The sequence below is a fragment of the Nonomuraea sp. NPDC048901 genome, from assembly GCF_040649695.1.
Taxonomy (GTDB): Bacteria; Actinomycetota; Actinomycetes; order Streptosporangiales; family Streptosporangiaceae; genus Nonomuraea.
The window spans coordinates 513558-569480 of record NZ_JBEZFW010000001.1; the positions used below are offsets into that span (position 1 = coordinate 513558).

The window sequence follows — 55923 nt, forward strand, 5'->3', positions numbered from 1 at the left end:
ACGAGCGGGCCTTCGTCCTCGTCCCGTGGGCGGATGTGGACCCCGACGGCGTGCTGCCCGGCCAGGGCCAGGTCGCCGACCTGCTCACGGACCTCGACCAGAGCGGCGTACGGCTGCGTGCTGACCTCAAGCTGCAGAGCCCGGATTGAGGCCCACTCGCCCCGGCCTGCTGGTCGGCATCATCGTCGTCGTGGCGCTGGTCGCCTGGATGGTGGTCAGGGAGTTCTACGCCGACCTGCCCATCGTGCCGTGGACCGCCATCCCCACCGTCCTACTGCTGGCCCTCGGAGAGGCCTACAGCGGATGGGTGACGAAGGCCCGGATCGACCGCAAACCTGACACCAAGCCGGTCGAGCCGCTGGCGGTGGCCCGGCTGGCGGCCTTGGGCAAGGCGTCGGCCTATGTGGGTGCGGTGTTCGCGGGTGTCTTCGGTGGGTTCGTCCTGCACACGGTCCAGCTGTTCACCAGGGAGACGCCGCGGTTCGAGTTCTTCATCGCGGTGGGCTCGCTGCTGGCGTTCGTGGTGCTGATCTGCGCCGCCCTCTTCCTGGAACACGCTTGCCGCATCCCGAAGGACCCGGAGGATCAGCGGCCCAGGTAGAGCGTGACAGTGTGCTCGACGTCGGACGTCATGGGCTCAAGCTAGCGGCCATGGTCAACTCTTGTCCGGCACTTGTTCGGCAGGAGCCCGCTTGCGGCCGAAGAGGTAGATGACCGGGAGGGTGCAGATCAGCGGGCCCAGGATGGCGAGCGGGCGTTCCAGCCACCATCTGAGGTCCGGTGGCACCTCGCCGCCGAGCGTGCCGAAGAACCACCACAGCAGACCCAGCGCGATCGCCATCCCTGTGGTGTGGAAGAGGAACAGCGGCAGGGCGTAGCGGTTGATGGTGCCGTTGACCCGGCGCCACCCGGGCTTCTCCAGGACGCGCTCCATCGACGGCCGCAACACCTCCACCAGGCCGATCTGGAAAAGCAGCAGCGCCACGATGACGAAGGTGGGCGGCGCCATGTTCGACCACTTGTCACCCGGCACCCCGACCATCGAGCCCGGGTAGATACCCGAGTAGACCAGGCCGAACAGGGCGAACAGCCCGGTCCACAGGACCCCCACGTCATAGCGCCTGGGCAGGATGACGATCCGGTCGTAGAAGAAGCCGGCCTGGTGGGCCAGCCCCCAGACGATGATCATGTTCAGCCAGCCGACCCACTCGACGCCGTACCGGAAGCGGACCACGTCGATCACCAGGGCGGCGCCGCCCAGCCAGATGAGAGCCAGCACGTCGTAGTGGCGGTGCACCCACAACGCCACGGGCAGCAGCGCGATCAGCACCAGGTAGACGCCGAGGAACCAGAGCGGGCTGAGCACGAGCAGCACCACTCGCCACATCCACTCGACGTGGAACACCCAGGTCACGACCGCGCCGATGGTGAGCCACACGCCCGACAGCACGAGCGCGGGGGCGGCCAGCGCGCGGATGCGCCGCCAGACGAACCGGCCGATGCCGATGCCGCGGGCCTGGGCGCGGCTCCACGACAGCAGGTGTACGTGGCCGCCGACGTAGAAGAAGAGCGGCAGCACCTGAAGCAGCCAGGTGAGTATCCACAGCCCCGAGGTGAAGCCGAGCGGGCTGGTCGGTTCGGGGCCCTCGGGCTTCCACTGCAGGATGGTGAACGCCCAGTGCCACACCACCACCACGATCAGACTGAGAGCGCGCAGCCAGTCGACATATTTGTCCCGCTGCGGAGTCGCGACGTCGGTCACTTGTCGATGTCACCCACGACGAAGAACATCGAGCCGAGGATCGCCACCATGTCGGCCACCAGATGCCCGGGCAGCATCTCCCGGAGCACCTGGATGTTGCTGTAAGACGCGGAGCGCAGCTTGAGCCGCCATGGAGTCTTGTCCCCCTTGGACACGAGGTAGTAGCCGTTGATGCCGAGCGGGTTCTCGGTCCAGGCGTACGTGTGGCCCTCCGGCACCTTGAGCACCTTGGGCAGTCGCTGGTTGATGGGACCCGGCGGCAGCGAGCGCAGCCGGTCGACGCACGCGTCGGCCAGGTCCAGCGAGACTCTGAGCTGGTCGAGCAGGATCTCGAAGCGGGCGTGGCAGTCGCCCGCGCCGCGCGTGACCACCTTCACCGGCAGCTCGGGATAGGCCAGGTACGGCTGGTCGCGCCGCAGGTCGAGGTCGACACCGGAGGCACGGGCGATGGGGCCGCTCACGCCGTACTGCAGGATCTGCTCGCGGGTCAGGACGCCGACACCCTTGGTACGGGCCAGGAAGATCTCGTTGTTGAGGATGAGATTCTCGATGTCGGGCACCCGGCGCCGGGTCTCGGCGACGGTCTCCGACACCCGGTCCAGCCAGCCGTACGGCAGGTCCTCCTTCAGCCCGCCGACCCGGTTGAACATGTAGTGCATCCGGCCGCCGGAGATCTCCTCCATCACGGCCTGGATGCGCTCGCGCTCGTTGAAGGCGTAGAAGATGGGGGTGATCGCGCCCAGCTCCAGCGGGTACGAGCCGAGGAACATCAGGTGGCTCAGCACCCGGTTGAGCTCGGCCAGCAGCGTACGCGCCCACACGGCCCGTACCGGCACCTCCATGCCCAGCATGCGCTCGGCGGCCAGCACCACGCCCAGTTCGTTGGCGAACCCGGCCAGCCAGTCGTGCCTGTTGGCCAGCATGATGATCTGCCGGTAGTCGCGGACCTCGAACAGCTTCTCCGCGCCCCGGTGCATATAACCGATGATCGGCTCGGCCGTGGCGATGCGCTCGCCGTCGAGGGTGAGCCGCAGCCTGAGCACCCCGTGCGTCGACGGGTGCTGTGGGCCGATGTTGAGGATCATGTCCTCGGTGGCCAGCTCTTTCGCCCCGACGCCGATCCCGACCACGCGTTCCGTCATATGGCAATGCTGCCACCGGCAGTCGTGGTGATCCAGCACAGGAAGAGGTCAAGGAACCCTATATCGGCGCATTCCGCCCACTGGACCGGGGAGGAACATCGAGAACGGGGGGAGAAAACCGTGCAAAGAATTCTTTTCGATCTTGCCGCTCTGATCTCGCGGGTGGCGATCGGCGTGATCTTCGTGACCCACGGGTGGCAGAAGATGCAGATCGGGGTACCGGTCACGGCCGCCGCCTTCAACCAGATGGGAATACCGCTGCCGTGGCTCTCGGCCGGGTTCGCCATTCTCGTCGAGACCGTCGGCGGGGTCCTGCTCATCATCGGCCTGCTGGTCCGGCTGGCGGCCCTCGGGCTGGTGGTCGACATGCTGGGCGCGATCATCTTCGTCCACGGCGCCCACGGCGTCCTGATCCAGAACGGCGGCTGGGAGCTCGCCGGCGCGCTGGCCGTGGCCTGCCTGCTGCTCGTGGCTGTGGGCGGCGGCCGGCTCGGCATCGACGGCATCCTGCACAACAGCTACCGGCGGCGCGCCGAGCGTCGCGCGGCCGAGCAGGATCTCGCCGGCCACGCGCCGGCCACCTCCATCAGGCCGGAGGCCCCATCGGAGGCGGACACCGCCCCCAGGCCGGAGGCCCCATCGGAGGCGGACACCGCCCCCAGGCCGGTGCCACCGACCGCCCGGGGCGGTGACATGCGGAACGTCGATGACGTCGTCGCCGACGAGCCGTCACGCGGACGTTCACCGAGCGCCTGACCTCAACCCGCCGCGCGAAGGTTCGCCATCGCGCGACCTCAGCGGGCGGCGACGCGGCGGCTGTCGTGCCGCGTCCGTGACCTCAGCGGGCGGCGAGGTCGCGGAGGGCGTCTACGAGGCGGTCCACGTGCTCCTCCGTGGTGCCGATGCCGATCGAGGCGCGGACCGCGGAGGCCGTGTCGTCCTCGCAGCCGCCGTCCGCGGTGCCGAGCAAGTGCCGGACGAACGGGTGCGCGCAGAACTTGCCGTCACGCACGCCGATGCCGTACTCGCCCGACAGCACCTCGGCCACCTCGCGCGCCGAGTGCCCGTCCACGACGAACGAGACGATGCCCACGCGCGGCTGGTCCGGCCCCCAGAGCGACAGCTCGCGCACGCCCTCGATCGCGGCCAGGCCGGACCGGAGCCGGGCGATGAGCCGCTCCTCCTCGCGCACCAGCTCGGTCCAGCCGGTCGCGCTGAGCGCGTCGCAGGCGGCGGCCACGGCGATGGCGCCCAGGACGTTCGGGGTGCCCGCCTCGTGACGCGGTTCGGCGTCCTCGTGCCACTCGATGTCCTCGTCGACGGAGCGTACGGCGCCGCCGCCCTTGAGGTACGGCTCGCCGGAGGAGAGCCAGTCACGGCGGCCGACCAGCACCCCGGCCCCGAAGGGCGCGTAGAGCTTGTGCCCGGAGAAGGCGACGTAGTCGAGGTCGAGCGCGGTCAGGTTGAGCCGCCGGTGCGGCACCAGCTGGGCGGCGTCCACCAGGATGCGGGCTCCGTGGCGGTGCGCGATGTGCGCCAGGGCGGCGATGGGCCAGAGCTCGCCGGTGACGTTCGAGGCGGCGGTGACCACGAGCAGCTTGGGGCCGTCGATCCCGGCCAGCGCCTCGTCGGCGGCGCGGACGGCCTCGCCGGGGAAGGCGGGCGGCGCCAGGCGTACGGACTGCTTCCAGGGCAGCAGGGAGGCGTGGTGCTCGGTGTCGAACACGACCGCGGTCGTGCCCTCGGGCAGGCAGCGGGCCAGCAGGTTCGTCGCGTCGGTGGTGTTGCGGGTGAAGATCACGGCGTCGTCGGGCCGGGCGCCGACGAAGGCCCTGACCGTGTGGCGGGCCTGCTCGTAGCGGGCGGTGGTGAGCTGGGAGGCGTAGCCCGCGCCGCGGTGCACGCTGGAGTAGGCCGGGAGCGCGGCGGTGACGGCGGCACTGACCGGCTCCAGACAGGGGGCGCTCGCCGCGTAGTCGAGGTTGGCGTACGTCACCAGCCTGCCGCCCTTGACCGGTACTTCCAGATCGGCGCCCAGTACGGCGGGGATCGGACGGGCGCGCTCGGCAGCCGGCGCGTCGGTGGCCTGAGCGGGCAGGGAGCTGAAGATCGTCAACGTGGACACGGCGAACCTCCTGGGGCCATCGGACCCCCGGAACACCCAGCGAGCCCGCGCTTGCCCACCACACCTCGTGGCGGACCAGGTCTTCACCCGGGGCACCCCGCCGCGGACGCGAGGGTTGCCGGCCAGCAAGCCGGGGCTGTGCGCTGGCACTCATGACCTACATCCGCACTATAACCGACACCCGGCCATGAATCGCAACCGCGAACTTATGCGGCCCCTGCCTCGTTGGTAACTGAAACCCCTGCTGTGAGGAGTACCTAATGCTGGACTGGGTGGCCGACCCTCAGATCTGGATCGGGTTTTTCACCCTGGTCGCACTAGAGATCGTTCTCGGTATCGACAACATCATCTTCATCTCCATCCTGGCCGGGAAGCTGCCGCCGGAGCAGCGCGACCGGGCCCGCGTCATGGGCCTGGCCGCGGCGCTGATCAGCCGGCTGCTCCTGCTGCTGGCGCTGTCGTGGGTGGTCCGGCTGACCACGCCATTGTTCGAGGTCTTCGGCCACGGGATATCGGGGCGCGACCTGATCCTGCTGCTGGGCGGCCTGTTCCTGCTGGCCAAGAGCGTCACCGAGATCGGGCACAGCATGGAACTGAAGGAGGAGGGCGGCAAGGGACGGGCCGTCACCTCGTTCGCCTCGGTGATCGTGCAGATCATGGTGCTGGACGTGGTGTTCTCGCTCGACTCGGTGATCACCGCCGTGGGCATGGTGGACGAGCTCGGCGTGATGATCGCCGCGGTGATCGTGGCGGTGCTGGTCATGCTGTTCGCGTCCGGGCCGATCAGCAGGTTCGTGGACAAGCATCCGAGCATCAAGATGCTGGCTCTGGCGTTCCTGGTGCTGATCGGGGTGGTGCTCATCGCCGAGGGGCTCGGCCAGCACATCTCCAAGGGCTACATCTACTTCGCGATGGCGTTCTCGGTGATCGTGGAGCTGCTCAACATCCGGATGCGGAGCAGGCATGCCAAGCAAGCCTCCTCATAAGATGAAAAAGTGCGCTTCGATCCCTGGAATCCGGATTTTGTTGCCTACCCCTACGGCGCGTACGCGGAGCTGAGGCGTGACGCCCCCGTCAGCTACTTCGAGCCGACGGGGCAGTGGCTGATCTCCCGGCACGCGGACGTGAACGCGCTGCTCAGAGACCGCCGGCTGGGCCGTTCCTACCTCCACGTGGCCACGCACGAGGAGTTCGGCAGGCCGGAGGAGCCGGCGTTCCAAGAGCCGTTCTGGCGGGTGACCAGGGCCGGCATGCTCGACGTCGAGCCGCCGGTGCACACCAGGCTGCGCCGGCTGGTCTCCAAGGCGTTCACCCCGCGCATGGTCGAGTCGCTGCGCCCCCGGGTCAGGGCCATCGCCGAGGGGCTGGTCGGGGCGTTCGTCGAGAAGGGCGGCGGCGACCTGATCGCCGAGGTGGCCGAGCCGCTGCCGGTGACCGTCATCGCGGAGATGCTCGGCGTACCCGAGGCGGACCGGCACCTGCTGCGCCCCTGGTCGGCCGACATCTGCCGGATGTACGAGCTGAACCCGAGCATGGAGTCGCAGCACCTGGCCGCCAAGGCGGCGGCGGAGTTCGCCGCCTACCTCGCGGACCTGGCCCGCGAGCGTGCCGTACGACCGGGCGACGACCTGATCAGTGCGCTCGCGGCGATCGAGGAGCTCACCGAGGACGAGCTGGTCGGTACGTGCGTGCTGCTGCTCAACGCCGGACACGAGGCGACCGTGAACGTGACGGGCAACGGCTGGTGGTCCCTGTTCAGGAACCCCGCCGAGCTGGTACGCCTGCGCGAGGACCGGAGCCTGCTGCCCACGGCCGTCGAGGAGCTGATGCGCTGGGACACGCCGCTACAGATGTTCGAGCGGTGGGTCCTGGAGGACATCGAGGTGCACGGGGTCGAGATCCCGCGCGGGGCCGAGGTCGCGCTGCTGTTCGGCTCCGCCAACCGCGACGAGACGGTGTTCGCCGACCCTGACCGGCTCGACGTGGGACGGCCGGACAACCCGCACATCTCCTTCGGGGCGGGGATCCACTTCTGCCTGGGCGCGCCGCTGGCCCGCATCGAGCTGATCGAGTCGTTCGGCGCCCTGCTGGAGCGGGCGCCGAAGCTGGAACTCGCCAGCGAGCCGGAATGGAAGCCGGGCTACGTCATCCGCGGCCTGAAGTCCCTCGACCTGACGACGGGTTAGCGCGGCCGTCCGTCGTGGCTGGGGTCCCTAGGCAGGAACCCCCTCCGGGGGAGCGGAAGTAGCCGGTCCGTCGTGGCTGAGGTCCTTCGCCGACGGGTCACCGGCGGTCCTGGACGAGCCAGCCGAAGCCGCCGAGACCCCTCGGGTCGATCAGCTCGCCCTCCTCCGAGGCGCGGGCCAGGGCTCGGAGATAAGCCGTCGGATCGGCATGCGCGAGATCGATGGGCGGACGCGTGCCGGTGACCCCCAGAGCCCTTAGCGCATCGCGCTGTGTGGACAAGCCTGTGGATATCGCACCGGCCCGCCGACCGGCCTCCGCGCACGCGTCGAGCGCCACGTGAGCGGTGATGTCGCAGGTGCCGTCGGGGATGGGCGCGACGACCGCACCATCTCGGTAGCCGGTGAGTGTGCCATGGCACGGACGGTTATCCACAGGGTGTGCATAATCAATGGCCACCGCGCGACCCCTCCTGAGCCGGGTCACCACGGCCGCCCACGCGGCGTCGCGCGGGCACCCGATCTCCCCGCGCGAGCCGATGCGGCCCAGCGACGGCCACCACCGGTCGAGCCAGGCGCGGTCGGAGTCGGGCACCGGGTCGCCCAGCCGTTCCTCACCCGTCTCGGTGTCGACCAGGACCAGCCGCGGCCCGTCGGCCGTCTGCTCGGCCACGTCGAGCGGGACGTTGTCCAGCCACTCGTTGGCGATCGCCAGCCCGGTGATGACGGAGGGGATCCGAGGGCGCCAGTCGATGCTCTTGGGCAGGTCGTCGGGTCTGGGCGAGAGGTCGACGGCGGTGATGTTGAGCCTGGCGCGCAGCCCGGGCTCGGCGGCGTCGAGCACGCGGGCCACCAGGGCGCCCTCTCCGGCGCCGATGTCGACCAGGTCGATGCTCTCCGGGGCGCCGAGGTCGGCGTCGACCTGGGTGAGCAGGGCCAGAACCGCGTCGGCGAAGGCGGCCGAGGCGCTGACCGACGTACGGAAGTGGCCCGAAGGGCGCTCACGGAGGTAGAAACCGTCCTCGCCGTACAGCGCGTACTGCATCGCGGCGCGCCACGTGAGCCACATGCCCTGGACTATCTCACGAAGTAAGCCCCCCCGTAGATCAACGCGGGCGTCGGGTCGTCAACTCGGCGCCCGCCACCACGAGATGAACCCCTCTCCTCATCTCTTCCGACAGGGGGTGCAGGTTTTGTATGCCCTTGTCCCTTTTGTGGGTAACTCAACATGCGGCAAAAGCCTGGTCACGTACGTAGTCGCGAGCGGCCGTTACTCTGGGCGGCAGTGCCATCAGGGTCGACAGGGGTGGACGTCATGGACGCAGGGGATCGGCCGGCGCGGCTGGCCGTGGGCGTGCTGGGCGCGGGCAAGGTGGGTTCGGTGCTCGGTGCCGCACTGGCGCAGGCCGGGCACCACGTGGTCGCCGCCAGCGGGGTCTCCGACGCCTCGCACCGGTGGGCGGCGGAGCGACTCGGCGTACGGCCGACGCGGCCCGAGGAGGTCGTCAAGACGGCTGGGCTGATCCTGCTCACCGTGCCCGACGACGCGCTGCCCGATCTGGTCAACGGTCTCGCGTCGACCGGCGCGGACCTCCAGGGCAAGCTGCTCGTGCACACCAGCGGCGCGTATGGGCTGTCGGTGCTGGAGCCGGCCGCCAGGGCGGGCGCGCTGCCGCTCGCGCTCCACCCGGTGATGACGTTCACCGGGCGGGACGACGACCTCAACCGCATCACCGGCATCTCGTTCGGCGTGACGGCGCCCGACACGCTCAGGCCCATCGCCGAGGCGCTGGTCATCGAGATGGGCGGCGAGCCGGTCTGGATCGCCGACTCCGACCGTGCCCTCTACCACGCGGCCCTGGCCGGGGCGGCCAACCACATGGTCACGCTCATCGCCGAGTCGCAGGAGCTCCTGCGGGGCATCGGCGTGGAGCATCCGGGCATCATGCTCGGCCCGCTGCTCGGCGCGGCGCTCGACAACGTGCTGCGGCTCGGCATCGCCGGGCTGACCGGTCCCGTGGTGCGGGGCGACGCGGGCACCGTACGCAAGCATGTCGACGCGCTGATCCTGGCGGCACCCGAGGCGGCCGACGCCTACATCGCCCTCGCTAGGCTCACGGCGGACCGCGCGCTCGCCGCGGGGCTGCTGAAGCCCGAAGAGGCCGAGCGCCTGCTCGACGCGCTCGGAGGCAACATATGGACCTGATCGTCGCCAAGAACCGTACCGACCTGGTCAAAGCGCGCGGCGAGGGGAGCGTCGCGCTGGTGCCCACCATGGGTGCGCTGCATGAGGGTCACCGCTCCCTGATCCGCGAGGCCCGCGTACGCGCCGACCACGTCGTGGTCAGCATCTTCGTCAATCCTCTGCAATTTTCGCCAAACGAGGATTTTTCCCGCTATCCGCGGACGTTCGACGCGGACCTGGAGGCGTGCCGGGCCGAAGGCGTGGACGTCGTCTTCGCCCCGTCGGTCGACGACATGTACCCCGCCGGCCGCCAGGTCAGCGTCCAGTCGGGCGAGATGGGCACGATCGTCGAGGGCGCCGTCCGGCCCGGCCACTTCGACGGTGTGCTCACGGTGGTGCTCAAGCTGTTCAACCTCGTCCAGCCCGACGTGGCGGTCTTCGGGCAGAAGGACGCCCAGCAACTCGCCATGATCCGCAGGATGGTCGCCGACCTCGACCTGCCGATCGACATCGTCGGCGCGCCGACCGTCCGCGAGCCCGACGGCCTGGCGCTGTCGAGCCGCAACCGCTACCTGTCCGCCGACGAGCGGCAGGTCGCCCTGACGCTCTCCAGGGCCCTGCGGGCGGGCGCGGCGGAGTCCGTCCCGGCCAGGATCCGGGCGGCGGCGCTGGCCGTGCTCGAGGGCGCGGCTCCCCAACTCGCGCTCGACTATCTGGTGCTCGTCGATCCGGCCACGTTCGCCGAGGTGAGCGAGTCTTACCGGGGCGAGGCGGTGCTGGCGGTGGCCGCCAAGGTCGGCACCACCCGGCTGATCGACAACGCCGTCCTGTCGCTCGATCCGGCCTGACAGAGGCATCGCCACAGCTCTACGCGTACCTGGAGGACTGAGCCACCCCCCGGAGGCACCACCTTCGCCCGTGGGTTATCGTCATGTTGACGAAATCGCCTCAATGAGGAGACTCCATGAGTGCACCGGCGATTCCCCTCCGACTGACGGCCCCCGATCCCGGCTGGATCGCCGAGGCGGACGTGGTCGTCGTGGGCTCCGGCATCGCGGGGCTGACCGTGGCCCTGCGCTATGCCGAGCTGGATCCCGCGGCCAAGGTCCTCGTCGTCACCAAGGACGTACTCTCGTCCGGGTCGACCCGGTGGGCCCAGGGCGGGATCGCGGCGGTGCTCGACCCGCGCGACAGTCCCGACGAGCACCTGAGCGACACGCTGATCGCCGGAGTGGGCCTGTGCGACGTGCGGGCCGTACGGACGCTGGTGACCGAGGGGCCGGGCGCGCTGCGGCGGCTGATGGAGCGCGGCGCCCGGTTCGACCGGACCCCCGACGGCGAGCTCCAGCTCACCCGGGAAGGCGGCCACCGGCGCGACAGGATCGTGCACGCGGGCGGCGACGCCACCGGGGCCGAGGTGCAGCGGGCGCTGGCCGAGGCGGTCAGGGCGGGCGCGGTGGAGGTCATCGAGCACGCGCTGGTCCTCGACCTGCTGACGGACGCGCGCGGCCGGGCCAGAGGCGTGACACTGCACGTCATGGGCGAGGGCGCCCGCGACGGCGTGGGCGCGGTGCACGCGCGGGCGGTCGTGCTGGCCACCGGCGGCATGGGGCAGGTGTACGCGGCCACCACGAACCCCGTCGTCTCCACCGGCGACGGCGTCGCGCTCGCGCTCAGGGCGGGGGCCGTGGTGCGTGACATCGAGTTCGTCCAGTTCCATCCCACGGTGCTGTGGCTCGGCGAGGAGTCGACCGGGCAGCAGCCGCTGATCTCCGAGGCGGTCAGGGGTGAGGGCGCCTTCCTGGTCGACCACGAGGGCCGCGCGTTCATGAACGGCGTGCACGAGCTGGCCGACCTGGCGCCACGCGACGTCGTCGCCAAGGCCATCATGCGGACGATGCGCGAGAGCGGGCAGAGCCACGTCTTCCTCGATGGCCGCCACTTCGGCGCGGACCGGTGGACGACCCGCTTCCCCACGATCTACGCGGTCTGCCGCGAGCACGGCATCGACCCGGCCACCGAGCCCATCCCCGTCGCCCCGGCCGCCCACTACGCCAGCGGCGGGGTCAGGACCGATCTGCACGGCCGTACCTCCATCGAGGGCCTGTACGCGTGCGGCGAGGTCGCGTGCACGGGCGTGCACGGCGCGAACAGGCTCGCGTCCAACTCGCTGCTGGAGGGCCTGGTCTTCGCCGAACGCATCGCCGCGGACATCCACGCGTCGGTGCAGCCGGAAGAGGTGCCGGGCGAGGTGGTCGCGAGCCGGGCGGCCACGGGCTTGGCCGACCCGCGGATCCGTACCAAGGTCCAGGCCCGCATGAGCGGGGGAGCGAGCGTGCTGCGCAGCCGCGAGTCGCTCGCGGAGACGGCGCGGGCACTCCGCGACGCCCGCTGGACCCCGGTCCAGGTCCAGCCGTGTACGGAGTCGTGGGAGGCCACGAACCTGCTGACCGTCGCCACCGTGCTGGTCGGCGCCGCCCGGGCCCGGCTGGAGACCCGCGGCTCGCATTGGCGCGAGGACTTCCCCGACCGAGACGACAATGACTGGCTGGGCCACCTGGACGTGACCCTGACCGAGGAGGGGCCCCAGATGACGTACACGCCGCACGGCGACACCACGCCGCCGCGACTGGCGCAGGAGCTCGCCGCCGCCGGGCTGGATCCGGCGGAGATCGACGCCTTGATCGACCGGGCGCTCGCCGAGGACCTGCAGGAGGCGGGCGACGTGACGAGCCTGGCCACCATTCCGGCGGAGCAGCGCGCGGTCGCCGACGTGGTGGCCCGCAAGGACGGCATCGTCGCCGGGCTGGCCGTAGCCGAGGCGGTGTTCGTCCGGCTGGGCGCGGCCCGTACGGAGCGGCGGGCCAAGGACGGCGAGCGCGTCCGGGCGGGCGACGTACTGATGACCGTGGAGGGCCCGGTCAGGGGCCTGCTGACGGCGGAGCGCACCGCGCTCAACCTGCTCACGCACCTGTCCGGCATCGCGACACTGACCGGCAGGTGGGTCGAGGCGGTCAGCGGCACCCGGGCGAGGGTGCGTGACAGCCGCAAGACGCTGCCCGGACTGCGGGCGCTGGAGAAGTACGCGGTGCGCTGCGGCGGCGGCGTCAACCACCGGATGTCCCTGTCGGACGCGGCGCTGATCAAGGACAACCACGTGGTGGCCGCCGGCGGCGTGGCCGAGGCGTTCCGCGCGGTGAGAGAGCGCTATCCGGAGCTGCCGATCGAGGTGGAGGTGGACCGGATCGACCAGCTCGGCCCGGTGCTCGAAGAAGGCGCCGAGGAGATCCTTCTCGACAACTTCACGGTCGAGGAGACCGCCCAAGCCGTCCACATCGTGAGAAATCGGGCGAAGCTTGAGGCTAGTGGAGGGTTGACCTTGGAATCGGCCCGTGCTGTGGCCGAAACTGGCGTTGACTACCTTGCGGTGGGAGCGCTCACGCACTCGGCGCCGGCCCTCGACATCGCACTGGATCTACGGGGGTAATCGATGCTGCTAACGATCGACGTCGGCAACACGCACACGGTGCTCGGCCTGTTCGAGGGCGAGGAAGTCATCGAGCACTGGCGGCTGGCCACGGACGCCCGCCGCACCGCCGACGAGATCGCGGTCGTGCTCCAAGGGCTGCTCGCCCAGTCTCCATTGCTCAAGGGAGCCGATGTCAGCGGCATCGCGATCTGCTCGACCGTGCCGAGTGTGCTCAACGAGATGCGCGAGATGTGCCGCCGCTACTACGGCGACGTGACCGCGGTGATCGTGGAGCCGGGCATACGTACCGGCGTGCCCGTCCGCATGGACAACCCCAAGGAGGTCGGCAGCGACCGGATCGTCAACGCGCTGGCGGCCATCGACCAGTACGGCGGCCCCTGCGTCATCGTCGACTTCGGCACCGCGACCTCGTTCGACGCGGTGTCGGCCAAGGGCGAGTACATCGGCGCGGTCACCGCGCCCGGCATCGAGATCTCCGTCGACGCCCTGGCGGCGGCGGGCGCCCAGCTGCACAAGGTGGAGCTGGTCAGGCCGCGCTCGGTCATCGCCAAGAACACCGTCGAGGCGCTCCAGGCCGGCATCATCTACGGCTTCGCGGGCCAGGTCGACGGCATCGTGGAGCGGATGACGGCCGAGCTGGCCGACGACCCCGACGAGGTGACCGTGGTGGCCACCGGCGGGCACGCGGCGCTGGTGGTGGGCGAGTCGCGCTCGATCGACGTGCACGAGCCGTGGCTGACGCTCATCGGCCTGCGGCTGATCTACAACCGGAACACGACATGAACAAGCGGCCCCCCGCTCGGGTGAGGGGGCCGCTTGCGTTCGTGGACTGTCGCTACCTGGCCGGTTACTCGGAGTCGCCGGTGTACAGGTCGCTCCAGCTGCCGCAGTTGCGCGGGTAGGAGCCGTGGAGGTCGATCTGGCAGACCTTCACGCGGAGGCTGGAGACGTCGTCGCTGTCGAAGGAGAAGCGCTTGAAGGCCGGGTAGCCGCAGTACTTCTTGGTGTAGACCGTCGACCAGTTGTCGTCGAAGTCGCTGGCCTGGAACTTCACGTACGCGCACTTGCCGCCCTCGTCGTAGCTGCGGTGGTCCAGGTCCCAGAGCTTGCCCTTGACGGTGATCGTGTTCGACTCGTGGTCGTCGTCGTTCCAATCCACGCTGACCCAGCCGGAGGCCTTGGCCTGGTAGTGCTGCGAGTAAACCGGGCCCCAGGAGTCGGAGTCCGCGGTGCTGGCGCTGGCGGCCGAGGGCAGCGCTAAGGCCAGCGCGCTCGTGGCGGCGACGGCGGCGAGGCCGGTCGCGAGCTTCTTCATCATGATCTCTCCTTGAGCTCCCCCTGGGCCGGCGCCTTGCCGGTTCCCCCCTGAGCTCGATGTGTCATTGGTACGGGAGAGCTCTTGCAGTCACCCTGCAGAGAGGTGACGAGCCCTTGCAGTTCGCCATATCCCCTACTCTTTGATGCTGTGAGCGACGAACTTCCCGAGCAGATGCGCATCCGGAGGGAGAAGCTCGACCGCCTTCGCAGTGAGGGCGTCGATCCTTACCCGGTGACCTTTCCCCGCACGGCGACCAACGCGGAGGTCAGGGAGAAATACCAGGCCCTCGACCCGGACACCGCGACCGGTGACAAGGTCGGCGTCGCGGGCCGCGTCATGCTCAACCGCGTGGGCGGCAAGCTCTGCTTCGCCACACTCCGCGACGGCAGCGGCGACCTGCAGGTGATGATCTCGCTCGACAAGGTCGGCGAGGAGTCGCTGGCGGCCTGGAAGCGCGACGTCGACCTGGGCGACCACGTGGGTGTGGAGGGCGAGGTCATCACCTCCCGCCGCGGCGAGCTGTCGATCCTGGCCGACCGCTGGCAGATCACCGCCAAGTGCCTGCGCCCGCTGCCGGAGAAGCACGTCGGCCTCACCGACCCCGAGGCCCGCGTACGCCAGCGCTACGTCGACCTCATCGTCAACGACGAGGCCCGGGAGATGGCCCGCGTCCGCAGCGCCACGGTGCGCGCGGTGCGCGACTTCTGGCACGAGGAGGGCTACCTCGAGGTCGAGACGCCCATGCTGCAGCCGATCCACGGCGGCGCGGCGGCCCGGCCGTTCAAGACCCACATCAACGCGTACAACATGGAGCTCTACCTTCGCATCGCGATCGAGCTCTACCTGAAGCGGCTCGTGGTCGGCGGCATCGAGAAGGTCTTCGAGATCAACCGCAACTTCCGCAACGAGGGCGCGGACTCCACGCACAACCCCGAGTTCACCATGATCGAGGCGTACGGCACCTACCTCGACTACAACGACATGGCCGACCTGACCCAGCGGATGTACCAGAAGGCCGTCGTGGCCGCTCTGGGCACCTCGGTGGTCGTCCACGACGGCGTCGAGGTGGACCTGGGCATCCCCGAGTGGCCGCGCATCACCCTGTACGGGGCGGTGTCCGAGGCGCTCGGCGAGGAGATCACCACGGAGACCCCGCTGGAGCAGGTCCGGAAACTCGCCGACGGGCGTGAGATCCACTGGGACCCGAAGTGGGGCCAGGGCAAGCTCGTCCAGGAGATCTTCGAGGCCCTCGTCGAGCACACGCTCATCCAGCCGACGTTCGTCATGGACTACCCGCTGGAGACCTCCCCGCTGACCCGCCAGCACCGCGACAACCCGCTGCTGACCGAGAAGTGGGACCTCATCGGGTTCGGCACCGAGCTGGGCACCGCCTACTCCGAGCTCGTCGACCCGGTCGAGCAGCGCCGGCGCCTGGTGGAACAGTCGCTGCTGGCCGCCGGGGGCGACCCGGAGGCCATGCAGCTGGACGAGGACTTCCTGCAGGCGCTGGAGTACGCCATGCCGCCCACGGGTGGCATGGGGGCCGGGATCGACCGGATGATCATGGCTTTCACCGGCAAGAGCATCCGGGAAACGATCTTGTTCCCGCTGGTCAAGCCGACCCACTGACCCGCCTGCCGCCGAAGAGTGTCGGCCCGGCTCCCACGCCGGGCCGTACCGGCCGCTGTCGGGTTGACAGCGGCCCGATCTCCTGCGGCGAGTAGGAGAACGCGGGCGGCGGCGTTCGCCGGTCCCTTAGCGCGGGGAGCGGGCATCTCCCGGCCGCCTGCGCCGAGTGGCTTCTCCCTCTGGCGCATGAACCGTTCATGGTCTTTGGCGGGCGCTGCTGACCCGGCGGCGCGGGGGTACAAAAGACTGCCCTAAGCAGCCACATTTCCGATATTTCGCATATTGAATGCGAAGAATATTCGCGTTTTACGGATTCGGCGCTCAGCAGGTTCGCGGCGCTCTTGGGGAGCGGGCTGGAGCCGTTGTAAGGGCGCCTGTGATCCCTCATCGGGCCCCGAAGTGTGCCGACATATGGCGAGTACTTCACATACAGCCGATCATGTCAATGGCGATGGTCAGAGGGCGGTATCCGCTGGCTTGACGACCTTTCCAGAATGCGTTTACCGTCTGCGAGACGAGCTGCAGCTCTGCTCGGACATAGACGTCTCGAGTTCTGCTGTTGGGGGGAGGGCTCCCGATGTATGTGCTCACTGAGAGCGTCGAGCTTAGCCACGCGGATCTGGCGTTGCTGGCGGAGCTTGCCAAGGGGGTCACGGTTGATCGGGTTGGCAGACGACTGGATATCAGCGGACGCACGGTACGCCGGAGACTTCGGGGTATCTGCGACCGCATCGGCGTCGCCACCGCGATCGAGGCCGTGGCCTGGGCCGCCCGCCGCCAGCTCATCTGACCGTTCGACCGGCCCAGCCGCCCGGGCCCCAGCTGTCAGAGTGCTTGTCGTGGTGTCCGGAGGTCAGTCGGCGATGCGTACGGCGCCCGCGAACGGGCGGCGGGCGATGGACGCGATGCGTACGACGTCGCCGGTCTGCGGCGCGTGGACCATCATGCCGCCGCCTATGTAGATGCCGACGTGGTGCAGGTCACCATAGAAGAAGACCAGGTCGCCGGCGCGCAGCTCCTCCTTGGAGATGTGCCGTCCGGCCGTCCACTGGTCGCCGGTGTAGTGCGGCAGTGAGATGCCCACCCGCTGGTAGGCCGCCATCACGAGGCCGGAGCAGTCGTACGAGGTCGGCCCCTCGGCGCCCCAGACGTACGGCTTGAGCTGCTGCGTGAGCGCCCACCTGGCGGCCGTGGCGGCCTTGCCGGCGCCGATGACCGGCAGGTCGACCCGCGTGGCCCGGGTGCCGGGACGGCCCGCCTCGCCGATCGCCCGCTTGAAGAGACTGCTCTCGACCTTGGCGACGAGCTTGGTGATCTTGTCGCGTTTGGTGCCGAGGCCCTCGACGATCTTCTCGACCTCGTCGATGCGCGTCTTGGCGCTGGCCCTTGCCTGCTCGGCGGCCTGCCTGGCCGTGGTCACCTGGTTGACCTCGAAGCCCTGCTGCTGCTCCAGCGCGTAGGTGGTGGCCGCCCGGTCGAGGAAGCTCTCGGGGTCGTCGGAGGTGCCGAATGCCAGCGCCTGGCCGAAGCCGCCGTTGATGTAGGCGTTCTGGGCCAGCAGCGCGGCCTTGGCGCGCTTCGCGGCCAGATCGGCCTCACTGGTGGACAGCGTCCTCTTGGCCGCCTCAGCCGACTTCTTGGCTGTCTTGAGCTTCTCCCGCTGGCCGTTGAACTCCTCGCTCAGCGTCTCGATCTGGGTGTGGAGCTCCTCGGCCTGCTTGGACAGGTCCTTCAGCGAGGGCTTGGGATCGGCGACGGCGGAGCCGACAGGTACGGCGAAGAGGAGGGTGGCGATGGTCGCCGCGATGACACCCAACCGGGTGGGGATCTTCCGGAGCTCAGAAGGGCGGGCCTGAGCGGCCGCCGGCTTCGTCTCGCGATCGCGGGTCTGCTTCACCAACCAGCTCCTCTCATCGGCGCCTACCGGGTTAGCTGACGGGTTCGGGCCGGAGCAGCCCTACCGAACGACTCGCTCGGATTCACCCCATGGGTGGTGGCGTCGGGATGAGGTCGCCACCGGCGGGTCCCCGGCTCCCCTTACGGGGATTGGGCGCGTCTCCACGCTGGCTCGCGTGGGTGACATCGTCGCTGGACACTAGTGCACTCCGGGTTCGTGCTCAACCAGAACTGCCAAGTCTGTAGAGGTTTCACAACCGAAGGGTCACGAGGTGATCTCGTGCTTGCCGGTGCAGGACAAACTTTATGTCCTTTTTGCACCAAGTTCGTCAAGGCATGGAAGCCTGATGGCCAAGGGATCCCTCATCGTGCTCGATCAACCACGAGATGTCATGAGATGGGAGAGACGTCAGAGTTACGGGGAGGCCGTAATCGGATCTGTACGCTGGAGACCCATGGAGCAGGTCGCCGAAGTGACAGTCCCGGACACGGAAGTCGTCGTCCGGCGTGCTCGCACGCCGGATGTCAGGACGATCCGTCTCCTGGTCGACACCTACGCGGGCGCCGGGCCCCGGCTTCTGGAGAAGGCCACCGTCACTCTGTACGAGGACGTGCAGGAGTTCTGGATCGCCGAGCGCGGCGGCCAAGTGGTCGGCTGTGGCGCGCTGCACGTGCTTTGGGAGGATCTCGCGGAGATTCGCACGGTGGCCGTTGATCCGGAGTTCCGAGGCTTCGGAATCGGGCACCGGATCGTCTCTTCCTTGATCAAAACGGCCCGGGAACTCGGCCTGCGCCGGGTTTTCTGTCTGACTTTTGAGGTGGATTTTTTCGCGAGGCATGGATTCCGCCCCGTACAGGGCACTCCGGTCTCACCCGAGGTCTATGCGGAGCTGCTGGCCTCGTACGACGAGGGTGTCGCCGAGTTCCTCGACCTCGAACACGTCAAGCCCAACACCCTGGGGAACACCCGCATGCTTCTCCACCTGACATCGGGTGACGCGGACCTTGACTAATGGGAAAGGTGATTGTTGATACCTATGTCGATACGTTGGGCAGCACAGGCATGTGTCCTGACACGTGCCACATGCGCACTCGAAGCGAGGTGACACGGTGAGCACCGGACAGCCGCCGTATCCACAGGACGAATCCGGCGAGAACTCTGCGCCTGGCGGATCTGAATACGGACATCACAACACGGGCCGTCCCTATGGCGAGCCCGACCCGGATGCGACGGTCGTTGGCTACCGGGCGGACGACGCCTACGGTCAGCAACCCAACTATGGGCAGCAGCAGCCGGGCTACGGCCAACAGCCGCAGTACGGTCAGCAGCAGCCGGGCTACGGCCAGCAGCCGCAGCAACCGCAGTACGGACAACAGCCGCAGTACGGTCAGCAGCCCGGCTACGGTCAGCAACCGGACTACGGCCAGCAGCCCGGCTACGGTCAGCAACCCGGATACGGTCAGCAGCAGGCTTCGGGTCAGCAACCCGAGTACGGCCAGCCCAACTACGGTCAGCAGCCGCAATCGCAACCCGGTTACGGTCAGCAACCGCAATCCCAGCCTGGATACGGCCAGCAGCCCGGTTACGGGCAGCAGCAGCCGTCCCAGCCGGGCTACGGGCAGCAGCAGCCGTCGCAACCCGGCTACGGCCAGCAGCAGTACGGCCAGCAGCCACCGTCGGGCCAGCAGCCCGGCTATGGCCAGCAGCCCAATTACGGCCAGCAGCCCGGTTACGGGCAGCAGCAGCCGTCCCAGCCGGGCTATGGCCAGCAGCAGCCGTCGCAACCCGGCTACGGCCAGCAGCAGTACGGCCAGCCGGACTACGGTCAGCAGCAGCAGTACGGCCAGCCCGGCTACGGTCAGCAGCCCCAGTACGGCCAGCAGCCCGGCTACGGGCAGCCGCAGCCGCACGGGGTCCAACCGCCCGGCGCCCCGGCCCCGCTCGCCGAGTGGTGGCAGCGGCTCGTGGCGAGGATCATCGACGGTGTCATCTTCGGCATCGCGAACTGGGTGATCGGTCTCGTTTTCGGGGCCATCCTGCTCGCCGGCTACAACTCCGCGACCGGCGTCACGACCGGCCTGATGGGCCCGACGCTCTACGGCATCGTGGTGGCCATCGTGATGACGGCGGTGTACGTCGCCTACGAGTTCTTCATGACCAAGATGAGCGGCCAGACGGTCGGCAAGATGGTCATGGGGATCAAGATCGTGCCCACGGGCACCATGCTGCCTCCGGGCGGCCTGCCTAACGACGTGGCGCTCAAGCGGGCCGGTGGCACCTGGGGTGGATACATCCTCGGCGTCATCCCGTTCGTCGGGTCGCTGCTCGGCGGGATCGTCGTCGCGCTGAACGGTGCCTCCCAGCTCTGGGACAAGCCGCTGCAGCAGACGTTCGCCGACAAGTTCAGCAACACGGTGGTTGTGAAGATCAAGTAGTCTTCGCGGACGCGAAACAGAGGCTGGCCAGCGGTCAGCCTCTGTTTTGTATGTGCGGGCGGCAGCAAAATGGGTAGCGGTCGGTTCGCCGAAGGGGCGAGGTGGGTTATGACCGGGTTGCCGCCGTGGAGTGACGCCGTCCCCGCGGAATGGTGGGAACGCCTGGCCGCCCGGCTCATTGAAGCCCTCGTCTTCGGTGTCTTCTATTACATTCTGTTCGTCGCGCTGTGGGGTGGCTTCCGAACTGTCGGGTTGCTGGAGGCGTTCGACAGCCGGTTGCCCGGCGTGTTCGCCTGGCTGCTCGGTGGGCTGGGATATACGGTCTATGACTGGGCCGCGCATTCCATGAGCGGCCGTACGTTCGGCAAGGCGATCATGAGGATTCGCCTCGAACCGAGCGGCCTTCGGCGCGGTGCTCTGCTGAAACGAGCCCTGGTCTATCCGGGAGCGGCGATGGTCATGGGCATTCCGGTGCTCAATGTGCTGGCCGGAATCTTCGTCTTCGGCGTCGGGATCCTCATCTTGATCGACAAGCCGCTGCAGCGTGGGCCGCACGACCGGCTCGCCGGAACGCGGGTGATCAAAGATCTCCGCTGACCCTTGTGGGCCTGGCGAGAAGTCTTTCCGCAAAATTTTCGCTTGATCCGGTAAGGAGCCTGGAGAGACTGGCATTAGGCTATGGGGCGTCCGGGTTGCCGGATGTTGGCGCACATGGCACATGGACGGCATCCATGTACCACTATGGTCGGGTGCGGGCGGTTGTCCACCTCGTGAGGCATGAGGGGCGCTCATGCCCAGGCCGCTTGTGGATAAAGCGCCCATCGAAACCCCCGTCCGCTGTGGAGGCGAGGACGAATGCAGGCCCTTACCGACGTATTGTCAGCGCTGATCCCACCGGTGGTGGTGGGCGCCGCCTTCATCTTTGGCGTAGTGAAGTTGGTCCGATCCGAGGCCGCCGGACGCCGTCCAAACCCCCAGGATCAGGCCGAGAACCACAACTGAGCCGCCGCTCAGCAGAATCTCTGTAGCGCTGAATTGTCTCCGCGCCTTTCCGGGTATATGTTTGCCCTGGCGAATGAAACAATGCTCCGCGAAAGGATTGCGTAGATGGCCAAGCAGATCCAGGAGATTCTCATCGATGACCTCGATGGGGGCGAGGCCAATGAGACGGTCAGCTTCGCTATTGACGGCTCCTCCTATGAGATTGACCTGAGCGACCTTAACGCCAAGAAGCTGAGGGACGCGCTCACGCCTTTCGTACAGCACGCTCGTCGGTCCGGTGCCGTGACCACGCGTCGGCGCGGTCGCGGCGGGCAGCGTGCGATGAGCCGCGAGAAGAGCTCGGAGATCCGGCAGTGGGCCAAGGCTCACGGTCTGCCGGTGAGCGAGCGTGGCCGAATCGCCTCTACCGTGGTGGAGAAGTACGAACAAGCTCACTAGAGAGCCATCTCCTGACCATGCGCTTATGCCGCTCGCCTAAGAACCCCGGCGAACGCCATAAGCGCATGATCATTTATAGCTGCTTCTCAAATGCTGGACGGTTCGTGACGGCGATCTTCTAATCGCCCATATGTGATCATTTTGGGCTGCCCGCTCGGTCGATTCCGGGCGGTTTTCTGGCATGGTGCGTTCCAGCCCCGGTGTGGGCTCCCCGGTGCGGCGACGCTCTGGATCGGTAACCGCGATGGCCCGGATCGGTAACCTCGCTGACCGGACCGGCGATTTCGTGGCCGCGTGTGCCGTGCCGGGATCGGGATTTCGCGGCCTGCCGGGATCGGGATTTCGCGGCCTGCCGGGTGCCGTGGCACGATCGAGATTCCGCGACCCGCGGGTGCCGTACCACGATCGATTGGCGGCGGGCGCGCTTCCTTACATAGGATGTTTGCGTATGGCTCACGGATCAGGCATGGGCGATGCGCGGGCGGGCTCTCTCCCCGGCACCGGCCGCAAGCCGATCCATGTTGATCTGCCGGCGCCGTGGCGACCAATTCCAGGCGCTTCACGGAAGCGTCCTAAACATCGTTCGCTTGCGGCGTATCGGGAACACGTAACCCCCGATCGGTAGTTGGATAGAGGGTGAACGCCCTGCTCCCGGGGAACGTCTCTGCTATAGAGCGTGTCAGTGGCAGTGGGCACGGTTCGCCGAGCCAGGGCTAGCATGCGGGATGACGGGACCGGATTTACCGGCCTGACTGACCGCTCTGTGAGGAGCGACGAGATGTTCGAGAGGTTCACCGACCGAGCAAGGCGGGTTGTCGTCTTGGCCCAAGAAGAGGCCAGGATGCTCAACCACAACTACATCGGCACTGAGCACATTCTTCTTGGTTTGATCCATGAAGGTGAGGGCGTAGCCGCCAAGGCTCTGGAGAGCCTGGGCATCAGCCTTGAAGGAGTGCGTCAGCAGGTCGAGGAGATCATCGGCCAGGGCCAGTCGGCTCCGTCGGGGCACATTCCGTTCACCCCGCGGGCCAAGAAGGTTCTTGAGCTGTCGCTCCGTGAGGCTTTGCAGCTGGGTCACAACTACATCGGCACCGAGCACATCCTGCTCGGGCTCATCCGTGAGGGTGAGGGTGTGGCCGCCCAGGTGCTGGTCAAGCTTGGAGCCGATCTCAACCGTGTCAGGCAGCAGGTCATCCAGTTGCTCCACGGTTACCAGGGCAAGGAGCCGGCCGCCGCGGGCGGCCCGCAGGAGTCGGCCCCGTCGACCTCCCTGGTGCTCGACCAGTTCGGCCGCAACCTGACCCAGGCCGCCCGCGAGGGCAAGCTGGATCCGGTCATCGGCCGTGAGAAGGAGATCGAGCGGGTCATGCAGGTCCTCTCCCGGAGGACCAAGAACAACCCGGTTCTGATCGGCGAGCCCGGCGTCGGCAAGACCGCCGTCGTCGAGGGCCTGTCACAGAAGATCGTCAGGGGCGAGGTGCCCGAGACGCTGAAGGACAAGCAGCTCTACACCCTTGACCTCGGCGCTCTGGTGGCGGGCTCGCGCTACCGCGGCGACTTCGAAGAGCGCCTGAAGAAGGTGCTCAAGGAGATCCGCACGCGCGGCGACATCATCCTGTTCATCGACGAGCTGCACACGCTCGTCGGCGCGGGCGCGGCCGAGGGCGCGATCGACGCCGCCAGCATCCTCAAGCCGATGCTGGCGCGTGGCGAGCTGCAGACCATCGGCGCCACGACCCTCGACGAATACCGCAAATACCTGGAGAAGGACGCCGCTCTGGAGCGGCGCTTCCAGCCGATCCAGGTGGCCGAGCCCTCGCTCAGCCACACGATCGAGATCCTCAAGGGTCTGCGCGACCGTTACGAGGCGCACCACCGGGTGTCCATCACCGATGGCGCGCTGGTGGCCGCCGCGCAGCTGGCCGATCGCTACATCAGCGACCGCTACCTGCCCGACAAGGCGATCGACCTCATCGACGAGGCCGGTTCGCGGATGCGCATCCGCCGGATGACCGCTCCGCCGGACCTGCGCGAATACGACGAGAAGATCGCCAACGTCCGCAGGGACAAGGAGTCCGCGATCGACGCGCAGGACTTCGAGAAGGCGGCCGCGCTCCGTGACCAGGAGAAGCAGCTCCAGCTCAAGCGCGAGCGGCGCGAGAAGGAGTGGAAGGCCGGCGACATGGACGTCGTGGCCGAGGTCACCGAGGAGCTCATCGCCGAGGTCCTGGCGACGGCCACCGGCATCCCGGTCTTCAAGCTGACCGAGGAGGAGTCGCAGCGCCTGCTCCGCATGGAGGAGGAGCTGCACAAGCGGATCATCGGCCAGGACGACGCCATCAAGGGCCTGTCCAGGTCGATCCGGCGCACCCGCGCCGGGCTGAAGGACCCGCGCCGTCCCGGTGGCTCGTTCATCTTCGCCGGCCCGTCTGGTGTCGGTAAGACCGAGCTGTCCAAGGCGCTGGCGGAGTTCCTCTTCGGTGACGAAGACGCTCTGATCAGCCTGGACATGTCGGAGTTCATGGAGAAGCACACCGTCTCCCGGCTGTTCGGCTCGCCTCCCGGCTACGTCGGCTACGAGGAGGGCGGCCAGCTCACCGAGAAGGTGCGGCGCAAGCCGTTCTCCGTGGTCCTGTTCGACGAGATCGAGAAGGCCCACCCCGACATCTTCAACTCGCTGCTGCAGATCCTGGAAGACGGTCGCCTGACCGACGCCCAGGGCCGGGTGGTCGACTTCAAGAACACGGTCATCATCATGACCACCAACCTCGGCACCCGCGACATCTCCAAGGGCATCGGGGTCGGGTTCGCCAAGTCCAACGACGCCGACTCCAACTACGAGCGGATGAAGGCCAAGGTCCAGGAGGAGCTCAAGCAGCACTTCCGGCCCGAGTTCCTCAACCGTGTCGACGACATCGTGGTCTTCCACCAGCTGACGCCGGCGGAGATCATCCTGATCGTGGACCTGATGCTCGCTCAGGTCGACGCCCGGATGAAGGACCGCGACATGGGGCTCGACGTCTCGCCCGAGGCCAAGCAGCTGCTGGCCGACCGTGGTTACGACCCGGTCATGGGTGCCCGGCCGCTGCGCCGGACCATCCAGCGCGAGCTCGAGGACTCGCTGTCGGAGAAGATCCTGTACGGCGAGCTCCGTCCGGGGCAGATCGTCAAGGTCACGATCGAGGGCGAAGGCGACAACGCGAAGTTCATCTTCACCGGTGAAGACGCGTCGTCCAGCCAGGTCCCCGACTCGGCCGCGGCGATCGCGGCGCCGATCAAGAACTAACGGCGCCCAAGTTCGACCTAGTAACCCCCGTGTGAGGGATCACACGGGGGTTACGTCGTTTCTGCGTCGTTGCCGAATTTTTGGAAACCTGGGTACACCGCCACCGGGAGTAGTACTACACTGCGTAGAGCAATGCCAAGTCTCGTCCAAGTCGTCCCCAAGGCGGCGTTTTCAGGATGAGGGCTGCTCCCTGGGGAGTACTAGGGAATCAACTCAGGGCGGACGCGTGCGCCCCCCGGCAGCAGGCATGCTCGACAGGTCCGCATGATCCCCAAAGCGGGCGACGGGAACGACCATGCAAGCCGTGGAGGATTAAATGCGTCTGCGTCACCAAGACGGAACGCTGGTGCACCTCGCCTACAACGCAGGCGTACACCCGGCGGAGGACCTGGAAAACCTGATCGCCCACCTGACCCGCTACGCGGTGCCGGTGCGCAAGCGGATCGGGGTGGAGCGCATGGGCGTCGGGCTGTGGCTCTCGCCCGGCGTGGCCGACCACCTGACCGCCGACCGCATCGAGCTCGTACGGCTGCGCAGGTCGCTGGAGGAGCGCGGTCTGGAGGTGGTGAGCCTCAACGGCACCGGCGGGCGCAACCTGGAGGTGCCCGGCCCCGACTGGGCCAAGCCGGAGCGCTACCGCTACACGATGGCGCTGGCCAAGATCCTCGCGTTCCTGCTGCCCGACGACGTACGCTTCGGCAGCATCTCCACCATCCCGATCGGCTGGCGCCACGACTGGCCCGCCGACCTGCACGCCATCGCCACCCGGCGGCTCGAACGACTGGCCAGGGAGCTGCGCGGCATCTACAGCGTCACCGGCAAGACCATCCGCGTCGGCTTCGAGCCCTGGCCCGGCTGCGTGCTGGAGACGACGGAGCAGGCGCTGGAGCGGGTGTGCGGGATCGACTCCGAACACCTGGGCGTCTGTCTCGACGCCTGCCACCTGGCCTGCGGCGACGAGGAGCCCGGCGCGGCACTGCGGGGCCTGGCCGCAGCGGGCGCGCCGGTGGTCAAGCTGGGGCACGTGCACAACCACACGGGGGATACGCCCAGCACGGGCGCGGTGCTGTACGACACGATGGCGGCGATGCTGTCGGGGGCCGTGAGCGGGAGCGCGCACATCGAGGTCGAGACGCACAACCTGGCGGTGCCGGGCCGCGCCAAGGGACCGGGGGCGCTGGTGTCCCTGCTGGCCGAACAGCTCGACTGGGCCCGCACCAGCCTGACCGGCCTGGGCCTGCAACTCGCCGCGTAGCCCCGGCCGGGTGCCCGCCGACCTCGTGGGCCAGCTGTCCGAGGCGGCCGGGGCGACCGGTCAGGAGTGGGGCAGGCGGTAGGTGCCGTCGTCGAGGTGTTCGGCGAGGCCGTCCGTGATCAGGCCGTCCAGGGCGCGCTCCCGTTGCACCGGGTCGTCCCACACCACGTCGAGCGCCGCCTTGGGCACCGGGCCGTGGGCGGCTCGCAGTACGGCCAGCAGGCGGCCCCGGCACTGCCGGTCCGTCCCCGCGTACGTCTGGCCCTTGCGGGCCGGCCCGGCATGCGGTGGTTTGCCGGCCAGGCGCCACGCGCACAGCTGGGCGATCGGGCAGTCGGCGCAGCGCGGCGTGCGAGCCGTACAGACCAGGGCGCCGAGCTCCATGACGGCCACGCCCCAGCGGGCGGCGCCGAGTTCGGGCAGGAGAGTCTCGGCCAGGCGGCGCTCGGCGGCGGAGGTGGCCGTCGGCGGGTACTCCTCGGCCCGTACCGCCCTCGCGAACACGCGCCGGACGTTGGTGTCGAGGACCGCGTGCCGCCCGCCGTACGCGAAGCTGGCGACCGCGGCGGCGGTGTACTCGCCGATGCCGGGCAGCGCCAGCAGGGTCGCGTGATCTGACGGCACCTCGCCGTCGTGCTCCTCGGTAATGGCCTTCGCGCACGCGTGCAGCCGCAACGCCCGGCGCGGGTAGCCGAGCCTGCCCCAGTGGCGTACGGCCTCGCCGGGGAGCTCGGCCGCCAGGGCCTTCGGGGTGGGCCAGCGGTCCATCCACTCGTGCCAGATGGGCAGGACGCGGACGACCGGGGTCTGCTGCAGCATGATCTCGCTGACGAGCACACCCCAGGGTGTCGCGTCGGGGGTACGCCACGGGAGGTCTCGGGCGTTGTCCTCGTACCACTCCAGAACGGGGACGTGTAGGAGGTTCGGCTCAACCACGCGCCCTAGGCTATGCCGAGATGGCGACCAGCGGCGTGTCGTCACCCTCCGTGGCCAATGGATTACCATGCTGTGAGTATGGATCCGGATACGATGGGTGACGGCAGCGGAGACGTCTACTGGCGACGGCGCATGAGCGTGCTGGTAGCGGTTCTCGTCGTGGTGGCGGTTGTCGCTTGGGCGTGTTCCAGCGGGGGGAGTGGGCCGCAGCGTCCCTCCAGCGCGCAGACCTCCACGAGCGCCTCGCCGTCGACGGATCCACTGCTCGACGGCCTGCGCACCCTCACCATGGGCACGGCCACCCCCACGGTGTCGGTGTCGCCCACACCGAGCCCCAGCAAGGTCACGCTCACGCCCATGACCCGGCCCAAGCGACCGGGCGAGCCCTGCGCTGAGGCCGATCTGGTGCTCAGCATGCAGGGCAAGCAGGACGTCTACCCGGCGGGTGCCCAGCCCAACTTCCTCATCAGCCTGGTCAACACCGGCCCCGTCATGTGCCTGGCCGACGTGGGTCCGCGCTCCATGGAGGTGCGCATCACCTCTGGGGAGGACCGGATCTGGTCGACCTCCGACTGCGTGAGCGGTGAGGCGACCGAGATCAAGCAGTTGCAGCGCGGGGTTCCGTGGGTGCGCTCGCTCGACTGGAATCGGCGCCGCTCCAGCAGCGACTGCCGTACGGACCCGCCGGCCGCCCTGCCGGGGACCTACGTGGCCGTGGTGCGCATGGGCAAGCTCAAAAGCCAGATGGGCGTCTTCCACCTCCGCTGAGCAGGCCCACCGAGCATGGCGACCCTGTCAGACGTAGCGCTCCAGGATGGAGGATTCCGCGAGGCGGGAAAGCCCCTCGCGGACGCTGCGTGCCCGGGACTCGCCGACGCCGCCCACCGCCTGGAGGTCGTCGATGCTGGCCGCCAGCAGCTTCTGCAGCCCGCCGAAGTGGTTGACCAGCCGATCGACCACGGTGGCGGGCAGGCGGGGCACCTTGGCCAGGAGGCGGAACCCGCGCGGGCTGACCGGGCTGTCGAGCGTCTCGTCGCCGCTGTGTCCCAGCACGTGGGCGACCGTCGAGAGATCGAGCAGCTCCTCGCCCGACAGCTGGTCGAGGTCGTGCATGGCTTCCGCGAGGCGCCGGTGCCGGCGGCCGGCGGGGGCCGGGAGGTAGTCGCGGACGACCAGCTCCCGCTCGGAGTCGACGCCCGCCACCAGCTCGTCGAGCTGCAGTGACAGGAGCCGGCCGTCGGTGCCGAGCTCGACCACATAGCCCTTGATCTCGTCGGAGATGCGCCTGACCATCTCCAGGCGCTGGGCGACGGCGGCCACGTCACGGACCGTCACCAGGTCTTCGATCTCGAGGGCCGACAGCGTGCCGGAGACCTCGTCGAGGCGGTGCTTGTAACGTTCGAGCGTGGCGAGGGCCTGGTTGGCCTTGGACAGGATGGCCGCCGACTCCTCCAGCACGTAGCGAATGCCGTCGAGGTAGAGGGCGATGATCCGCATCGACTTGCTGATCGCGATGATCGGCAGGCCGGTCTGGCGGGCGACCCGCTGCGCGGTGCGGTGGCGGGTGCCCGACTCGTCGGTCGGGATGCCAGGGTCGGGCACCAGGTGCACGGCGGCGCGGACGATTCGCTGGCCGTTGCCCACCACGATCGCGCCGTCCATCTTGGCCAGCTCGCGCAGCCGCGTGGCGGAGAACTCGACGTCGAGCTCGAATCCGCCGCTGGACACCTCTTCGACCACCTTGTTGTAGCCGAGCACGATCAGGCCGCCGGTCTGACCGCGCAGGATCCGCTCCAAGCCGTCGCGCAGTGGTGTGCCCGGGGCCACAGAGGCCAGGGCTTCGCGACGGCGGTCGTCGAGACTCCTGTCGTTTGGCACCTGACCCCCGTGTCGAATAGTCAAGCCAAGCTTAGCCGCGCTATGTGACGTGCGTGAGTGCGTCCCAGACGTTCTCCACCTCGACCACCTCGAAGCCCGCCGCGAACGCCACCGGTCCGATGGGCACCAGTGACCGCTGCCCATCCCGCTGCCCACCGCGCCGGCTGGTGCCTTGGTCGAGGGAGCCGGCGGGCACCAGCCCGCGCTTGAACCCCAGCCTGGCGGCCTCGCTCAGCCGCCGCCGGACGTCCTTCACCGGGCGCAACTCGCCGGACAGCCCCACCTCGCCCATGGCCACCAGACCGGCCGGCAGCGGCTTGTCGCCGGCCGCGCTGGCCACCGCCAGCATCACCGACAGGTCGATGGCCGGGTCGGCCAGTTTGATGCCGCCGACGGTCGCGGTGAACACGTCGCAGCCCCCCAGCTTGGCGTTGAGCCGGCGTTCGAGCACGGCCAGGATCATCTGCACCCGATAGGTGTCGAGCCCCGAGGAGCTGCGTCTGGGCTGCTGCGCCTCGGTGCGGGCGACCAGGGCCTGCACCTCGGCGGGCAGCGGCCGGGTGCCCTCGACCGTGACCGTCACGCAGGTGCCCGGCACCGGCTGGCTGCGCCGCGAGACGAACAGCCCGCTCGGGTCGGTGATGCCCTCGATGCCGCGCTCGTGCAGGTCGAAGCAGCCGACCTCCTCGGTGGGGCCGAACCGGTTCTTGATCGCGCGGACCATCCGCAGCCGGGAGTGGCGGTCGCCCTCGAAGTTGAGCACGACGTCGACCAGGTGCTCAAGGGTGCGCGGACCGGCGATCGAGCCTTCCTTGGTGACGTGGCCGACGAGCACGGTGGCCATGTTGCGCTCCTTGGCCAGCCGTACGAGATTGGCGGCCACCTCCCGCACCTGCGTCACCCCGCCCGGCACGCCGGTGGCCTGCGCGGAGCCGACCGTCTGCACCGAGTCGACGACCAGCAGCTTGGGCTGGACCTTGTCGACGTGCGCGACCAGTGCCGACAGCTCGGTCTCCGCCGCGAGATAGAGGTGGTCGCGGATGGCGCCGATGCGGTCGGCCCGCAAGCGGACCTGGGCCGCCGACTCCTCGCCCGTGACGTACAGCACGGTGTCGCGCTCGGCGATCCGGGCGGCCGCCTCGAGCAGCAGCGTCGACTTGCCGATGCCGGGCTCGCCGGCCAGCAGCACCACCGCCCCCGGCACCAGCCCGCCGCCGAGCACCCGGTCGAGCTCGCTCACCCCGGTCGTGCGCGCGGCCGCCATCTCGGCCTTGACCTGGCCGATCGGTATCGCCGGCGCGGTCGTCGCGCCGGCCTGGACGACGTGCACCCCGGCGCGCGCGCCCTCTTCATCGACCGTGCCCCACGCCTGGCACTCGCCGCACCGGCCCACCCACTTCGTGGTGCGCCACCCGCACTCGGCGCAGCGGTATCCGGGCTTCTGCGCAGACTTGACCATGTGGAGCAGGCTAGCGGGCCGCGCCGACAATCTTCACGAGGTACGGGTGGTCATGCCGGCCTTCTTCATCACCAGGTGCGGGTCAGCCCCGGCATTCTTCGTCGCCAAATATGGATGGTCAGGTCAGGCCCAGTTCAGCCTCGATCATGCGCTTCGGCTTGGCGCCGACGACCTGCTTGACCGGCTGCCCGTTCTCGAACAGCAGCATCGTGGGCAGCCCCATGACGCCGTAGCGGGCCGAGATCTCGGGGTTCTCGTCGCTGTTGAGCTTGCCGATGGTCAGACCGTGCTCGGCCTCGATCTCCGCGAGTACGGGGGCGACCATGCGGCATGGGCCGCACCATTCGGCCCAGAAGTCGACGAGCACCGGCTGGTCGCTCTTGAGCACCTTCTCCTCGAAATTCGCGGTGGTCAGCTCGATCATTTCTCTCCTCTAAGAACGCAACCAGGGCACGCCGCGCCCAGCTGGGCGGCGACCTCGGCGCGGCGGGCGAGCAGGACGCGGATCTCATCGTCGATCTGGGCCAGCTTGCGCTGGTAGACCGCGACCGACTCGCTGCAGGAGCCGCCAGTGCTGTGGCCGGAGCGCAGGCAGTCGACGAAGGGCCGCGTGTCCTCCAGCGTGAATCCCACGGACAGCAGCGCCCGGATCTCGGACACCAGCTTGATGTCCTCCTCCGCGTAGTCGCGGTAGCCGTTGGACCCGCGTCTGGCCGTGAGCAGACCGTGCTCCTCGTAGTAGCGGAGTGATCGGGTGCTCACCCCGGTCCGTTCGGCCAGCTCTCCGATGCGCATGCCTCCACGGTAAACGTTCACACTGACGTCAATGTCAAGCGGTCTTGGTGCGGCGGCCCCCAGGTGGGTTCGTCACACGACCGTCTCGGTCCCTGTGGCGGTCCGTGGTGGTTGGTGTCCTTTTGGAGGGACACCCCCTCCGGGGGCGCGGAAGCAGGCGGCCGGGTGGTGGCTGGGGTCCCCGGGAGATGGACCCCCCCTTCAGGGGTGCGTATGCAGGTGGCTGGAGTCCTGTGGGCGGCTGCCTCCTGGGGAGCGGAAGGAGGCGGTCGGTGGTGGCAGAGGCCCCTGGGGGAGGGCCCACTTCGGGGGCGGAAGAAGACAGTCCGCAAGGGCCCTGTCGAGGGAACGGGGACCCGGCGGACGTTTGTGGACGCCGCTCCAATCAGGCCGCACCAATCAGTACGAGCGCCAGCGCAGCACATTCGGGTAGGGCAGTTCGAGGCCGGGTGTCTCCGCGATCGCCTGGGCGGCCACCTCGGGGGTGAACTCGATGCGTAGCACCGCCTCCAGGTCGGCGCGGCGGGAGAAGGCCATCCGTAGGTCGAGTGGCTGTCGCTGCCACCCGTGGCGGTCCCAGAAGGACTCCACCGCCCTGGCGGAGTAGGTGGGCACCGTGCGCTGGAACCACCTGCCGAAGGCCCCGCGGGTGGCGTCCAGGTCGATGACGAAGGCCGTGCCGCCCCGCCGTACGACCCTGGAGAGCTCCCGTAAGCCAGGCTCGCAGCCGGGGCCGAAGAAGTAGGCCCACCGCGCCACCGCGACGTCCACGGACGCGTCGGGCAGCGGCAGGGCCTGCGCGGTGGCGGCGTGGATCTCGATGGAGGGGAGCGCGGCGCAGCGGCGGCGGGCGAGCGCGACCAGGTCGCCGTGGGGCTCGACGCCGATCACCTTCGCCGCCTCGGTCGCGAAGGCCGGTAGGTGGTAGCCGGTGCCGCAGCCGATGTCGAGCACCGTGGCGCCGTCCCAGGAGCGCAGGGCGCGCATCGCCGCGTTGGCGGCGCCGTCAGGGTCGACGGCGCGATTCTCCAGCTCGTAGACCTGGGGAGAGTTCCAGATGTTGGGGCTGGGGATGGCGCCTTTGGCGATCCGTGGCATGGTCCAACCGTAGGGCTCGCGCGCCAGATCGGCGTCACCGGCTTAGGCTGGCAACGTGGCTGACGTCATCCGAGTGCCCAGTGCGAAGATCGCATTGTCCACCGCTTCGGTATATCCAGAACGCACCCCCGACGCGTTCGAGCTGGCCGCGCGCCTGGGTTACGACGGGGTCGAGATCATGGTCGGCGCCGATCCCGTGAGCCAGGACATCGACGTGATCGAGCGGCTCTCGGAGCATTACGAACTCCCCGTGCTGGCCATTCACGCCCCCTGCCTGCTCGTCACGCAGCGCGTCTGGGGCCGCGATCCCTGGGCCAAGCTGGTCAAGGCCCAGAAGGCGGCCGAACGATTGGGCGCCTCGACGGTCGTGGTGCATCCACCGTTCCGCTGGCAGCGCGAATACGCGCGCGACTTCGAGGCCGGGCTGGCCCGCATGCGTGAGGAGACCGGGGTCACGTTCGCGGTGGAGAACATGTTCCCGCTCAAGGCCAGGGGCAACGACGTGGTCCCCTACTCGCCCGACTGGAACCCGACCGACTACGACTTCCCGCACGTCACGCTCGACCTGTCGCACACGGCCGTCTCGGGCACCGACGCCATGGAGATGGCCACCAAGCTCGGCGACCGTCTCGCGCATCTGCACCTGGCCGACGGCCTCGGCGTGACGAACAAGGACGAGCACCTCGTACCCGGCAGGGGCAACCAGCCGTGCGCGCCCATGCTGGAACGGCTGGCCAAGTCCGGCTACGGCGGCCTGGTCGTGCTGGAGATCAACACCCGCAAGGCGGCCAGCCGTACGGAGCGGATCGACGATCTGGCCGAGGCCCTCGCCTTCGCCCGCCTCTACCTGGCGGCCGCCCGATGAGCGTCGGACCGATGAGGAAACTGGGCAAGGTGTTCGACAGCGTCGCGGACGCCTACGACGCGGCCCGGCCGACGTACCCGGACGAGATGTACCACGCGCTGTCGGAGGTGTCCGGTGTCGAGTTCGCCGGCGCGACGGCGGTCGACGTGGGCGCCGGCACCGGCATCCTGACGCGCGCGCTGCGGGCCCGCGGCTCACGGGTGATCGCGGTGGACGCGGGCGCGGCGATGCTGGCCCGCCTGCACTCGAAGGTCGAGGACGGCGGCACGGTCGCGGTGCTGGCCGACGGCAACGCGCTGCCGCTGACGGACGGGGTGGCCGATCTGGTCACGTACGCCCAGTCCTGGCACTGGCTCGACCCGGTGATCTCGATCGCCGAGGCCAGGCGGGTGCTGCGGCCCGAGGGGGCCATCGTGGGCTGCTGGAACTTCGCCCACGCCGCCCAGGCCGACTGGCTGGCCGCCTACGAGGTACGGCTGGCGGAGGCGTGCCCGACCTACTGGGGCCAGGCGCTGGAGGAGTGGTCGGTGCCGCCCATCGCCGCCGCCCTGGACGTGGTCGAGGAGCGCTGGATCGCCTGGACCAGGCTGATCGGCATCGAGGACTTCCTGCTGGATCTCCGCTCGCATTCCTACATGGCGGCGCTGTCCCCGGAGGCCGCCGACGAGCTCGTCGCACGCCAGCGGACGGAGCTGCGCAAGGTCTTCCCCGAGGGCGTCATGCACGTGCCGATGCGTGTCTACCTGGTGGTTGGCAGGTGAGCACCGAGCCTACAAAGCGCCGACCGGGTCGGCGGCCGGGGGCGGCGGATACGCGGGGGGAGATTCTCGCCGCGGCCCGGCGGGTCTTCGCCGAGAAGGGGTTCGACAAGGCGACCGTGCGCGGCATCGCCAGGGAGGCCAAGGTCGATCCCGCCCTGGTGCACCACTATTTCGACACCAAGGAAGGCATGTTCGCGGCGGCGATGCGGCTGCCGGTCAGTCCCGAACAGGTCGTGCCGCTGCTGCTCGACGGCCCGCGCGAGGAGATCGGGGAGCGGCTCGTCCGGCTGCTCCTGACGGTGACGGCTCAGCCTGAGACGCGTGAGCCGATGATCGCGCTGATCCGGTCGGCGATGACGAACCAGCAGGCCGAGATGATGTTCCGGGAATTCATCACCAACGCCCTGCTCTTCCGCGTCGCCGACCGGCTCGAGGTGCCGCCCTTGCGGATCGAGGCCGCCTTCGGGCAGATCTTCGGCGTCGTCATGGGCCGTTACGTGCTCAAGCTGGAGCCGCTGGCGAGCGCCGATCCCGAGGAACTGGTCGAACTGCTGGCCCCGACGATACAGCGCTACTTGACGGGGTAGAGCATTGTTCTGGGCGCGCCACCGGTCATAAGGTTACTAGTCAGTAGGATTCCGGAAGTGCCTGGCCGGTGACGTAACCGTACGCTGGCAGCCAACATCGTCAGTGGGAGGTCCCGTGCTCTGGGTGGCCATCATCGGGCTCGTCATGACCGTCCTGGCGGTCGCCGTGGCGGGCCGCAGGACACTGTTCCTGTACAAACTCGCCACAGTGGGTCCGCCCGCGCCCGAACGGATCGAGTACGCGAAGACGCACGCGGCCGATGAGCTGAAGACTCAGCTGGTGGAGGTGTTCGGGCAGAAGAAGCTGCTCAAGTGGACGCCGTCCGGCGTCGCGCACTTCTTCGTGATGTGGGCGTTCTTCATCTTGCTGACCGTCTACATCGAGGCGTACGGCGCCATCATCCAGGGCGCGATCACCGGTGAGCCCGACTTCCACATCCCGCTCATCGGCACCTGGGCGGTGCTCGGGTTCCTGCAGGACTTCATCGCGGTGGCCTGCCTGCTCGGCCTGATCACCTTCGCCGCCATCCGGATCAAGAACTCTCCCAAGACGCTCGGCCGCAAATCCCGCTTCTCCGGCTCCCACCTCGGGGGCGCCTGGCTCGTCCTGTTCATGATCTTCAACATCATCTGGACGCTGTTCCTGGCCCGTGGCGCGGCGGCGGCAAATGGCAACTTCCCCTACTCCTCGGGCGCCTTCGCGTCGCTGGCCCTGGGCAAGATCCTGCCGGCCAGCTCCGTGCTGGAGGAGATCGCGCTGCTGCTGCACATCGGCTTCATGCTGGTGTTCCTGGTCATCGTGGTGCACAGCAAGCACCTGCACATCTTCACGGCGCCGCTGAACGTGCTGTTCTCCCGCCGCCCCGACGGCCTGGGCGGCGCGCCCGAGCTGCGCGTCGACGGCAAGCCCGTGGACTTCGAGGACGAGGACTTGGATCCGGAGCGGCTCGGCCGGGGCAAGATCGGCGACACCACCTGGAAGGGCTTCCTCGACTTCTACAGCTGCACCGAGTGCGGTCGCTGCCAGTCGCAGTGCCCCGCGTGGAACACCGACAAGCCGCTGTCGCCGAAGATGCTCATCCTCGACCAGCGCGACCACGCCTTCAAGGTGGCCCCCTACCTGATGGCCGCCTCCACCGAGCACGCCGACACCGACGTACTGGCGCTGCTGAACAAGCCGCTGGTCGGCGAGGAGGGCGTGATTCACCCTGACGTCCTGTGGTCCTGTACGAACTGTGGCGCCTGCGTCGAGCAGTGCCCGGTCGACATCGAGCACATCGACCACATCCTCGACATGCGCCGCTACCAGGTGATGGTGGAGTCGTCGTTCCCGTCTGAGGCGGGGGTGATGGTCAAGAACCTGGAGAACAAGGGCAACCCCTGGGGCATGTCCGAGATGAAGCGGGCCGACTGGATCTCCGAATTGGACTTCGAGGTCGAGCTTGTCGAGGACAAGATGCCCGAGGACGCCGAATACCTGTTCTGGGTCGGCTGCGCGGGCGCCCTCGAAGACCGGGCCAAGAAGACCACCAAGGCCGTCGCGGAGCTGCTGCACATCGCGGGCGTGAAGTTCGCCGTGCTCGGCCCGATGGAGGCGTGCACCGGCGACCCGGCCCGCCGCCTGGGCATGGAATACCTGTTCAACATGCTCGCCCAGCAGAACATCGAGACGCTCAACGAGGCGGGCGTCAAGAAGATCGTCGCCACCTGCCCCCACTGCTTCAACACCCTGGCCAACGAATATCCGCAGCTCGGCGGCACCTACGAGGTCGTACACCACACGCAACTGCTGGCCAAGCTGGTCGACGAGGGCCTGCTCACCCCGATCACGCCGATCGAGGAGAAGATCACCTACCACGACCCGTGCTTCCTCGGCCGTCACAACAAGGTCTACTCCCAGCCCCGCGACATCATGTCGAAGGTGCCCGGTGTTCAGACCCAGGAGATGCACCGGCACAAGGACCGCGGTTTCTGCTGCGGCGCCGGCGGTGCCCGGATGTGGATGGAAGAGCGCATCGGCAAGCGCATCAACACCGAGCGGGTCGACGAGGCGCTGACCACGAATCCTGACACCGTCTCCACCGCCTGCCCGTTCTGCATGGTGATGCTCGGCGACGCCATCAACGAGAAGAAGAACACCGGCGAGGCGAAGGAGTCCCTCGAGGTCGTGGACGTGGCCCAGCTCCTGATCAAATCGGTTAAAAGCGGCTCCTGACGGGGGAATGTCGGACTCCTCTACAGCGCTTGTAGAGGAGTTCCGCACGTCAGGGGGCCCAAGTGGCGGAAAACTGCCATCCACATAACGGGAAAATCACGGTAACCTCAACGACGCATGGCTTCATTCGACGGGGAGGGGGCTCGTGATGCGCGTCGTCGTCACAGACGCGGAAGTCACGCTCGCCGACGTACTCTCCCTGCGACTCGCGATCGAGGAGCCGCTGAGGGAAGGCACAGAGCTCGTGCTCAGGCACCGTACGACGGGGGTCGAGCGGGACGTGTTGCTCGGTACGCCGGGGGCCAGGACGCGGGAGGCCAGCCTGGCGGTGTCGCTGGCGCCGCTGATGCTCAGTCCCGGCCGCTGGGACGCCTATCTGCGCCGCGACGGCAAACGTTCGCGGCTGCGCAGTATCGATCCGGGCTTCTCGCTCGACCACCTCGACGCCTACGCCCTGTGCAAGCGGACTCTCGCCTATCGCTCCTATCGCACCCGTAACGGGTTCCTGGCGCTGAAGATCGCCGACGCCGAGCCGGCGGCGGAGGTGCGCTCGATCTGGTTCAGGGAGGGCCGGTTCGAGGTGATGGGCCTGCTCGCCTACACCGGCCTGGAGAACGACGACTCGCGCCACGAGGCCAGGCTGGCGCTCCAGCGCGAGCAGCCCGCCGGTACGACCATCCGCACGGCGGCCACCGTGCAGGGGGTGCGCTTCCACGCCGCGTTCTCCCTGGTCGACGTCGTCGAGGCCGATCCGGAGTCCTCGGGCGTCTGGGAGCCGTCGCTGGAGGTCGAAGGGGTGCCGACGCCCATGGCCCTGGGTGCCCGGCTCGATGACATCGACGGCAAGCGCCGCCGGCTGCACTACCCGTCCGCCAAGGTCGACGGGGTGGCCGTCCGACCCGCCTACACCGCCGAGGACGAGTTGCGGATCGAGGTGGGCCGGTGAAGGTCAGCATCGTCGTCTCGTCCGCGTACTCCATGCGCGGCGAGGTGCGCTCCACCCTCAACCTCGCCACCGCCCTTGCCGACCGCCAGCACGATGTCGAGGTGATCAGCCTCAGGCGGCACAAGGACAAGCCGTTCTTCCCCGTCAGCCCGAAGGTGGCTCTGCGCCCCGTGGTCGACGTCCGGCCCGGCGTCAGGCACCTGCTGCCAAGGGGGCAGGTACGCACCGAGGTGGCGCTCTGGCGGGTGCTGCGCGGCCTCAAGACCGATGTCCTCATCACCACCAGGCCGGGGTTGAGCGTCCAGGCGGCCAGACACGCGCCACGGGAGACGCTCAAGCTCGCCCGGGAGTGGACGAACCCGGCGATACCCGGACCCGTCAAACGCTTCTATCCGCGTCTCGACGCGGTCGTCACGGCCACGGAGAGCGCGCAGGAGGAATGGGGCAGCCTGCTGGGCGAGGGGACGCCCGTACACGCCGTGCCGGACGCCCTGCCCGACGGCCCGTGGCCGCGCTCGCGGATGGACAATCGCATCGTCGCGGCGGGCGGCAGCTGGGAGCCCGTCAAGGCGTACGACAGGCTGATCCGGGCGTTCGCCACCATCGCCGACAAGCGGCCGGACTGGCAGCTGCGACTGTACGGCGGCGGCCCCGAGGAGCGGCGGCTGCGCGCTCTCGTCCGCGAGCTCGACCTGCACAACCACGTCTACTTCATGGGCGTCACGCCGGACCTGGCGGGCGAGTTCGCCAAGGCGTCGATCGTGGCCAACACCTCGAGCACCGCCGATCTCGGCATGACCGTGCTGGAGGCCATGGGCTGCGGGGTGCCGGTGGTGGCCTTCGACGGCGCCAGAGGGCCGAACGAGTTCGTGGCCACCGGCTACAACGGGGTGCTGGTGCCGGCGGCCGACGGCGGGCTGGAGATGTTCGCGGCCGCGCTGCTCGCGCTGATCGACGACGAGCGCCGGCGCCGCTCGCTCGCGGCGGGCGCGCTGGAGACGGCCATCCGGCACGAGGCGACCGGAGTGGGCGAACAGTGGGAGAAACTGATCAGTGACCTCCGCTGAGTGATTCCGCTTCCGGGTACCTTAGGAGCATGCATGGGTACAGCGGAGACAAGCAGGCATATCTGACGCGGCTCAGGCGCATCGAAGGGCAGATCAGGGGCCTGCAGCGGATGGTCGACGATGATGCCTACTGCATCGATGTGCTGACCCAGGTGTCCGCGGCGACGCGGGCGTTGCAGGCGGTGGCTCTCGGGCTGCTTGAGGAGCACATCTCGCACTGCGTGGCCGACGCCATCAACACCGGCGGGCCCGAGGCGGAGGCGAAGGTCAAAGAGGCGTCAGCGGCGATCGCGCGTCTCGTCCGTTCGTAGGAGATGGCGGGCTCAACTGACTAGTCATGTTGTGCCGTGGTTAACCATCCCCAAAAACGACCGTCCCGGACCCCACGGGATCCGGGACTAGGTCATTAGTGATGGTCTTCAGCGGCTCGCCGAAGTCCGCAATCCGAGCGCGTCGTCGAGCTCGTCCAAGGTCAGCCGCCGCTCGCTGATAGCGACGGCGGTGAGCACCTCGGCGTAGAGCGCAATCTCGTCCAACGCGACACGGTCGTGGACCCGAGAGTCCAGGTCGTCGTGCCCCACCGCGTCGTCCTTCCTTCCGCAGCCCACACCCTCTACGAGGTTACGGCGGGGGCCCTTCCGGCGACATGGCCCATCGGAGTCATTCCTTTCAACGCCACCTGAGCCCCACGGGGATCATTTCCCCAATCCGAGATCACAATTCAGCTAATGGTGCGTTGCCTCAAGTCTTAGAACGATATAGGCGGGGTTAGGGTGAAATATCGGTATTAGTGGTTTAGAAGGGGAAGTCATCGCGTTCGGGGATCAAGCGGTGGACGAGCGCCGCCGCTCCCGCGAACCCGCGCTCCGGCACCCGTGCTCCCGTGACCCGGCCCCACGCCAGCCCGACGGCGTACGCGGCCCCCAGCACGGCCGCCGCGGCCGCCCGATCGGGCGGCTCGACACCGGAGCCTGACGCCCGCAGCCCCTCCCGCACGGGCCGCTCCGCCTCAGACGCCCGCGGCACACCGAAGCCCGGCGACCCCTGCGCGCCCTGTGTGCCCGTTCCAGGGAGTGCGTGGGCCCCTGTCTCGGGCATGGCGTGCGCGCCCGTTCCTGGCATGGCGTGCGCGCCCGTTCCTGGCAGGGCGTGGGCTCCCGTCTGGGGTACGGCGTGCGCGCCTGTTCCGGGGAGAGCGTGAGCTCCCGTTTCGGGTATGGCGTGCGCGCCCGTCCTCGGTACGGCCGCGTAGGCGCCCGTCTCCGGCGGCCCGGCGCGCCATGGATAGGGCAACGGCGCCTGCGTGGGGAAGCCCTCGGGCTGGGTGGTCTCCGCCGCCGACGTGTTCGTCAGCCCCGCCCGGGCGAGCTCCTCGTACGCCCGCCGCAACCGGTGGTCCAGGAACCCGGGAAGCAGCCCCCGCGAGTCGGAGAGGTCCGCCAGGAAGGCCGCCGCCGCCCGGGACGGCTCGGTGGTGAAGTCCAGCGCCTCCAGCAGGTCGTAGACCATGTGGCGGAAGTGCGTCTCGGGGTCGGTCTCCACCAGCGCCGCCCGGCCCAGCCGCTCCGGCAGCCGGTCGAGCCAAGCCTGCCGTACCGTGTGGTCGTCGCGCAGGGCCGCGCGGTCGTCGAGGTGCGGCTGCCGGAGCGTGGGCTCCACCATCGTGAGCAGCGCCAGCGCGCGCGGCCTGAAGCGGGGGTCGGACAGCAGGATCTGGGCCGTGTCGGCAATCGTGGCGGCCAGCCGGAGCGCGGCGCGGGAGTGCCCGGCGCGCAGCCGCTCGGAGACGAGCGTGACGAGGTCGAGCAGCGGCGGCGCGGGCAGCCAGCGCACCCACTCGTCGCCGGGCAGCGGCCGCCGCAGGTATTCGCCGAAGGCCGTGATGAGCCGCTCGTTGCCGTCGAAGGCGGGCGCGTACGCGCACCACATGATCGTTCCCCAGATCGCGGCGACCGTGCTCGGCACGTCTCTGGCGAAGATCGCGTCGAAGGCGCTCAACGGATAGTCGCGCTCCGACCGGCGTTCCTCGGCCCGCAGCAGCTGCCGGATCTGATCGGTGAGCTCGGCGGGCACGTCGGGGCCGACGAACGCCTGCGTGGAGCCCGGCTCGGCGGCGAAGTCCGGCCCTCGGGGGATCACCCGGACGGGCAGCACCGCGGCGGGGTGCCGGGCGTCGCGCGTACGAGCGTCCCTGGGCGGCGGCGACAGGTGCCAGCGGCCGTCGGCTGGGTCGTGCAGATACCAGCGCGCGTGCGCCCCGAACAGCCACCGGTCCCCTTCGGGCGTCACCAGGGCTCTGGCCGCTATCACCTGGGCGCGATCGGGCACGGGGAGGCCCGGCCAGCGCGGGTCGGCGACCATCGCGCGGACCGTCGCCTCGACGGCGGTGAACGCATTCCAGGACCGCACGGCGGCCATCGTACTGGTCCGATCTGAATCAACAACGGGCTTTACCCGGCAGAATGTCCGCTATGAGGGCAACGCTAGTAGGGGTTCTGTCGGTCGTGGGTGTGCTCGCCGGGTGCGGTACGGCCACCTCGGTGCAGCCGTCCCCCACCGGCCCCGGCGTCCTGACCCTGAAGGAGGCCTTACCCCCCAAGCCCGGCGGAGAGGTGGGCTCGGCGTCGGACGAGTTCGACACCGCCAAGAATCTGGCGGTGTGGAGCAAGCTGAGCGACACCGAAAAGGACCTCGATCGGATCGCCAAACTCGATGTCAGTACGACCACCAAGGGCTCGCTGTACTTGGAGCCCAAGGTTTCCGCCTGGTTCGACGGCTTCCGGGGCCCGTTCGTCTACCAGGAGCTCGCCGGGGACATCGTCATGCACGCGCGGCTCAAGGTCGAGGGCAAGAAGGGCGCCACGCCCACGCGGAAGTTCTCGCTCGGCGGCCTGATGGCCAGGGTGCCCAATTCGTACGGGAGCGCGAACTGGCTGTCGTTGACCACCGGCACGGCCGACACGAGCGGCCAGCTGGAGATGACGTACACCAGGAACGGCAGTTCCGCGCCGAAGGAGGCCAAGGTCAAGACCGGCTGGGTGGAGCTCGTCCTGGCCAGGGTCGGGACCGCCGCGGTGGCCCTGTACAAGGAGGACGGCGGCGCCTGGAAGGTCGGCCAGCGCTGGCCGGCCCAGCTGCCCGAGGTGCTGCAGTGGGGCATGACCGCCTACACCGACTGGAACAGCTACAACACCCTCAAGAAGGACCCCGCCAAGGGCAACGCCCAGCAGGTCAAGGGCACGCCCGACGTCAAGATGACCGTCGACTTCGTCCGGTTCCTCCGGCCTGAGCTGCCCGACTACGCGGACGCGCTCAACACCGCCTCGGTGCCGGACGACGTCCTGATCAAAGTGCTGACGCCGTCCGGTGCCTGAGCGCCTTGGCCTGGTAGTTGTCCGGCGTGCGGGCGAAACTCGCCCGGTCGTCGTCGGTGAGCTCGCGCACGATCTTCCCCGGCACCCCGGCGACCAGCACCCCGGCCGGGATCTTCTTGCCCGGACCGATCAGGGCGCCGGCCGCGACCAAGGTGCCCGCGCCGACGCGGGCGCCGCCGAGCACGATCGCGCCGATGCCGATCAGCGCGCCGGCCTCGACATGGGCGCCGTGCACCATGGCCTTGTGGCCGAGACTGACCCGGTGCTCCAGGACCGCCGGCTCGCCTGGGTCAGAATGGAGGCAACACAGATCCTGTACGTTGCACTCCTCGCCGATCTCTATCCGCTCGTCGTCACCCCGGAGAACGGAGCCGTACCAGATGCTGGACGCCCGGCCCACCCGAACCCTGCCCACCACGACGGCGCCCGGCGCGATGTACGCCTCGGGATGAATGTCCGGGACTGCTCCGTTGTCCAATGCTGCGATGTACACCCGTCACATCGTAATTCCCGCCCCAGGTCTGGTGTTCCGGTTGCGGACGTGGGCAGATGGCAGGAAAGTCGATTCCTGACGTCTCGCCGCCAGACCCTTACAAGCCGCCGGTTTCCCCCGCCTCACGCAAACCCTTAGGTAACCCCCATGACAAACCAGCACGAGAGCATTCCCGATCTGATGCAAGAGGACACCTTCGAAGTCGTGATGCGCGGCTACAACCGCCGTCAGGTGCACGACTACATGATCCGTACCCGTAACCAAGTCCGAGATCTGGAAGAGCGGCTGGCGCGGGCGATCGACCAGGCCGAACAGGGCCGTGTCGAGCTGGCGGAGGCCAGACGGCGCATGGTGGAGGCGCCGCAGAGCTACGAGGACCTCAGCCCCAGGCTGGCGCAGATCCTCCGGCTGGGCGAGGAGGAGGCCGCCGCCAAGAAGGAGGACGCGGAGGCCGAGGCCATCAGCGTGCGTGACGCCGCCAAGTCGGAGGCCGACCGGCTGGTCTCCTCGGCACGTGAGACGTCGGACAACATGCTCACCTCCGCCCAGTCGGAGGCGGAGCGGCGCGTGGGCGAGGCGACGGCGGCCGCCGAGCGCATGCTGGCCCAGGCGGGCGCCGACGCCGAGGAGAAGCTGACCAGCGCCCGTACCGAAGCCGAGGACACCCTGCGCGAGGCGCGGGCCGAGGCCGACAGCGTGCTCACGGCCGCCAAGCAGGAGGCCGAGCAGCTCGTCGCGTCCGCGACCGCGGAGGCCGAGCGGACGCTCGCGAACGCTCGCGCCGAGGCCGAGTCGACGCTGGCGTCGGCGCAGCAGCGGGCCGATTCGCTCGACGAGCACGCGGGGCGTCGCGTCGAATACCTGAGCAACACGCACACGGAGGTCGTACGGAGGCTGACCGAGATCAGCTCCGTGCTCGGCGACCTCATGCAGACCGAGGGCAAGGCGGGCCCGCTCATCATCGAGCCGCCCACCGCGCCCGAGCCCGCCGCTCTGGAGGCCGCTTCGCAGGAGGATCAGGAGACCCAGCAGGTCGACCAGGTTGCCCAGGTTCAGGAGTTCCAGGAGGTCCACGAGCCGGAGCACGTTCCGACGCCGCAGGATGAGGTGCGGGTCATCGTCGAGGACAACCCGGCCGAGCGGACGGCGGAGGTCGAGCGGCCCGTCTCCGACGACACGGACGTCGACATCATCGGCCGCCTCTCGGACGTCCGCCGGTAGCCGTCGGCTGGCGCTGATGCGGTGACCACGGTCCGTCACACGACCGTCTCGATCGGGTGTGACGGCCCGTGTTGGCCGGGGTCCCTTGGGAGGGATGCCCCTCCAGGGGCGGAAGACAGTGGCTGGGGTCCCCACGGGGGAGCGGTAGAACGGATGCCCGGCGAACTCGAAGGGCCCCGCCCGATGTGGCGGGGCCCTTTTCACGTCCCACGGGCGGAAGCCCCCGCCCCCGATCGGGTCGGAGGCTTCCGCGATCGTGGCCCCTATGGGGGCCCGGTGCCGGGGCCGCCGAGTCGCTGGACCCGGCACCGGGCTGCTCGCGAGCGTCCGCGGCGCACCGCCGGAGCGGTCCGTCGCGACGCTGTCACGGAGGCGCGGGACCGGCTCGCGGCTCGTGCTCGTCGGCCCTGCTCTCCTGGTCCCGGAGTTGCTCGCGCAGGCTCTCCGGGTCGTCGGCGTCGATGGTCATCGCACACCCGGCCTCGCGCTGCGCGGCGCTGAGCGGGTGATGTCGCGTGGCCCACCAACGGCCGGCGTCGCTCCGCCAGATGGTCCACAGCGCGAACTCCCGGGCGATGTCGGCTAGATGCCGATCAAAGGACATCTGATCATCCCTCCGGGACCCGCGCAGGTTCCATCTCCTTGAAGCCTGCGTCACATCTCTAGAGAAGGCAATGATCGCAAGGGACAGGTCAACCTATCGCTTGACATTTCTGCTTGACCTAGGCGTCGAAGTCGTACTGAAGTACGTACGCCGCCGAGTCCAGCACCATCTCGTTGAGCTCGACGGGCTGGCCGTTCGCGGTGTAGGCGGTCCGGGTGATCACGATCACCGGAGTGCCGCCGGGCAGGTCGAGCAGCCCGGTCTCACGCGGTCCCGGCATCCTGGCGCGCACTTCCTCGGTGAAGTGGGCGGGTGGCAGGCCGAGATCGCGCAGCCGCGCGTACACGCCGCCCGGTCCCGTGTCGGGAGCGGTGATGGCGCTGCCCTCGACCAGGCCGGCCGGGAAGTACGACGTGGCCAGTTGCACGGGCCGGGCGTCGACCGAGTAGCGGCGCCGCCGTACCCACACCTCGCCGCTTTCGAGGACGCCCGCGACCTCCTCGCGCGCCCGCTCGCGCGCCACCTCCACCTCGTCCACGGTGAAGGGCCGGCCGCGGGTGTCGGCGTCCCAGATGGTGCGGCCCTGACCCCATTGCTCACGGGAGAGCCGGCGTGAGCCGTGTCGGCGTATCGGTTTGAACAGTCGCACGTAGACCCCCGAGCCTCGCTTCGGTACCGCCAGCCCCTCGTTGATCAGTACGGCGAGCGCCTGCCTGGCGGTGGCGCGGGCGATCCCGTAGTCGGCCATGAGCGTGTTCTCGCCCGGTAGCCGATCCCCGTCGCGCAGTTCGCCGGACAGGATCCGGGAGCGGAGACCGTCGGCGATGCGTCGATAGATCGGGGGTTCGTGGGATACCGGGACTTCAGACACGTTCGACCACCCTCTGTCACCAACCCGTATGGCGTCTCCAGAGAACTTGCCCCGTCTTGTCCACGATCGCACAGATAAGGGGGATGGTCGCGAGCTTCTTTTGAGCGAATCATGCCCATGTGGTGAAGTCGGTGGGGTTTCAGCGGACCGTTATCTTGGAACGGTCCCGGCCGCTACCCGGCTCGCCCACCAGCGGCGAGTAATCAGCGCGGCGAGCACGGCTCCCACGGTGTTGACGATCACGTCGTCGATGGAGGAGAGACGGCCCAGCCGCAGGCCGTACTGGAGGGCCTCCACGGTGATCGACGCGACGGCCGCGACGGCGGCGACGCGGGCCGTCGACGCCATCCGCGCGGTGCGTACGGGCAGCAGCGCGCCGAGCGCCGCGAAAACCAGCAGATTGCCTCCCACCTGCACCAACACGGTCTCCCAAGGGGCGCTGAGCACGTCGGCGAGGTCCCTGAACGGCACGAGACTGACTCCGCTCTGACCGCTTGCCGGGGTGAGGATCATCCACACCCAGGGGGCGGTTCCGACAGCGATTCCGATGTCGGCGAGGGCGGTGCGCATGGGTGCCGGATGGCCCGCTCGGGCGCGGTGACGGGCGAGGAGCAAGATTGCCAGTACGGCCAATGGCAGCGCAAAGGTACCAGCAATAATGACGGTTCCCCACAAATCCCACGTCCGAGCCATCGGACCATGATGGCGGCCGTCCCGAGGTACGGGAACCTGTCCCTCGGGATAGGTGCCTACGAGCGCGCGGGCAAGTGGTCGGCGAGGAAGGCGAGCGCGACCTGCCAGGCCCGTGCGGCGGGCTCCGGCTGGTGGAACATCGGCGACTCGCTGTTGTGGAAGGCGTGCCCGGCCTCCTCCTCGACGTGCATGAGCACGTTGGCCCGGCCCGCCGCGGCCTGTTCGACCGTGGCCACCTGGTCGCGCGGGATGTACGGATCGCTGCCGCCGAACACCAGCAGCAGAGGCGAGCTGATGCGCTCCATCAACCCGGCCGCCTCGGGCACGGCCGAGCCGTAGAAGGACAGTACGGCGTCGAGCTCGGTCTGGGTGGCCAGCATGAACGCGAGCGAGCCGCCCAGACAGAACCCGAGCGCCCCGCAGCCGCCGCTCACCTCGGGCAGTTCGCGCAGCCGGGCGAGGGTGAGCGCGCAGTCGGCCACGGCCTGCGGGACGTCGAAGCGCCCGGCCAGTTCGATCGAGGCGGCCGTGCCCTCGGGGGTGTGCTCGCCGATCCAGTTGGGCTGGAGCCGCCAGAACAGGTCGGGCGCGGCCACCACGTAGCCGAGGCCGGCCAGCTCCTCCGCCACCTTCGCGATGTACGGCCCGACGCCGTAGATCTCCTGGATGAGCAGGATGCCGGGCCCGCTGCCGCTGTCGGGCAGCCAGACGTGGACGTCGAAGGAGCCGTCGTGGGCCGTGATGCGTTCTGTGCGCTTCTGCATGGAGTCAAGGATGGCGATCCGCGGGTAGTTGTGCAGCAAGACGGGCCGGTGTGGCACAGATCGGCTATGTACGGCATGGCGCCTGGAGCCGCCGGAGGAGACGATGCTAGAGACATTCCACGGCCTACCCAAGGAGCAGCCTGATGCAGGACGAATGGTCAGCGGCGGTAGACGCCCGTGCCCACGCGGCCGACCGGTTGGCCGAGGCCGCGCGCTCGGGCAAGCCGTGCGCTCCCGTCAGAGACATGGTCAGCACCGCCGCCGAGGGCTACGCCGTACAGGAGATCAACACGCGGCGGGCGCTGGAGGCGGGGCGGCGGGTGGTCGGCAGGAAAGTGGGTGTCACCAACCCGCTGATGCAGAAGCAGTTCGGCATCGACGAGCCAGACTTCGGCATGCTTTTCGCGGACATGGCCTACCTCGATGGGCTTCCTATCCCGGTGGAGCGGTTTCTGCAGCCGCGGGCCGAGGCGGAGGTCGCGCTGGTGTTCGGCCGTGACCTGGTCGGCGGGCCTTTCACGGCGGCCGAGGTGATCAGGGCGGTGGATTTCGCGCTGGTGGCCATCGAGATCGCGGACTCCCGCATCGCCGACTGGGACATCACGCTGGCCGACACGATCGCCGACAACGCCTCCGCGGGCGCGTACGTGCTGGGCAACACGCCGGTCTCCCTGATGGGCCTGGATCTGCGGGGGGCCGCGATGACGATGACGCGCGGCGGCCAGGAGGTCTCGGCCGGCTCCGGCGCCGCCTGCCTGGGCCATCCGCTCAACGCGGCCGTATGGCTGGCGAGCCGGGTCGGCCGGACCGACCACGCGCTGCGGGCCGGAGACGTGGTGCTGACCGGCTCGCTCGGGCCCATCGTGCCGATCGGGCCGGGCGACGACTTCGAGGCGCACGTCGACGGCCTTGGGTCGGTCCGCGCGGTGTTCTCCTCATGAAGCCGCGCGCCGTCTTGAAGCCGGGGGCGCTGCCGAGTCCTTCCCGGCCCGGGGCCTGAGGGGAGCGCCGGTGCGCGGGCCACTCCTCGGACTGGCGGTGGTGCTGATGGCGGCGGGCTGCGGTGTCTCGCCCACGCTGGAGTCGGAGCCGGATCCCACGCTCGAGGTCGGCGCGATCATCTCGCAGACCGGGGTCTACGCCGTGCTCGGCGACGACATGGAGGCGGCCATGCGCCTCTACCTGGACCAGCACGGTGGCAAGCTGGGCGGCAGACCGGCCACGCTGGTCGTCGCCGACGACGCGGGCAACCCGGAGAAGGGGCAGCAGCAGGCCAGGTCGCTCATCGCGCGCGATCGGGTGAGCGTGATCACCGGTCTGCTCGCCTCGCCGGTCGCTGTGTCGGTGGTCAAGGAGGCGGCCGGCACGCCGGTGGTGATCGCGAACGCCGGCGCCGACGAACTGGGCGGGCCCGGCGTTTTCCGGGTCTCGTTCACCAACCACGCGCACGGCTACGCGGCGGGCAGGTACGCCGCCGAGCGGTACGGCAAGGCGGGGGTCGTGCTGATGGCCTCCGACTACTCGGGGGGCACCGAGACGCTCGACGGCTTCACCGAGGGCTACGGGGTCAAGCCGCTCAAGCGCATCCTCACCCCGTACGGCAAGAGCGAGGACCTGACGCCCTACTTCAAGCGCATCCCGCCGGACGCCAAGCTCCTGTACGCCTTCTACGCGGGCGGCGAGGCGGTCACGTTCGCCAAGACCTTCAAGCAGCTCGGCTACGACACCAAGATCGACCTGCTGGCCTGCCAGAACCTCGCCGACGAGGACGTGCTCGAAGCCATCGGGGCCGACGCCGAGGGGATGACCAGCGTCGGACTCTACTCACCGGCGCTCACCACGCCCGAGAACGCCGCGTTCGTGGCCACCTGGAAGGCCAAGACGGGCCGGAACCCGTCGGCCGTGGCGCTGCAGAGCTGGGACGCCATGCGGCTCATCGACCGGGCGGCCGCGCTGGGCGGCGACCTGTCCACGGCGCTCGGCCGGGTGGGCGACCTGGCGAGCCCGCGCGGCACGTTCCGGCTCGACCCCACGACGCACAATCCGGTGCAGAACTGGTACGTGCGTAGGTATGAAAATGGAATCAATCGGGTAATCGCCACGATTCCCCCAGAAAGGAAGTAATCGCGTGCTGGATCGCGACCGCTGCCTCGCCCTGGACGCCGAGGATCCGCTGCGGGACTTCAGGGACGAGTTCGTGCTGCCCGAGGGCGTCGTCTACCTGGTGGGCAACTCGCTCGGCGCGCTGCCCCGCCGTACCTCCGAACGGGTCCGGCAGGCCGTCGAGGACGAGTGGGGCGGGCACCTCGTCGGCGGGTGGAACCACGCGGGATGGTACGCCCAGCCGCTCACCACGGGCGACCGGCTGGCCCCGCTCATCGGCGCGGGCCCCGGCCAGGTCGTGGTGGGCAACACCACCTCGATCGCCATCTATCAGGCGGTCGCGGCCGCGACGCGGCTCCGGCCCGACCGGCGGGTGATCGTCTCCGACGTACGGAACTTCCCCACCGACCACTACATGGTCCAAGGGCTGGCCAGGACACTGGGCTACGAGGTCCGCGACTTCGCCGAGGGCCGGTTCGACGACGCGGCCGTGGTGCTGCTGTCCGAGGTCGACTACCGCACCGGCGCCCGCCACGACGTGGCCGCGGTGACCGAGCGGGTGCACGCGGCCGGGGCGCTGATGGTGTGGGACGTGTGCCACAGCGTCGGCGCCATGGAGGTGGACGTCTCGATGGCCGACTTCGCGGTCGGCTGCACCTACAAGTACCTCAACGCCGGTCCCGGCGCGCCCGCGTTCCTCTACGTGAACCCGCGCCACCAGGCCGACGCCGAGAATGTCCTGTCCGGCTGGCACGGCCACGCGGAGCCGTTCGCGTTCGAGCGGGACTTCCGGCCGGCCGAGGGGATCAGGAGGTTCGCGGTCGGCACCCCGCACGTGCTGTCGTTCGCGGCGCTGGAGGCGGCGCTCGACGTGTGGGAGCGGGTGCCGATGCGCCAGGTCCGGGCCAAGAGCGTCGCGCTGACCTCACTCTTCATCGACCTGGTCGGCGACTCGCTGGAGCTGGCCTCGCCGCGCGCGGCCGCCGAGCGGGGCAGCCAGGTCAGCCTCTACCACCCCGACGGCTATCCGGTGATGCGCGCGCTCATCGACCGGGGCGTGCACGGCGACTTCCGCGCGCCCGACATCCTCCGTTTCGGCTTCGCGCCGCTTTACACCCGGTTCGTGGACGTGTACGACGCCGCCGCCGTCCTGGCCGAGGTGCTGGAGAAGGAGCTCTGGCGAGAGGAGAAGTACGCCCAGCGGCTCGCGGTCACCTGAGCGAGTCACCTGAGCGAGTCACCTGAGCGGCCGAGTGCCTCCCTCTCGGGAGTGAGGCGGAAGATCGCCTGCGTCGGCGATCCGGCCGGAGGGCGCGATCGACAGGATTGAGGCAGTCGAATTACCGCCTCTCACCTGGAGATATCCCATGAAGCGCACCCATGCCGCCGCTCTCGTCCTCTCGGCCGCCCTCACAGCCGGGGCCTTCATGGGTACACAGGCTGTGGCTGAGGTGGGGGTGCCGCCCATCAACGCGGCGGCGTTGCGGAAGAGCATCGAGGGCCTGCCCGCCGCCGACGCCACTGCGGCCGACGTACGGGTGAGCGGCTCGGCGGGCTCGTGGCAGGGCGTGTCCGGCGTGACGGACCTGCGGACGAAGCGGCCCGCCAAGGCCGGGGCCCGGTTCCGGGCGGGCAGCGTCACCAAGACCTTCACGGTGTCGGTGGTGCTCCAGCTCGTCGCCGAGGGCAAGCTGTCGCTCGGCGGCACGGTCCAGGAGTACCTGCCCGGCCTGCTGCCCGCCGACTACCCGGCGATCAAGGTCGGCCAGCTGCTGAACCACACCAGCGGGCTGCCCGCGCCCAAGGTGAGCGATGACTTCGCCGACATCTACGCCACCCGGTTCGAGAAGTGGACGCCCGAGGAGTACGTCGCCAAGGCGGTGGAGAACCCGATCGAGTTCACGCCCGGCAGCCAGCAGCACTACCTGAACACCAACACCTTCGTCGCCGGCCTGCTCATCGAGAAGATCACCGGGCGTTCGTACGAGCACGAGGTGACGACCAGGATCCTGCGGCCCGTCGGCATGACCGACAGCTACCTGCCGGGCACCTCGGTCCGCATCCGGGGCAGGCACAACCAGGGCTACCAGACCGTGCCCCAGGGCTTTCCCGACGCGATCAAGTACGGCGCGGGCTACGTGGTGAACATGACCACGACCAGCGTCACCTCGACCTGGGCCTCGGGTGACCTCATCTCCACCACCGCGGACCTGGAGAAGTTCGTCAAGGCGCTGTTCAGCGGCAAGGTCGTGCCCGCCGCGCAGCTGGAGCCGATGTTCACGGTGCCGCCGGTGAAGGCGTACGGCGGCAAGGGCGACGCCGTCTACACCTCGGGCCTGGCCAGGATGGAGCTGCCCGGCGGCCTCGTGGCGTACGGCAAGACCGGCGCCAGGTGGGGCAGCGCGGCCGGCATCGGCGCCACCCGTGACCTGAGCCGCACGCTCGTCTACTCGGTCAACTCCACCGACGCCAAGAGCTCCGGCCAGAACCAGCGCGCCCTCGCCATCGCCCTGGCGGCCTTCTCCAAGTGAGCCAGGCGCGGGTGATCAGGTCTCGCCGTCGAGAACCTTGATCGCCCGCTTCGGCGCGATAGCCCGGTAGCTCTCCTCGACCCAGTCGAGCAGCACCTCGGTCTCGGGCAGCTCGGCCAGGAACGGCACCGACACCCACCCGGCCTTGCCCAGCCCGTAGCCGCTGGGGGCGGCTCCCTCGACGGTCAGCGCGTGGCCGCGCGCCTCGGACAGCAGCTTCACGGTGAAGGACGGGTCCCACTTCTCGCTCTGCTCGTCCATGCCGAGAAAGACGAACACCTTCTTGTTCACCTTGACGACTGTCTCGCCCCACGGATGGTCCTCGTGCGTCTCCGGCAGCCCGAGCGCGAACACCCGCAGTCGCTCCCGTACGTCCTGCCAGTCATCCATGCCTACGGACGCTACCCAACGCGCCGGAACTCGGCCAGCTTGGCGTCGATCCGGTCCCTGATCAGCTCGCGGGCCTCCATGCGCGGCACCCCCGACATGAGCAACTGGTCGTAGTCGGTGTCGAGGTGGCGGATCGAGGCCACCACGGCCAGCGTGATCGCGTTCTCGTCGAGCACCTTGGCCGCCGCCGTGCGCCCGACCCGGCCGCTGCCGCGCTGACCGGCGTGGGCGGCCACCTCCTGGGCCCGCGCGGGCGGGCAGCCGGGGAAGAGCCGGGCGATCTCGGCCGCCATCCGCGCCTGGTATTCGACGTCCTGGTCCGCCCGGCGCTCCCGGTCGCGCTCGCGGCGGCGCAGCCGCACCTCCTCGTCGGCCAGGCAGCGCTCCTCCGCCGCCGCCCTCGCCTGCTCCTCGACCAGCAGCCCCTGGCGCTGGTAGACCTTGCGCCGCCGGTTGTACTGGACGACCACCGCCGACAGGCCGCTCTCCTGCTTCGCCCGGCGGCTGAGGGCCGCGTTGCCCGACGGCAGGAAGACCAGATGGTCCATGTCCGCGCAGGTCAGGCAGTGGGGCTCGTCCTCTTCCATGATCAGATAAGGGCCCGTGTCGCCGCAGGTCGCGCACGTCCAGGCGTTGAGCGGGGCCACCACCACCAGGTCGGGCGCCTTGCTCTGCCGCTCGGTGAGCTGCCGCACCCGAGCCTCGCTGAGGTCGGGGGAAAGCCAGTGGACGCGGAACGCCTCCTGCCCGTGGTCGGCGGTGAAGCGCAGCTCGCGGCGGTCGCGGCTGCCGGAGACATAGGGGGTCTCCACCGGCCGGAGCCCTTTGGCGGTCGCCCAGTCCTTCAGCAGCGCGGCGGCCATGACCAGCCGGTCGTCGTCGACAGGCGCCAGCTCGGCCAGCGTGGCCGCGCGGCCCTGTCGCCAGGTGTCGACGTGCCGCGACTGCACCCAGCGCAGGCCGGTCACCACGTCGATGAACGTCACGTATTTACGGCTGGCCAGCGCGATCTCGGCGGCGTCCGCGACCCTGCGGGCCAGATTCGGCTTGCTCATCGCTCCAGTCTCCCGCGCCTTTGCCGGGAGATGGCCCGGTCGGACGCATTCCTCGTGCCGGTCCAGGTAAGTAGTCAGGCGGATCAGGATATGGGGGGAATCGGTGCGCTTGCTCTGGCTCGGCGTGCTCGTGTTCGTGCTCCTCGCCGCCTGCGGGCCGATCGGGCAGGGCCCGCTGCCGGTCGTGACGGGGGCCTTCGGCGTCCGGCCGGTCATCACGATCCCGGACGGCGTGCCGGATCCCCTGCCGCGGGTGACGGTGCTGTCGGTGGGCAGCGGGCGGCCGACCATGCCGGGTGACGTAGTGCTGGCAGACGTCGAGGTCCGCCGGTGGTCGGGCAATCTGCCGTACACGAACACGTACGACGACCATCGGCCCGCCAGGGTCCTTTTCGACGGGCGGCACGTGCCGGACTCCTGGCGCGAGGCGCTCATCGGCCGGTCGGCGGGCAGCCGGGTCATGCTCGTCGGTCCCGCGGCCCTCTCGTACGGCCCCGGGCCGCCGCTCGGCGGGACCCGCCCGGCCGAGACGCTGGTGCTGGTCTTCGACATCCTGGGCGGTTACCCACCGGACGCCCGCCTCGTCGGACGGACCCTGCCGGACGTACCGAACGACCGCGCGCCCCGCGTCCTCATCGGCGGCTCCGGCCCTCCGGTGCGGGCGGGCGCGAAGGTCATCGTCCAGTACGTCGCGGTGGAGTGGCCGGGCCGCCGGGTCATCGACTCGTCGTACCTGCGCGGCGGCCCCAGCGCCTTCACGCTCGGGCCGGAGGCGGCGCCGCCCGGCTGGGTGGCCGGTCTGGCCGGCCAGCGCGTGGGCGCCCGCGTCGCCTTCCCCACCGAGGAGGCGGGCCGTCCCCTCCTGTACGTCGTGGACATCCTCGACGTACTCGAAACCAAATAAAACGGCCCTGACACCGGAGGGGATGTCAGGGCCGTCGCACCGCAGCCGAGGGGGATCAGCCGCAGTGCTCGGAAGGGCTCTCGTAGGTCGCCGTGCCGACCGAGCCGCCCCACTTCACGCACTTGTCCTCCGCGGCCGCCCTGACGGGACCCGCGTAGTAGGTGAAGCTGCCCGAGTCGCTGACCTTCGTCTTGCCGGCCACCTGCAGGAACGCGCTGGCCGCGCTGGCCTTGCCGAGCGAGGTCTTCTTCAGCGTGGCGACGCAGTTGTTGGCGTTGGTGCTGTTGTAGAGCAGGTAGACCGTGCCCGAGGTGCCGAGGGCCTGCGAGTCGATCACCTTGTAGCCGGTGCCGCAGACCTTCTCCGCCGTGTACGGGTTGGTGCCGCCGCCGGAGCCGCCGCCGACGTAGCTCATGTACTTGTTCCAGTCCCAGTGTGAACCGGGGTCGGTGTGGTCCGAGCCGGGCACCTCGACGTGGCCGATGATGTGGCTGCGGTCCTTCGGGATGCCGTACCGGTCGGCGATGTTCCTGGTCAGCGCGGCCGACGAGCGGTACATCTGGTCGGTGAACCACGAGGCGTCGTTGATGAAGCCCTCGTGCTCGATGCCGACCGAGCGGTGGTTGTAGGAGCTGACACCGGCGTGGAAGGCGCGGTTCTTCTCCCGCACCATCTGCGTGATCTGCCCGTCGGAGGAGCGCACCACGTAGTGGGCCGACACCTTGGCGGCGGAGTTCTGGAACCACGAGATCGTGCCCGCGTACGAGCCCTGGGTCACGTGGATGATGATCCGGTCGATCTTCTCGTCGGTGGGCCGGTTGGACACGGCGTAGTTCGACGAGCTGGCCGCGGCCCACAGGGCACCGGGGTAGTCGGTGGTGGCCGCGAGCGTGCGCGGGTCCGCGTTGTCGTACTTGCCGCGGTCCGGCTCCACGACCTTCGCGGCGGCCTTCACGCCCGCGGTGTTGACGCCGTTGGCCAGCACCTCGTAGACGGCGTCGGCGTAGATCCGGGCGGTGCTCGCGTTGGCCGCGCCGCCGTACGCGGCGACCGCCTCGTACCACTTGGCGGGGTCCTTGCGCTCGGCCGCGGTCAGGCCGAGCTTGTCGGCCTTGGCGCGCAGCACGGCGGCGCCACCGAGCACGTTGGCCGCGTCGTCGGTCTTGAGCTTCGCCGCGGTCTGGGACGTGATCTTGGCCGCGTCCTCCAGCGCCTTCGTGGTGGGGTTGCTGACCAGGTGCATCACGCCGTAGCCGCCGCTGGCGCTGGGCTCGCCGCCGTGGCCGTCGAGGTGCGTCTCTGCGTAGCCGAGCGCGACCAGCAGGTCACGCGGCACCTCGTAGGTGGCGGCGGCCTTGTCGAAGGCGGCCGAGAGGGTGACGGCGGTCGCCTGCGCGGAGGTCGCCTGGGCGGAGCCCACCAGGACCGCCTGCTGGGCGCCCACGATGAGCACACCGGCTAACAGGAGCTTCTTCATCATGATCAGGACCCGCAATGCTCGGAGGGACTGTTCTATGCGCTGACGCCGGCTTTGCCGCCCCACTTGACGCACTCGCCGGCCGCCGCGGCGGTCACCGGGCCCGCGTAGGAGGCGAAGTTGCCGGAGTTGTGATCCTTTTCGGATGGGATCTGTGGGACTAGGGTCGGCATTCGCCGCACAAGAATCGTCCAGAACCGATACAAAAGGTGGTCAGGCCTCTAAAGAGGAGCTGATGCACCATGTCGGTCACCTTTCATGTTCTTGGGCCGTTGGAAGTCCGATCGTCGGGACGGTCCGTACGGATCTCCGGCAAGAAGCCGAGGATCCTGCTAGCCACGTTGTTGCTGGACAGCGGCCGTATCGTCGGCGCCGACCAGCTGGTCGAGGTGCTCTGGCACGATCGCCCGCCACGCTCCGCACAGGCGAACTTACGCACATATGTCAGCTCCTTACGGACGGACCTCGGCGCCGAGTACCTGCGCGGCGACGGCTCCGGCTACGCCATCGACGTACCGGACGGCGCGCTGGACCTGCTGGCGTTCGAGGAGCTGGTCGCGCAGGCCCGTTTCGCCGACGCGCTCGCGCTCTGGCGCGGGGCGCCGCTGGCCGACCTGCCGGGCAGCCCGCTCTGGGACCGCCGCCTCGAACCGCTCAACGAGGTACGGTTACGCGCCGCCGAAGAGCTG

General features: G+C 69.1%; 55 protein-coding genes, 1 pseudogene and 2 riboswitches (2 of these 58 running past the window's edge). Of the genes and pseudogenes, 33 read left to right on the forward strand and 23 right to left on the reverse strand.

Features of this window, described 5'->3' with window-relative positions; all coding sequences use genetic code 11:
- Positions 1-149: the final stretch of a 2-amino-4-hydroxy-6-hydroxymethyldihydropteridine diphosphokinase gene (folK, locus tag AB0C30_RS02570; RefSeq protein ID WP_357938784.1), read on the forward strand. 355 nt of this gene lie to the left of the window's left edge; the window shows 149 of its 504 coding nt (coding positions 356-504); the start codon falls outside the window, past its left edge; it ends in the stop codon at positions 147-149.
- Positions 146-601, forward strand: a complete 456-nt coding sequence (locus AB0C30_RS02575; protein ID WP_357938786.1) for a DUF3180 domain-containing protein — start codon at positions 146-148, stop codon at positions 599-601. The genes folK and AB0C30_RS02575 overlap by 4 nt, the downstream gene beginning before the upstream one ends.
- 54 nt (positions 602-655) lie before the next feature.
- On the opposite strand, the gene AB0C30_RS02580 is transcribed toward AB0C30_RS02575, so the two are convergent.
- The gene (locus AB0C30_RS02580; protein WP_357938787.1) at positions 656-1762 is read right to left on the reverse strand and encodes an acyltransferase; all 1107 of its coding nucleotides are present in this window, start codon (positions 1760-1762) and stop codon (positions 656-658) included.
- Positions 1759-2904: an NADH-quinone oxidoreductase subunit D gene (locus AB0C30_RS02585; protein WP_357938789.1), complete on the reverse strand. Its 1146-nt coding sequence runs from the start codon at positions 2902-2904 to the stop codon at positions 1759-1761. The genes AB0C30_RS02580 and AB0C30_RS02585 overlap by 4 nt, the downstream gene beginning before the upstream one ends.
- Before the next feature lie 120 nt (positions 2905-3024).
- On the opposite strand from AB0C30_RS02585, the gene AB0C30_RS02590 reads away from it, so the two are divergent.
- Positions 3025-3660: a DoxX family protein gene (locus AB0C30_RS02590; protein ID WP_357938791.1), complete on the forward strand. Its 636-nt coding sequence runs from the start codon at positions 3025-3027 to the stop codon at positions 3658-3660.
- An 82-nt stretch (positions 3661-3742) separates the two neighbouring features.
- On the opposite strand, the gene AB0C30_RS02595 is transcribed toward AB0C30_RS02590, so the two are convergent.
- Positions 3743-5002, reverse strand: coding sequence for an aminotransferase class V-fold PLP-dependent enzyme (locus AB0C30_RS02595; RefSeq protein WP_357939747.1), 1260 nt, complete (start codon positions 5000-5002; stop codon positions 3743-3745).
- A 69-nt stretch (positions 5003-5071) separates the two neighbouring features.
- A riboswitch (SAM riboswitch) is annotated at positions 5072-5187 on the reverse strand.
- 102 nt (positions 5188-5289) lie between these two features.
- Here AB0C30_RS02595 and AB0C30_RS02600 point away from each other — a divergent pair.
- Positions 5290-6015 carry a TerC family protein gene (locus tag AB0C30_RS02600; protein WP_357938793.1) on the forward strand — a complete coding sequence of 242 codons (726 nt, stop codon included), beginning with the start codon at positions 5290-5292 and terminating at the stop codon, positions 6013-6015.
- 9 nt (positions 6016-6024) lie between these two features.
- Positions 6025-7215, forward strand: a complete 1191-nt coding sequence (locus AB0C30_RS02605; protein ID WP_357938795.1) for a cytochrome P450 — start codon at positions 6025-6027, stop codon at positions 7213-7215.
- 97 nt (positions 7216-7312) lie between these two features.
- Here AB0C30_RS02605 and AB0C30_RS02610 read toward each other — a convergent pair whose 3' ends face one another.
- Entirely contained in the window at positions 7313-8281 is a 969-nt protein-coding gene (locus AB0C30_RS02610; RefSeq protein WP_357938797.1) for an SAM-dependent methyltransferase, read from the reverse strand.
- A gap of 246 nt (positions 8282-8527) precedes the next feature.
- On the opposite strand from AB0C30_RS02610, the gene AB0C30_RS02615 reads away from it, so the two are divergent.
- From AB0C30_RS02615 to AB0C30_RS02630, 4 genes are all read left to right on the forward strand, one after another.
- Positions 8528-9418: a DUF2520 domain-containing protein gene (locus AB0C30_RS02615; RefSeq protein ID WP_357938799.1), complete on the forward strand. Its 891-nt coding sequence runs from the start codon at positions 8528-8530 to the stop codon at positions 9416-9418.
- Complete coding sequence (panC, locus tag AB0C30_RS02620; RefSeq protein ID WP_357938800.1) at positions 9409-10245, forward strand: pantoate--beta-alanine ligase; 837 nt, start codon at positions 9409-9411, stop codon at positions 10243-10245. The genes AB0C30_RS02615 and panC overlap by 10 nt, the downstream gene beginning before the upstream one ends.
- 116 nt (positions 10246-10361) lie before the next feature.
- Complete coding sequence (locus AB0C30_RS02625) at positions 10362-12884, forward strand: L-aspartate oxidase (protein ID WP_357938802.1); 2523 nt, start codon at positions 10362-10364, stop codon at positions 12882-12884.
- 3 nt (positions 12885-12887) lie between these two features.
- On the forward strand, positions 12888-13670 hold the full coding sequence (locus tag AB0C30_RS02630) for a type III pantothenate kinase (protein ID WP_357938804.1): 783 nt from the start codon (positions 12888-12890) through the stop codon (positions 13668-13670).
- 64 nt (positions 13671-13734) lie between these two features.
- Here AB0C30_RS02630 and AB0C30_RS02635 read toward each other — a convergent pair whose 3' ends face one another.
- Positions 13735-14205 (reverse strand): hypothetical protein, encoded by a 471-nt coding sequence (locus AB0C30_RS02635; protein ID WP_357938806.1) that lies wholly within the window; start codon positions 14203-14205, stop codon positions 13735-13737.
- 147 nt (positions 14206-14352) lie between these two features.
- Here AB0C30_RS02635 and lysX point away from each other — a divergent pair, with 147 nt between their 5' ends.
- A complete protein-coding gene (gene lysX / locus AB0C30_RS02640; protein ID WP_357938808.1) occupies positions 14353-15834 on the forward strand; it encodes a bifunctional lysylphosphatidylglycerol synthetase/lysine--tRNA ligase LysX in 1482 nt (493 codons plus the stop codon).
- A gap of 577 nt (positions 15835-16411) precedes the next feature.
- Positions 16412-16624, forward strand: coding sequence for a LuxR C-terminal-related transcriptional regulator (locus AB0C30_RS02645; RefSeq protein WP_357653940.1), 213 nt, complete (start codon positions 16412-16414; stop codon positions 16622-16624).
- 63 nt (positions 16625-16687) lie between these two features.
- Here the strand turns inward: AB0C30_RS02645 and AB0C30_RS02650 are convergent, their stop codons facing one another.
- Positions 16688-17731, reverse strand: a complete 1044-nt coding sequence (locus tag AB0C30_RS02650; RefSeq protein WP_357938810.1) for a C40 family peptidase — start codon at positions 17729-17731, stop codon at positions 16688-16690.
- 5 nt (positions 17732-17736) lie between these two features.
- Positions 17737-17897: riboswitch (cyclic di-AMP (ydaO/yuaA leader) on the reverse strand.
- Between the two features lie 288 nt (positions 17898-18185).
- Here AB0C30_RS02650 and AB0C30_RS02655 point away from each other — a divergent pair.
- Positions 18186-18743, forward strand: a complete 558-nt coding sequence (locus AB0C30_RS02655; RefSeq protein WP_357653942.1) for an amino-acid N-acetyltransferase — start codon at positions 18186-18188, stop codon at positions 18741-18743.
- A gap of 22 nt (positions 18744-18765) precedes the next feature.
- Here the strand turns inward: AB0C30_RS02655 and AB0C30_RS02660 are convergent, their stop codons facing one another.
- Positions 18766-19650 carry a hypothetical protein gene (locus AB0C30_RS02660; RefSeq protein ID WP_357939766.1) on the reverse strand — a complete coding sequence of 295 codons (885 nt, stop codon included), beginning with the start codon at positions 19648-19650 and terminating at the stop codon, positions 18766-18768.
- Positions 19651-19686: 36 nt separating this feature from the next.
- Here AB0C30_RS02660 and AB0C30_RS02665 point away from each other — a divergent pair.
- The 5 genes and pseudogenes from AB0C30_RS02665 to AB0C30_RS02685 all read left to right on the forward strand — a co-directional run.
- Positions 19687-20166, forward strand: a pseudogene (locus AB0C30_RS02665) (RDD family protein); the annotation flags it as partial.
- Positions 20167-20274: 108 nt separating this feature from the next.
- Positions 20275-20763 carry an RDD family protein gene (locus tag AB0C30_RS02670; RefSeq protein ID WP_357938812.1) on the forward strand — a complete coding sequence of 163 codons (489 nt, stop codon included), beginning with the start codon at positions 20275-20277 and terminating at the stop codon, positions 20761-20763.
- A gap of 510 nt (positions 20764-21273) precedes the next feature.
- Positions 21274-21606 carry an Lsr2 family protein gene (locus AB0C30_RS02675; protein ID WP_357653944.1) on the forward strand — a complete coding sequence of 111 codons (333 nt, stop codon included), beginning with the start codon at positions 21274-21276 and terminating at the stop codon, positions 21604-21606.
- 778 nt (positions 21607-22384) lie between these two features.
- Positions 22385-24892, forward strand: coding sequence for an ATP-dependent Clp protease ATP-binding subunit (locus AB0C30_RS02680; RefSeq protein WP_357938814.1), 2508 nt, complete (start codon positions 22385-22387; stop codon positions 24890-24892).
- 316 nt (positions 24893-25208) lie between these two features.
- Entirely contained in the window at positions 25209-26147 is a 939-nt protein-coding gene (locus AB0C30_RS02685; RefSeq protein ID WP_357938816.1) for a TIM barrel protein, read from the forward strand.
- A gap of 60 nt (positions 26148-26207) precedes the next feature.
- On the opposite strand, the gene AB0C30_RS02690 is transcribed toward AB0C30_RS02685, so the two are convergent.
- Positions 26208-27083 (reverse strand): A/G-specific adenine glycosylase, encoded by an 876-nt coding sequence (locus AB0C30_RS02690; RefSeq protein WP_357938818.1) that lies wholly within the window; start codon positions 27081-27083, stop codon positions 26208-26210.
- A gap of 78 nt (positions 27084-27161) precedes the next feature.
- Here AB0C30_RS02690 and AB0C30_RS02695 point away from each other — a divergent pair, with 78 nt between their 5' ends.
- On the forward strand, positions 27162-27851 hold the full coding sequence (locus AB0C30_RS02695) for a hypothetical protein (RefSeq protein WP_357938820.1): 690 nt from the start codon (positions 27162-27164) through the stop codon (positions 27849-27851).
- 27 nt (positions 27852-27878) lie between these two features.
- Here the strand turns inward: AB0C30_RS02695 and disA are convergent, their stop codons facing one another.
- From disA to AB0C30_RS02720, 5 genes are all read right to left on the reverse strand, one after another.
- Positions 27879-28961, reverse strand: coding sequence for a DNA integrity scanning diadenylate cyclase DisA (disA, locus tag AB0C30_RS02700; protein WP_357938822.1), 1083 nt, complete (start codon positions 28959-28961; stop codon positions 27879-27881).
- Positions 28962-29001: 40 nt separating this feature from the next.
- On the reverse strand, positions 29002-30420 hold the full coding sequence (radA, locus tag AB0C30_RS02705) for a DNA repair protein RadA (RefSeq protein ID WP_357938824.1): 1419 nt from the start codon (positions 30418-30420) through the stop codon (positions 29002-29004).
- A 118-nt stretch (positions 30421-30538) separates the two neighbouring features.
- Positions 30539-30844, reverse strand: a complete 306-nt coding sequence (gene trxA, locus AB0C30_RS02710) for a thioredoxin (RefSeq protein ID WP_357938826.1) — start codon at positions 30842-30844, stop codon at positions 30539-30541.
- Positions 30841-31215: a MerR family transcriptional regulator gene (locus AB0C30_RS02715; protein ID WP_357938828.1), complete on the reverse strand. Its 375-nt coding sequence runs from the start codon at positions 31213-31215 to the stop codon at positions 30841-30843. Before AB0C30_RS02715 ends, trxA begins: the two co-directional genes overlap by 4 nt.
- 399 nt (positions 31216-31614) lie before the next feature.
- Positions 31615-32313, reverse strand: coding sequence for a class I SAM-dependent methyltransferase (locus AB0C30_RS02720; protein ID WP_357938830.1), 699 nt, complete (start codon positions 32311-32313; stop codon positions 31615-31617).
- Between the two features lie 55 nt (positions 32314-32368).
- Between AB0C30_RS02720 and AB0C30_RS02725 the strand changes: the two genes are divergently transcribed.
- The 7 genes from AB0C30_RS02725 (at position 32369) to AB0C30_RS02755 (ending at position 39065) form a co-directional block, all read left to right on the forward strand.
- Positions 32369-33178: a sugar phosphate isomerase/epimerase gene (locus AB0C30_RS02725; RefSeq protein WP_357938832.1), complete on the forward strand. Its 810-nt coding sequence runs from the start codon at positions 32369-32371 to the stop codon at positions 33176-33178.
- A gap of 11 nt (positions 33179-33189) precedes the next feature.
- A complete protein-coding gene (locus tag AB0C30_RS02730) occupies positions 33190-33939 on the forward strand; it encodes a class I SAM-dependent methyltransferase (RefSeq protein ID WP_357938834.1) in 750 nt (249 codons plus the stop codon).
- Positions 33936-34526, forward strand: a complete 591-nt coding sequence (locus tag AB0C30_RS02735) for a TetR family transcriptional regulator (RefSeq protein ID WP_357938836.1) — start codon at positions 33936-33938, stop codon at positions 34524-34526. Before AB0C30_RS02730 ends, AB0C30_RS02735 begins: the two co-directional genes overlap by 4 nt.
- Before the next feature lie 115 nt (positions 34527-34641).
- Positions 34642-36741, forward strand: a complete 2100-nt coding sequence (locus AB0C30_RS02740; protein WP_357938838.1) for a (Fe-S)-binding protein — start codon at positions 34642-34644, stop codon at positions 36739-36741.
- Positions 36742-36889: 148 nt separating this feature from the next.
- Positions 36890-37687, forward strand: coding sequence for a hypothetical protein (locus AB0C30_RS02745; RefSeq protein ID WP_357938840.1), 798 nt, complete (start codon positions 36890-36892; stop codon positions 37685-37687).
- On the forward strand, positions 37684-38754 hold the full coding sequence (locus tag AB0C30_RS02750) for a glycosyltransferase (protein ID WP_357938842.1): 1071 nt from the start codon (positions 37684-37686) through the stop codon (positions 38752-38754). The genes AB0C30_RS02745 and AB0C30_RS02750 overlap by 4 nt, the downstream gene beginning before the upstream one ends.
- Positions 38755-38783: 29 nt before the next feature.
- Positions 38784-39065, forward strand: a complete 282-nt coding sequence (locus AB0C30_RS02755) for a metal-sensitive transcriptional regulator (RefSeq protein WP_080044376.1) — start codon at positions 38784-38786, stop codon at positions 39063-39065.
- A 484-nt stretch (positions 39066-39549) separates the two neighbouring features.
- Here the strand turns inward: AB0C30_RS02755 and AB0C30_RS02760 are convergent, their stop codons facing one another.
- Complete coding sequence (locus AB0C30_RS02760; protein WP_357938844.1) at positions 39550-41163, reverse strand: hypothetical protein; 1614 nt, start codon at positions 41161-41163, stop codon at positions 39550-39552.
- A gap of 62 nt (positions 41164-41225) precedes the next feature.
- Here AB0C30_RS02760 and AB0C30_RS02765 point away from each other — a divergent pair, with 62 nt between their 5' ends.
- A complete protein-coding gene (locus AB0C30_RS02765; protein ID WP_357938846.1) occupies positions 41226-42128 on the forward strand; it encodes a hypothetical protein in 903 nt (300 codons plus the stop codon).
- Here AB0C30_RS02765 and AB0C30_RS02770 read toward each other — a convergent pair.
- On the reverse strand, positions 42100-42621 hold the full coding sequence (locus AB0C30_RS02770) for a gamma carbonic anhydrase family protein (protein WP_357938848.1): 522 nt from the start codon (positions 42619-42621) through the stop codon (positions 42100-42102). The genes AB0C30_RS02765 and AB0C30_RS02770 overlap by 29 nt on opposite strands.
- A gap of 147 nt (positions 42622-42768) precedes the next feature.
- Here AB0C30_RS02770 and AB0C30_RS02775 point away from each other — a divergent pair, with 147 nt between their 5' ends.
- Positions 42769-43842, forward strand: coding sequence for an ATP synthase F0 subunit B (locus AB0C30_RS02775; protein ID WP_357938850.1), 1074 nt, complete (start codon positions 42769-42771; stop codon positions 43840-43842).
- 364 nt (positions 43843-44206) lie between these two features.
- Here AB0C30_RS02775 and AB0C30_RS02780 read toward each other — a convergent pair whose 3' ends face one another.
- The 4 genes from AB0C30_RS02780 to AB0C30_RS02795 all read right to left on the reverse strand — a co-directional run bounded on the left by AB0C30_RS02780 (position 44207) and on the right by AB0C30_RS02795 (position 46774).
- A complete protein-coding gene (locus tag AB0C30_RS02780; RefSeq protein ID WP_357938852.1) occupies positions 44207-44446 on the reverse strand; it encodes a hypothetical protein in 240 nt (79 codons plus the stop codon).
- 118 nt (positions 44447-44564) lie between these two features.
- Entirely contained in the window at positions 44565-45317 is a 753-nt protein-coding gene (locus tag AB0C30_RS02785) for a GntR family transcriptional regulator (protein ID WP_225293238.1), read from the reverse strand.
- Positions 45318-45467: 150 nt separating this feature from the next.
- Complete coding sequence (locus AB0C30_RS02790; protein WP_357938854.1) at positions 45468-45887, reverse strand: VanZ family protein; 420 nt, start codon at positions 45885-45887, stop codon at positions 45468-45470.
- A gap of 179 nt (positions 45888-46066) precedes the next feature.
- Positions 46067-46774, reverse strand: coding sequence for a dienelactone hydrolase family protein (locus tag AB0C30_RS02795; protein ID WP_357938856.1), 708 nt, complete (start codon positions 46772-46774; stop codon positions 46067-46069).
- A 143-nt stretch (positions 46775-46917) separates the two neighbouring features.
- Between AB0C30_RS02795 and AB0C30_RS02800 the strand changes: the two genes are divergently transcribed.
- From AB0C30_RS02800 to AB0C30_RS02815, 4 genes are all read left to right on the forward strand, one after another.
- Positions 46918-47715, forward strand: a complete 798-nt coding sequence (locus tag AB0C30_RS02800) for a fumarylacetoacetate hydrolase family protein (protein WP_357938858.1) — start codon at positions 46918-46920, stop codon at positions 47713-47715.
- A gap of 70 nt (positions 47716-47785) precedes the next feature.
- Entirely contained in the window at positions 47786-48898 is a 1113-nt protein-coding gene (locus AB0C30_RS02805; protein ID WP_357938860.1) for an ABC transporter substrate-binding protein, read from the forward strand.
- A 4-nt stretch (positions 48899-48902) separates the two neighbouring features.
- Positions 48903-50096 (forward strand): kynureninase, encoded by a 1194-nt coding sequence (gene kynU / locus AB0C30_RS02810; protein ID WP_357938862.1) that lies wholly within the window; start codon positions 48903-48905, stop codon positions 50094-50096.
- A 148-nt stretch (positions 50097-50244) separates the two neighbouring features.
- Positions 50245-51408: a serine hydrolase domain-containing protein gene (locus AB0C30_RS02815; protein ID WP_357938864.1), complete on the forward strand. Its 1164-nt coding sequence runs from the start codon at positions 50245-50247 to the stop codon at positions 51406-51408.
- A 15-nt stretch (positions 51409-51423) separates the two neighbouring features.
- Here the strand turns inward: AB0C30_RS02815 and AB0C30_RS02820 are convergent, their stop codons facing one another.
- Positions 51424-51798, reverse strand: a complete 375-nt coding sequence (locus tag AB0C30_RS02820; RefSeq protein WP_357938866.1) for an MmcQ/YjbR family DNA-binding protein — start codon at positions 51796-51798, stop codon at positions 51424-51426.
- 11 nt (positions 51799-51809) lie between these two features.
- A complete protein-coding gene (locus AB0C30_RS02825; protein WP_357938868.1) occupies positions 51810-52853 on the reverse strand; it encodes a DUF2293 domain-containing protein in 1044 nt (347 codons plus the stop codon).
- 103 nt (positions 52854-52956) lie between these two features.
- Here AB0C30_RS02825 and AB0C30_RS02830 point away from each other — a divergent pair, with 103 nt between their 5' ends.
- Entirely contained in the window at positions 52957-53757 is an 801-nt protein-coding gene (locus AB0C30_RS02830) for an FKBP-type peptidyl-prolyl cis-trans isomerase (RefSeq protein ID WP_357938870.1), read from the forward strand.
- Positions 53758-53812: 55 nt separating this feature from the next.
- Here AB0C30_RS02830 and AB0C30_RS02835 read toward each other — a convergent pair whose 3' ends face one another.
- Together AB0C30_RS02835 and AB0C30_RS02840 are read right to left on the reverse strand one after the other, a co-directional pair.
- On the reverse strand, positions 53813-55237 hold the full coding sequence (locus tag AB0C30_RS02835; RefSeq protein WP_357938872.1) for an N-acetylmuramoyl-L-alanine amidase: 1425 nt from the start codon (positions 55235-55237) through the stop codon (positions 53813-53815).
- Between the two features lie 32 nt (positions 55238-55269).
- Positions 55270-55407, reverse strand: coding sequence for a hypothetical protein (locus tag AB0C30_RS02840; RefSeq protein WP_357938874.1), 138 nt, complete (start codon positions 55405-55407; stop codon positions 55270-55272).
- Between the two features lie 99 nt (positions 55408-55506).
- On the opposite strand from AB0C30_RS02840, the gene AB0C30_RS02845 reads away from it, so the two are divergent.
- On the forward strand, positions 55507-55923 hold the beginning of the coding sequence (locus tag AB0C30_RS02845; protein ID WP_357938876.1) for a BTAD domain-containing putative transcriptional regulator. It continues 2223 nt past the right edge of the window; only the first 417 of its 2640 coding nucleotides appear in the window; its start codon is at positions 55507-55509; its stop codon lies off the right edge, out of view.

What these genes read in the sequence shown, in the direction of transcription:
- AB0C30_RS02585 (WP_357938789.1), bottom strand. Translation starts at nt 2,904, where the DNA reads ATGACGGAACGCGTGGTCGGGATCGGCGTCGGGGCGAAAGAGCTGGCC.
- AB0C30_RS02600 (WP_357938793.1), top strand. Translation starts at nt 5,290, where the DNA reads ATGCTGGACTGGGTGGCCGACCCTCAGATCTGGATCGGGTTTTTCACC.
- AB0C30_RS02610 (WP_357938797.1), bottom strand. Translation starts at nt 8,281, where the DNA reads ATGTGGCTCACGTGGCGCGCCGCGATGCAGTACGCGCTGTACGGCGAG.
- AB0C30_RS02615 (WP_357938799.1), top strand. Translation starts at nt 8,528, where the DNA reads ATGGACGCAGGGGATCGGCCGGCGCGGCTGGCCGTGGGCGTGCTGGGC.
- panC (WP_357938800.1), top strand. Translation starts at nt 9,409, where the DNA reads ATGGACCTGATCGTCGCCAAGAACCGTACCGACCTGGTCAAAGCGCGC.
- AB0C30_RS02625 (WP_357938802.1), top strand. Translation starts at nt 10,362, where the DNA reads ATGAGTGCACCGGCGATTCCCCTCCGACTGACGGCCCCCGATCCCGGC.
- AB0C30_RS02630 (WP_357938804.1), top strand. Translation starts at nt 12,888, where the DNA reads ATGCTGCTAACGATCGACGTCGGCAACACGCACACGGTGCTCGGCCTG.
- AB0C30_RS02635 (WP_357938806.1), bottom strand. Translation starts at nt 14,205, where the DNA reads ATGATGAAGAAGCTCGCGACCGGCCTCGCCGCCGTCGCCGCCACGAGC.
- AB0C30_RS02645 (WP_357653940.1), top strand. Translation starts at nt 16,412, where the DNA reads ATGTATGTGCTCACTGAGAGCGTCGAGCTTAGCCACGCGGATCTGGCG.
- AB0C30_RS02655 (WP_357653942.1), top strand. Translation starts at nt 18,186, where the DNA reads ATGGAGCAGGTCGCCGAAGTGACAGTCCCGGACACGGAAGTCGTCGTC.
- AB0C30_RS02670 (WP_357938812.1), top strand. Translation starts at nt 20,275, where the DNA reads ATGACCGGGTTGCCGCCGTGGAGTGACGCCGTCCCCGCGGAATGGTGG.
- AB0C30_RS02675 (WP_357653944.1), top strand. Translation starts at nt 21,274, where the DNA reads ATGGCCAAGCAGATCCAGGAGATTCTCATCGATGACCTCGATGGGGGC.
- AB0C30_RS02680 (WP_357938814.1), top strand. Translation starts at nt 22,385, where the DNA reads ATGTTCGAGAGGTTCACCGACCGAGCAAGGCGGGTTGTCGTCTTGGCC.
- AB0C30_RS02685 (WP_357938816.1), top strand. Translation starts at nt 25,209, where the DNA reads ATGCGTCTGCGTCACCAAGACGGAACGCTGGTGCACCTCGCCTACAAC.
- AB0C30_RS02695 (WP_357938820.1), top strand. Translation starts at nt 27,162, where the DNA reads ATGGATCCGGATACGATGGGTGACGGCAGCGGAGACGTCTACTGGCGA.
- radA (WP_357938824.1), bottom strand. Translation starts at nt 30,420, where the DNA reads ATGGTCAAGTCTGCGCAGAAGCCCGGATACCGCTGCGCCGAGTGCGGG.
- trxA (WP_357938826.1), bottom strand. Translation starts at nt 30,844, where the DNA reads ATGATCGAGCTGACCACCGCGAATTTCGAGGAGAAGGTGCTCAAGAGC.
- AB0C30_RS02715 (WP_357938828.1), bottom strand. Translation starts at nt 31,215, where the DNA reads ATGCGCATCGGAGAGCTGGCCGAACGGACCGGGGTGAGCACCCGATCA.
- AB0C30_RS02720 (WP_357938830.1), bottom strand. Translation starts at nt 32,313, where the DNA reads ATGCCACGGATCGCCAAAGGCGCCATCCCCAGCCCCAACATCTGGAAC.
- AB0C30_RS02730 (WP_357938834.1), top strand. Translation starts at nt 33,190, where the DNA reads ATGAGGAAACTGGGCAAGGTGTTCGACAGCGTCGCGGACGCCTACGAC.
- AB0C30_RS02745 (WP_357938840.1), top strand. Translation starts at nt 36,890, where the DNA reads ATGCGCGTCGTCGTCACAGACGCGGAAGTCACGCTCGCCGACGTACTC.
- AB0C30_RS02755 (WP_080044376.1), top strand. Translation starts at nt 38,784, where the DNA reads ATGCATGGGTACAGCGGAGACAAGCAGGCATATCTGACGCGGCTCAGG.
- AB0C30_RS02765 (WP_357938846.1), top strand. Translation starts at nt 41,226, where the DNA reads ATGAGGGCAACGCTAGTAGGGGTTCTGTCGGTCGTGGGTGTGCTCGCC.
- AB0C30_RS02775 (WP_357938850.1), top strand. Translation starts at nt 42,769, where the DNA reads ATGACAAACCAGCACGAGAGCATTCCCGATCTGATGCAAGAGGACACC.
- AB0C30_RS02780 (WP_357938852.1), bottom strand. Translation starts at nt 44,446, where the DNA reads ATGTCCTTTGATCGGCATCTAGCCGACATCGCCCGGGAGTTCGCGCTG.
- AB0C30_RS02790 (WP_357938854.1), bottom strand. Translation starts at nt 45,887, where the DNA reads ATGCGCACCGCCCTCGCCGACATCGGAATCGCTGTCGGAACCGCCCCC.
- AB0C30_RS02795 (WP_357938856.1), bottom strand. Translation starts at nt 46,774, where the DNA reads ATGCAGAAGCGCACAGAACGCATCACGGCCCACGACGGCTCCTTCGAC.
- AB0C30_RS02800 (WP_357938858.1), top strand. Translation starts at nt 46,918, where the DNA reads ATGCAGGACGAATGGTCAGCGGCGGTAGACGCCCGTGCCCACGCGGCC.
- AB0C30_RS02815 (WP_357938864.1), top strand. Translation starts at nt 50,245, where the DNA reads ATGAAGCGCACCCATGCCGCCGCTCTCGTCCTCTCGGCCGCCCTCACA.
- AB0C30_RS02820 (WP_357938866.1), bottom strand. Translation starts at nt 51,798, where the DNA reads ATGGATGACTGGCAGGACGTACGGGAGCGACTGCGGGTGTTCGCGCTC.
- AB0C30_RS02825 (WP_357938868.1), bottom strand. Translation starts at nt 52,853, where the DNA reads ATGAGCAAGCCGAATCTGGCCCGCAGGGTCGCGGACGCCGCCGAGATC.
- AB0C30_RS02835 (WP_357938872.1), bottom strand. Translation starts at nt 55,237, where the DNA reads ATGATGAAGAAGCTCCTGTTAGCCGGTGTGCTCATCGTGGGCGCCCAG.
- AB0C30_RS02840 (WP_357938874.1), bottom strand. Translation starts at nt 55,407, where the DNA reads ATGCCGACCCTAGTCCCACAGATCCCATCCGAAAAGGATCACAACTCC.